The 57,671-nt window shown below is 72.7% G+C and carries 48 protein-coding genes and 1 pseudogene (2 of these 49 only partly in view); 18 read left to right on the top strand and 31 right to left on the bottom strand.

The window, feature by feature from the left end:
• The 3 genes from CP973_RS13950 to CP973_RS13940 all read right to left on the bottom strand — a co-directional run.
• On the bottom strand, positions 1–948 hold the 5' portion of the coding sequence (locus CP973_RS13950) for an FKBP-type peptidyl-prolyl cis-trans isomerase (RefSeq protein WP_150240637.1). The gene continues 42 nt to the left of window position 1, outside the view; only the first 948 of its 990 coding nucleotides appear in the window; it begins with the start codon at positions 946–948; its stop codon lies beyond the left edge, outside the window.
• Between the two features lie 172 nt (positions 949–1,120).
• Complete coding sequence (gene pafA, locus CP973_RS13945) at positions 1,121–2,482, bottom strand: Pup--protein ligase (RefSeq protein WP_030595448.1); 1,362 nt, start codon at positions 2,480–2,482, stop codon at positions 1,121–1,123.
• Between the two features lie 9 nt (positions 2,483–2,491).
• On the bottom strand, positions 2,492–3,760 hold the full coding sequence (locus CP973_RS13940) for an MFS transporter (protein WP_150240635.1): 1,269 nt from the start codon (positions 3,758–3,760) through the stop codon (positions 2,492–2,494).
• Between the two features lie 127 nt (positions 3,761–3,887).
• Between CP973_RS13940 and CP973_RS13935 the strand changes: the two genes are divergently transcribed.
• A complete protein-coding gene (locus CP973_RS13935; RefSeq protein WP_150240633.1) occupies positions 3,888–4,934 on the top strand; it encodes a LacI family DNA-binding transcriptional regulator in 1,047 nt (348 codons plus the stop codon).
• Positions 4,935–5,130: 196 nt separating this feature from the next.
• Here the strand turns inward: CP973_RS13935 and prcA are convergent, their stop codons facing one another.
• The 6 genes and pseudogenes from prcA to arc form a co-directional block, all read right to left on the bottom strand.
• On the bottom strand, positions 5,131–5,925 hold the full coding sequence (prcA, locus tag CP973_RS13930; protein ID WP_150240631.1) for a proteasome subunit alpha: 795 nt from the start codon (positions 5,923–5,925) through the stop codon (positions 5,131–5,133).
• Between the two features lie 60 nt (positions 5,926–5,985).
• A complete protein-coding gene (gene prcB / locus CP973_RS13925; protein WP_150240629.1) occupies positions 5,986–6,831 on the bottom strand; it encodes a proteasome subunit beta in 846 nt (281 codons plus the stop codon).
• A pseudogene (locus CP973_RS40810) lies at positions 6,783–6,962 on the bottom strand (endonuclease domain-containing protein); the annotation flags it as partial. The pseudogene CP973_RS40810 and the gene prcB, both read right to left, overlap by 49 nt.
• A 265-nt stretch (positions 6,963–7,227) precedes the next feature.
• Positions 7,228–7,446: a ubiquitin-like protein Pup gene (locus CP973_RS13915; RefSeq protein ID WP_003981605.1), complete on the bottom strand. Its 219-nt coding sequence runs from the start codon at positions 7,444–7,446 to the stop codon at positions 7,228–7,230.
• A 177-nt stretch (positions 7,447–7,623) separates the two neighbouring features.
• Positions 7,624–9,135, bottom strand: coding sequence for a depupylase/deamidase Dop (dop, locus tag CP973_RS13910; RefSeq protein WP_150240627.1), 1,512 nt, complete (start codon positions 9,133–9,135; stop codon positions 7,624–7,626).
• Between the two features lie 276 nt (positions 9,136–9,411).
• On the bottom strand, positions 9,412–11,178 hold the full coding sequence (gene arc / locus CP973_RS13905; protein WP_150240626.1) for a proteasome ATPase: 1,767 nt from the start codon (positions 11,176–11,178) through the stop codon (positions 9,412–9,414).
• 241 nt (positions 11,179–11,419) lie between these two features.
• Here arc and CP973_RS13900 point away from each other — a divergent pair, with 241 nt between their 5' ends.
• On the top strand, positions 11,420–11,707 hold the full coding sequence (locus CP973_RS13900; protein ID WP_030376102.1) for a ferredoxin: 288 nt from the start codon (positions 11,420–11,422) through the stop codon (positions 11,705–11,707).
• A 15-nt stretch (positions 11,708–11,722) separates the two neighbouring features.
• On the opposite strand, the gene CP973_RS13895 is transcribed toward CP973_RS13900, so the two are convergent.
• From CP973_RS13895 to CP973_RS13885, 3 genes are all read right to left on the bottom strand, one after another.
• Positions 11,723–12,307, bottom strand: a complete 585-nt coding sequence (locus CP973_RS13895; RefSeq protein WP_150240624.1) for a hypothetical protein — start codon at positions 12,305–12,307, stop codon at positions 11,723–11,725.
• A gap of 183 nt (positions 12,308–12,490) precedes the next feature.
• On the bottom strand, positions 12,491–13,399 hold the full coding sequence (locus CP973_RS13890; RefSeq protein ID WP_030595480.1) for a tRNA (adenine-N1)-methyltransferase: 909 nt from the start codon (positions 13,397–13,399) through the stop codon (positions 12,491–12,493).
• Positions 13,400–13,788: 389 nt separating this feature from the next.
• On the bottom strand, positions 13,789–15,099 hold the full coding sequence (locus CP973_RS13885) for a site-2 protease family protein (protein ID WP_150240622.1): 1,311 nt from the start codon (positions 15,097–15,099) through the stop codon (positions 13,789–13,791).
• Positions 15,100–15,291: 192 nt separating this feature from the next.
• Here CP973_RS13885 and CP973_RS13880 point away from each other — a divergent pair, with 192 nt between their 5' ends.
• Both CP973_RS13880 and CP973_RS13875 read left to right on the top strand, forming a co-directional pair.
• A complete protein-coding gene (locus tag CP973_RS13880) occupies positions 15,292–16,365 on the top strand; it encodes a RecB family exonuclease (RefSeq protein WP_150240621.1) in 1,074 nt (357 codons plus the stop codon).
• Between the two features lie 13 nt (positions 16,366–16,378).
• Positions 16,379–17,050, top strand: a complete 672-nt coding sequence (locus tag CP973_RS13875) for a response regulator (RefSeq protein ID WP_003981597.1) — start codon at positions 16,379–16,381, stop codon at positions 17,048–17,050.
• Positions 17,051–17,237: 187 nt separating this feature from the next.
• Here CP973_RS13875 and CP973_RS13870 read toward each other — a convergent pair whose 3' ends face one another.
• From CP973_RS13870 to metH, 4 genes are all read right to left on the bottom strand, one after another.
• Positions 17,238–18,830 carry an ABC transporter substrate-binding protein gene (locus CP973_RS13870; RefSeq protein ID WP_150240618.1) on the bottom strand — a complete coding sequence of 531 codons (1,593 nt, stop codon included), beginning with the start codon at positions 18,828–18,830 and terminating at the stop codon, positions 17,238–17,240.
• A gap of 134 nt (positions 18,831–18,964) precedes the next feature.
• Positions 18,965–20,575: an ABC transporter substrate-binding protein gene (locus CP973_RS13865; protein ID WP_150240616.1), complete on the bottom strand. Its 1,611-nt coding sequence runs from the start codon at positions 20,573–20,575 to the stop codon at positions 18,965–18,967.
• Between the two features lie 373 nt (positions 20,576–20,948).
• Positions 20,949–21,650, bottom strand: a complete 702-nt coding sequence (locus tag CP973_RS13860) for an HAD family hydrolase (protein WP_150240614.1) — start codon at positions 21,648–21,650, stop codon at positions 20,949–20,951.
• A gap of 160 nt (positions 21,651–21,810) precedes the next feature.
• Entirely contained in the window at positions 21,811–25,320 is a 3,510-nt protein-coding gene (gene metH, locus CP973_RS13855) for a methionine synthase (protein WP_150240612.1), read from the bottom strand.
• Positions 25,321–25,590: 270 nt separating this feature from the next.
• Between metH and CP973_RS13850 the strand changes: the two genes are divergently transcribed.
• From CP973_RS13850 to CP973_RS13835, 4 genes are all read left to right on the top strand, one after another.
• Complete coding sequence (locus CP973_RS13850) at positions 25,591–26,364, top strand: IclR family transcriptional regulator (RefSeq protein WP_150240610.1); 774 nt, start codon at positions 25,591–25,593, stop codon at positions 26,362–26,364.
• A 238-nt stretch (positions 26,365–26,602) separates the two neighbouring features.
• A complete protein-coding gene (locus CP973_RS13845) occupies positions 26,603–27,391 on the top strand; it encodes an MIP/aquaporin family protein (protein WP_150240608.1) in 789 nt (262 codons plus the stop codon).
• Between the two features lie 42 nt (positions 27,392–27,433).
• The gene (gene glpK, locus CP973_RS13840) at positions 27,434–28,975 is read left to right on the top strand and encodes a glycerol kinase GlpK (RefSeq protein WP_150240606.1); all 1,542 of its coding nucleotides are present in this window, start codon (positions 27,434–27,436) and stop codon (positions 28,973–28,975) included.
• A 12-nt stretch (positions 28,976–28,987) separates the two neighbouring features.
• Positions 28,988–30,598, top strand: coding sequence for a glycerol-3-phosphate dehydrogenase/oxidase (locus CP973_RS13835; RefSeq protein WP_150240604.1), 1,611 nt, complete (start codon positions 28,988–28,990; stop codon positions 30,596–30,598).
• Positions 30,599–30,671: 73 nt separating this feature from the next.
• Here CP973_RS13835 and CP973_RS13830 read toward each other — a convergent pair whose 3' ends face one another.
• Positions 30,672–32,201: a GMC family oxidoreductase gene (locus tag CP973_RS13830; RefSeq protein ID WP_150240602.1), complete on the bottom strand. Its 1,530-nt coding sequence runs from the start codon at positions 32,199–32,201 to the stop codon at positions 30,672–30,674.
• 182 nt (positions 32,202–32,383) lie between these two features.
• On the opposite strand from CP973_RS13830, the gene CP973_RS13825 reads away from it, so the two are divergent.
• The 6 genes from CP973_RS13825 to CP973_RS13800 all read left to right on the top strand — a co-directional run bounded on the left by CP973_RS13825 (position 32,384) and on the right by CP973_RS13800 (position 38,910).
• Positions 32,384–32,980 carry a 1,2-dihydroxy-3-keto-5-methylthiopentene dioxygenase gene (locus CP973_RS13825; protein WP_150240600.1) on the top strand — a complete coding sequence of 199 codons (597 nt, stop codon included), beginning with the start codon at positions 32,384–32,386 and terminating at the stop codon, positions 32,978–32,980.
• On the top strand, positions 32,977–34,368 hold the full coding sequence (mtnC, locus tag CP973_RS41395; protein WP_150240599.1) for an acireductone synthase: 1,392 nt from the start codon (positions 32,977–32,979) through the stop codon (positions 34,366–34,368). The genes CP973_RS13825 and mtnC overlap by 4 nt, the downstream gene beginning before the upstream one ends.
• Before the next feature lie 245 nt (positions 34,369–34,613).
• Complete coding sequence (locus CP973_RS13815) at positions 34,614–35,906, top strand: MFS transporter (protein WP_150243560.1); 1,293 nt, start codon at positions 34,614–34,616, stop codon at positions 35,904–35,906.
• A gap of 133 nt (positions 35,907–36,039) precedes the next feature.
• Positions 36,040–36,798 carry a nucleoside phosphorylase gene (locus CP973_RS13810; protein WP_150240597.1) on the top strand — a complete coding sequence of 253 codons (759 nt, stop codon included), beginning with the start codon at positions 36,040–36,042 and terminating at the stop codon, positions 36,796–36,798.
• Positions 36,795–38,123, top strand: a complete 1,329-nt coding sequence (locus CP973_RS13805; protein ID WP_150240595.1) for an amidohydrolase — start codon at positions 36,795–36,797, stop codon at positions 38,121–38,123. Before CP973_RS13810 ends, CP973_RS13805 begins: the two co-directional genes overlap by 4 nt.
• Before the next feature lie 115 nt (positions 38,124–38,238).
• A complete protein-coding gene (locus CP973_RS13800; RefSeq protein ID WP_150240593.1) occupies positions 38,239–38,910 on the top strand; it encodes a FadR/GntR family transcriptional regulator in 672 nt (223 codons plus the stop codon).
• A 59-nt stretch (positions 38,911–38,969) separates the two neighbouring features.
• Here CP973_RS13800 and CP973_RS13795 read toward each other — a convergent pair whose 3' ends face one another.
• The 8 genes from CP973_RS13795 to CP973_RS13760 form a co-directional block, all read right to left on the bottom strand.
• Entirely contained in the window at positions 38,970–39,716 is a 747-nt protein-coding gene (locus tag CP973_RS13795; protein ID WP_150240591.1) for an SDR family NAD(P)-dependent oxidoreductase, read from the bottom strand.
• Positions 39,717–39,875: 159 nt separating this feature from the next.
• Positions 39,876–40,706, bottom strand: coding sequence for an amidohydrolase family protein (locus tag CP973_RS13790; RefSeq protein ID WP_150240589.1), 831 nt, complete (start codon positions 40,704–40,706; stop codon positions 39,876–39,878).
• Entirely contained in the window at positions 40,703–41,719 is a 1,017-nt protein-coding gene (locus tag CP973_RS13785) for an aldo/keto reductase (RefSeq protein ID WP_208853178.1), read from the bottom strand. The genes CP973_RS13790 and CP973_RS13785 overlap by 4 nt, the downstream gene beginning before the upstream one ends.
• A gap of 12 nt (positions 41,720–41,731) precedes the next feature.
• On the bottom strand, positions 41,732–42,763 hold the full coding sequence (locus tag CP973_RS13780) for an ABC transporter permease (RefSeq protein WP_208853177.1): 1,032 nt from the start codon (positions 42,761–42,763) through the stop codon (positions 41,732–41,734).
• Positions 42,760–44,589: a sugar ABC transporter ATP-binding protein gene (locus CP973_RS13775; RefSeq protein ID WP_150240587.1), complete on the bottom strand. Its 1,830-nt coding sequence runs from the start codon at positions 44,587–44,589 to the stop codon at positions 42,760–42,762. The genes CP973_RS13780 and CP973_RS13775 overlap by 4 nt, the downstream gene beginning before the upstream one ends.
• Positions 44,590–44,600: 11 nt before the next feature.
• Positions 44,601–45,623, bottom strand: a complete 1,023-nt coding sequence (locus CP973_RS13770; protein WP_150240585.1) for a sugar ABC transporter substrate-binding protein — start codon at positions 45,621–45,623, stop codon at positions 44,601–44,603.
• 81 nt (positions 45,624–45,704) lie between these two features.
• On the bottom strand, positions 45,705–46,490 hold the full coding sequence (locus CP973_RS13765) for an SDR family NAD(P)-dependent oxidoreductase (RefSeq protein WP_150240584.1): 786 nt from the start codon (positions 46,488–46,490) through the stop codon (positions 45,705–45,707).
• Positions 46,487–47,887, bottom strand: a complete 1,401-nt coding sequence (locus CP973_RS13760; RefSeq protein WP_150240583.1) for an enolase C-terminal domain-like protein — start codon at positions 47,885–47,887, stop codon at positions 46,487–46,489. Before CP973_RS13760 ends, CP973_RS13765 begins: the two co-directional genes overlap by 4 nt.
• 327 nt (positions 47,888–48,214) lie before the next feature.
• Between CP973_RS13760 and CP973_RS13755 the strand changes: the two genes are divergently transcribed.
• From CP973_RS13755 to CP973_RS13740, 4 genes are all read left to right on the top strand, one after another.
• On the top strand, positions 48,215–49,381 hold the full coding sequence (locus CP973_RS13755) for a PAC2 family protein (RefSeq protein WP_150240582.1): 1,167 nt from the start codon (positions 48,215–48,217) through the stop codon (positions 49,379–49,381).
• A gap of 164 nt (positions 49,382–49,545) precedes the next feature.
• Positions 49,546–50,724, top strand: a complete 1,179-nt coding sequence (locus CP973_RS13750; RefSeq protein WP_150240580.1) for a serine hydrolase domain-containing protein — start codon at positions 49,546–49,548, stop codon at positions 50,722–50,724.
• Between the two features lie 87 nt (positions 50,725–50,811).
• Positions 50,812–51,666, top strand: coding sequence for a sensor histidine kinase (locus CP973_RS13745; RefSeq protein ID WP_150240578.1), 855 nt, complete (start codon positions 50,812–50,814; stop codon positions 51,664–51,666).
• Positions 51,663–52,346 (top strand): response regulator transcription factor, encoded by a 684-nt coding sequence (locus CP973_RS13740; protein WP_150240576.1) that lies wholly within the window; start codon positions 51,663–51,665, stop codon positions 52,344–52,346. The genes CP973_RS13745 and CP973_RS13740 overlap by 4 nt, the downstream gene beginning before the upstream one ends.
• Here the strand turns inward: CP973_RS13740 and CP973_RS39980 are convergent.
• From CP973_RS39980 to CP973_RS13710, 6 genes are all read right to left on the bottom strand, one after another.
• Complete coding sequence (locus CP973_RS39980) at positions 52,301–53,329, bottom strand: NHL repeat-containing protein (protein ID WP_167538329.1); 1,029 nt, start codon at positions 53,327–53,329, stop codon at positions 52,301–52,303. The two genes, CP973_RS13740 and CP973_RS39980, sit on opposite strands and share 46 nt — an antisense overlap.
• A complete protein-coding gene (locus CP973_RS13730; protein ID WP_150240574.1) occupies positions 53,326–54,282 on the bottom strand; it encodes an SMP-30/gluconolactonase/LRE family protein in 957 nt (318 codons plus the stop codon). The genes CP973_RS39980 and CP973_RS13730 overlap by 4 nt, the downstream gene beginning before the upstream one ends.
• 154 nt (positions 54,283–54,436) lie before the next feature.
• The gene (gene mshC / locus CP973_RS13725; protein ID WP_150240572.1) at positions 54,437–55,666 is read right to left on the bottom strand and encodes a cysteine--1-D-myo-inosityl 2-amino-2-deoxy-alpha-D-glucopyranoside ligase; all 1,230 of its coding nucleotides are present in this window, start codon (positions 55,664–55,666) and stop codon (positions 54,437–54,439) included.
• A gap of 141 nt (positions 55,667–55,807) precedes the next feature.
• Positions 55,808–56,755 carry an SCO1664 family protein gene (locus CP973_RS13720; RefSeq protein ID WP_244409473.1) on the bottom strand — a complete coding sequence of 316 codons (948 nt, stop codon included), beginning with the start codon at positions 56,753–56,755 and terminating at the stop codon, positions 55,808–55,810.
• Positions 56,755–57,345 carry a DUF3090 domain-containing protein gene (locus CP973_RS13715; RefSeq protein WP_150240570.1) on the bottom strand — a complete coding sequence of 197 codons (591 nt, stop codon included), beginning with the start codon at positions 57,343–57,345 and terminating at the stop codon, positions 56,755–56,757. The genes CP973_RS13720 and CP973_RS13715 overlap by 1 nt, the downstream gene beginning before the upstream one ends.
• A gap of 126 nt (positions 57,346–57,471) precedes the next feature.
• Positions 57,472–57,671 carry the 3' portion of a histidine phosphatase family protein gene (locus CP973_RS13710; protein WP_150240568.1) on the bottom strand. The gene runs 499 nt beyond the window's last position, so the window shows 200 of its 699 coding nt (coding positions 500–699); its start codon lies beyond the right edge, outside the window; the stop codon is at positions 57,472–57,474.

Raw genomic sequence — 57,671 nt, 5'->3', positions numbered from 1 at the left:
CTTGTCCAGCCCGCTCTGCGGGTTCCCTTCGTAGGCCAGCTTCGGCGGAATCACGATCTCCACCCGGTCGCCGACGTTCTTGCCGACCAGGGCCTGGTCCCAGCCCTTGACGACGGAACCGTTGCCGATCTGGAAGGCGGTGGCCCCGCCGTGGTCCCAGGAGGAGTCGAACTTCTTGCCGTCCTCCCACTTCACACCCGTGTACTGCGCGATCAGCCCGTCACCGGCCTTGACCTTCGGGCCCTTGCCCTTGACCAGCACCTGCTCCTTGAGCTCGGTGGGCGCCTTCTCCCCCTTGGGGATGGTGATCGTGGCGGCCTTGTCGCCCTCCGCCTTCACCTCGGGCATGCCCTCCTCGGGCTTCGCCTGCTCGCCCTCGGCCTTGGCCTTCTTGTCGGCCTTCGTGGCGGCGGCGATGTCCACGACCCACACCAGGCCGTCCTCCGGCTTGATGCCGAGCTGCGGGTTCAGGTTCTCGCCGACCAGTTCCTTCGCGGTGCCCTCGACCTGGACCCGGCTGCCGACCTTCTGCCCCGCCACGGCTCCCAGCACCTTCGGGGGGAGCATCGACTGGGCCTGGTCGCTGACCTCGCCGATCACCTGCCGCCGCGGCGCCTTCGTGTCCGTACCGGGCTGCTGCGTCCAGGAGCTGCCGAGGTTCTGGCCGGTCTTCATGGCCTGCGCGGCGTAGTCCAGCCGGACGAAGTCGCCCTTGTTGACGGTCGCCCCCTTGCCCTCGATCAGCGTCTTGGTGGCCCGTTCCCCGGACGCCTTGGCGCCCTTCGGCACGGTGATCTTGGGCTGCTCCCCGGCCTTGCCCTCCACCTTGGCGACCGTGGCGGCCGACGAGCCCTTGCCGTCATCGGACCCACAGGCGGCGGTGAACAGCAGGACGGGCACGGCCAGCGCCGCGGCGGCGGCGCGGCGGGTGTTCTTCGTGAAGTTCATGGAGTCCAACTCGGATCGTGGGGCGGGTGGGCAATGGCCGTCACTCTACGACCTGACCCGGGGTGCATTTCCAGACGCAACACAACCGCGCAATACAAGCGAAGTGCCGGGAGCGCGGGCGCTCCCGGCACAGCCACGTCCGGCCGTCACCGGATTCGGTGACCCTCCGGACTCACATACCGGCGATCAGCTTCTCCACCCGGTCGTCCACGGACCGGAACGGGTCCTTGCACAGCACGGTGCGCTGCGCCTGGTCATTGAGCTTCAGATGCACCCAGTCGACCGTGAAATCACGGCGCTGTTCCTGGGCGCGGCGGATGAAGTCGCCGCGCAGCCGGGCCCGGGTGGTCTGCGGCGGCACCGACTTGCCTTCGAAGATCTTCAAGTCGTTGCAGATGCGGGCGGCTTGTCCTTTGCGCTCCAGGAGGTAGTACAGACCCCGTCGGCGGTGGATGTCGTGATACGCGAGATCTATCTGCGCGACCCGCGGGTGCGACATGGTGATGTTGTTCTTCGAGCGGTAGCGCTCGATGAGCTTGTACTTCATCACCCAGTCGATCTCGGTGTCGATCCGGTCGAGGTCCTGTTCCCGTACGGCTTCGAGCGTACGGCCCCACAATTCCAGAACCCGCTCGACCATGCCCGTGCGGATACCGCGCCGCTCGCAGAAGTCCACCGCCTTTTCGTAGTACTCCTGCTGGACCTCCAGCGCGGAGGCCTCCCGCCCGCTGGCCAGCCGCACCTTGCGCTGACCGGTTATGTCGTGGCTGACCTCCCGGATGGCGCGGATCGGGTTCTCCAGGGTCAGGTCGCGCATGACCGTGCCGGCCTCGATCATGCGCAGTACGAGGTCGGTGGCGCCGACCTTCAACAGCATGGTCGTCTCCGACATGTTGGAGTCGCCGACGATGACGTGCAGCCGGCGGTAGCGCTCGGCGTCGGCGTGCGGCTCGTCGCGGGTGTTGATGATCGGACGGGAGCGGGTGGTCGCCGAGGAGACGCCCTCCCAGATGTGCTCGGCGCGCTGGCTCACGCAGTAGACGGCCCCGCGGGGGGTCTGCAGGACCTTGCCCGCGCCGCACAGCAGCTGACGCGTGACCAGGAACGGGATGAGAATGTCCGCGAGCCGGGAGAACTCCCCGTGCCGGGCCACGAGATAGTTTTCGTGGCAACCATAGGAGTTTCCGGCGGAATCGGTGTTGTTCTTGAAGAGATAGACGTCGCCCGCGATTCCTTCCTCGTGCAGGCGACGCTCGGCGTCGACCAGCAGACCTTCGAGAATGCGCTCACCGGCCTTGTCGTGGGTGACCAGCTCGGTCACGTTGTCGCACTCGGGGGTTGCGTATTCCGGGTGCGAACCCACGTCCAGGTACAGGCGGGCGCCGTTCCGCAGGAAGACATTGCTGCTGCGGCCCCATGACACGACACGGCGGAAGAGGTACCGCGCCACTTCGTCAGGAGACAGTCGGCGCTGTCCCCTGAACGTGCACGTGACGCCGTACTCGTTCTCCAGCCCGAAAATGCGGCGGTCCATGACTGAACATTACGCCTGATGGCCTGCTCTGAAACCGGGTTGGACGGCCTCGTTTCGATCAGTTTCCGCCGTGACCTGCGCGGCCGCGCGCACAGCGGCGTCACGGACGGGGGCAAGAAAGCGCTTTGTCGACACGAGTACGAGCAGCGCGGCCACCCCGCCCGCGCCCGCCACGGCGAACCCCGCGGCCGGGCCGCCCCGCTCCACCGCCGGGCCGACCACCGTCATCCCCACCGCGGAACCGACCCCGAACGTCGTCACCAGCCAGGAGAACGCCTCGGTGACCGTCCCCCGCGGCGCGTGCCGGTCCACCACCACGAACGCGCACGCCAGCGCGGGCGCCAGGAAGACCCCGGCCACGCCCGTCAGCAGCGTCATCCCGAGCACGCCCGGCGTCAGGGCCAGCGGCACGTACCCGAGCGCCAGCAGGGCCGCCAGCACCCGCAGCCGGTTCTCCGGGTGGCCGGGCCACTGCCGGGCGCCGTAGACCACGCCGCCCAGGAGGGCGCCGACACCGAGCGCGGACAGCAGGTAGCTGGAGACCATCCCGCCGCCGTGCGCGTCGGCGTACGCCACCGCCGCCACCGCGATCGACCCCAGCGCCAGCCCGACGAAGAAGAACGAGGCGATCAGCACCAGCATCCCGGAGGAGCGCAGGGCACCCAGCCAGTGCGCCTCGCGCGGCGCGCTGCGCCACCGGCGCGAGGGCGGGGACACCACCACGGAGAGCGCGCCGAGCACCCCGATCGCGTTGATGACCAGCAGCGCCCAGCGCTCCGACCACAGGGCCACGCACGTCGTCACCAGCAACGGTCCGACCGCGAACAGCACTTCCTGCGCCACCGCGTCCAGCGCGTAGGCGGCGTGCACCCGGTCCTCACGCTTGAGCACCGACGGCCACAGCGCGCGCAGCCCGCCCTCCAGCGGCGGCGTGAAGAACCCGGCGATCACCATGGCCGCGTACACCAGGGGCAGCGGCTCCAGGCCGATGACCGCCGGCAGCCCCATGCCCAGGGCGGACACCACCGCCGCGGGCAGCATCACGCGCGGCTGTCCGTACATGTCCACCGCCCGGCCCAGCAGCGGCTGCCCGATCGCGTTGCTCACCCCGTACACGGCGGACAGCACGCCCGCCAGGACGTAGCCGCCGCCCTCGGCGCGGGTGAAGAGCACCACGGCCAGCGGCCCGGTCGCGTTCGGCAGCCTGCCGACCAGCGTCCCGGCCAGCAGCCGGGCCGCATGTCGCGTGCGGAGCAGCTGCGCGTATCCAGCGCTCATGCCCGCTCCTTTCCGTCCGGCGCAGCGCCGGGAAGTAGTGTTACGTATAACGTGCGGCGTCATACGTATCATGTCCGCAGCTCGCGGGTCCATACCGCGAAGCCCGATACGAGGAGTCCTGACCCCGGTGACCGCCCACGAGCAGCCGACATCCGCCCGCCCCGGCACCGCCGCCGGGTCCCGCGTCACCAGCCGGGACGTCGCCCGCGCCGCCGGGGTCTCGCAGGCCGCCGTCTCGCTCGTCCTCGGCGACAAGTGGCGCGGCCGGGTCTCGCCGCACAAGGCCGAGTCCGTCCGGGCCGCCGCGCGCGACCTGGGCTACCGCCCCAACCTCGCGGCGCGCAGCCTCCGGATGGGCCGCACCCGCACCGCGCTGCTCGTGGTGCCCGCCCTGACCACGGAGTACTTCGCCCGCGTCTACACCGGGGCGGCCCGCGTCGCCGCCGACCACGACTTCGGCGTCGTCCTCTACCCCTCCCCCGAGGGCATCGGCCCGGCGCGCGACCCCTTCGCCTCGGCGCGCTCCGCACTGGACGGCGTGATCGCCGCCGCCATGGCCACCGACGCGCTGGCCGCCCTGCGCGGCGAGGAACTGCCGCTGGTGATGCTCGACAGCGACCCGGACGACCCCGGCGCCACCGCGACCGTCAACCTCGACATCGCCGACGGCGTCCGGCGCCTGGCGGCCCATCTGCTCGGGCTCGGCCACCGCCGCATCACCCACCTCGCCGCCGCCGTCGACTCCTGGACCTTCCACGTGCGGTCCGCGACGCTCGCCGAGGCGCTGCGGGGCGTACCGGACGCGGAGGTGCGTACGGAACCCGCCGCGCTCAGTGTCGACGGCGGTCTGCGCGCCGCCCACGCCGCCCTGACCGGGCCGGGCCCGCGCCCGACCGCCCTGCTGTGCGACGACGACCTGGTGGCGGCCGGGGCGTGCAAGGCCGCGCGCCGGCTGGGCCTGCGGGTGCCCGAGGACCTCTCCGTCACCGGCCTCGACGACCTGGCCCTGTCCAGGGCCGTGGAACCGGAGCTGACCACCGTCCGGCTGCCCGCCGAGGAGGTGGGGGCCGCCGGCATGCACGCCCTGATGGCCGCGCTGGAGGGCCGTCCGCCCACGCCGGTCAGCCTGCCGGTGGAACTGGTCGTACGGGGGTCCACGGGGCCGGTGCCGTAGGGGGCACGGCACGGCTTCGGTCCGCCGCGGCCTCGATCCGTACGGCTTCGACCGGCTGCGGCCTCGGCCCGTGCGACTTTGGCCCGTGCGGCCTCGGCCCGTACGGCTTCGGTCCGTACAACGCCGCCCGCACAACGCGGCGCGCCCCGGCAGGTTGTCCACCCGCCGGGGCGCGTAAGTGCCCGTGTGCGCCCGGTTACGAGCTCTCGGAACCGGACGTGCCCTCGGAATCCGCGGAGCCCGACGACTCGTCCGCGGCCGCCTCGGAGCCCTCTGCGGACGCCGCGGCGCCGTTCTCCTCCAGCAGCCGGGACAGCTGACGGCCCAGGATGCGCTTGAACTTGCGCTGCTGCGGGCGCGTACGGTCGAGGGTGGCGACCTCCAACTGCTCGGCGGTCAGAGTGCGTTCACCGCCGTTGTTGTCGCGCGAGAGCGACTCGACGGCCAGCTTGAGCGCCTCGCCGAGCGTCATGCCGTCGCGGTGCCGCTGATCGAGGTAGCTGCTGATCTGATCGGCGTTGCCGCCGACCGCGACCGAACCGTGCTCGTCCACGATCGATCCGTCGTGCGGCAGGCGGTAGATCTGGTCGTCCTCGGGGGCGTTGCCCACCTCCGCGACGATCAGCTCGACCTCGTACGGCTTCTCGGCGGCGCTGGAGAAGATCGTACCGAGGGTCTGGGCGTAGACATTGGCGAGGCCGCGGGCGGTCACGTCCGCCCGGTCGTAGGTATAGCCGCGCAGGTCGGCGTAGCGCACGCCGCCGATGCGCAGGTTCTCGAACTCGTTGTACTTGCCGACCGCCGCGAAGGCGATCCGGTCGTAGATCTCGCTGACCTTGTGCAGGGCGCGGGACGGGTTCTCGGCGACGAAGACCACGCCGTCGGCATACTGCAGCACCACGACGCTGCGGCCGCGCGCGATGCCCTTGCGGGCGTACTCGGCGCGGTCGGCCATGGCCTGCTGGGGTGAGACATAGAACGGCGTCGACACCGGCTATCCGTCCCTTTCTGTCAATGACTCTCTCTGTGGCGCATGCATGGCGGACCGTCCTCAGAGCAGCGCGGCGCGCGGGCCGTCGGGCTGTTCCAGCCGCCGCTCGTGGATGGTGCGGGCGATCTCCGACACCTCGGCCTCGGTGAACCGCTTGAAGCCCTCTTCGGTGATGACCGTGACGATCGGGTAGATCCGGCGCGCCAGGTCGGGGCCGCCGGTCGCCGAGTCGTCGTCGGCGGCGTCGTACAGCGCCTGCACGACGGCCGTGGCGGCCTGGTTCTCCGTGAGGTCGTCGCGGTAGAGCTTCTTCAGGGCGCCGCGCGCGAAGAGCGAGCCGGAGCCCGTCGCCGCGAAGCCGTGCTCCTCCGAGCGCCCGCCGGTCACGTCGTACGAGAAGATGCGTCCCTTCGCACGGTCCACGTCCCAGCCGGCGAACAGCGGCACCACGGCCAGGCCCTGCATGGCCATCCCGAGATTGCTGCGGATCATCGTCGACAGGCGGTTCGCCTTGCCCTCCAGGGAGAGTTGGGCGCCCTCGACCTTCTCGAAGTGCTCCAGCTCCAACTGGAAGAGCTTGACCATCTCGACGGCGAGGCCGGCCGTACCGGCGATGCCGACGGCCGAGTACTCGTCGGCCGGGAAGACCTTCTCGATGTCGCGCTGCGCGATGACGTTGCCCATCGTCGCGCGGCGGTCACCGGCGAGCACCACGCCGCCGGGGAAGGACGCCGCCACGATCGTCGTGCCGTGCGGCGCCTCGACGGCGCCCTGCACGGGCAGCGGCTGCCGACGGCCCGGCAGCAGCTCCGGCGAGTGCTCCCCGAGGAAGTCCATGAACGACGAGGACCCGGGCGTCAGGAAGGCAGCTGGTAGACGCCCGGTGCTACGAGTGTTGGCTTCCACACGTTTCCTTCCGGATATTCGGCCGTCCGCGCCAAGACGTCCGGCCGCTCCTTGAATTGGCCCAGCGCTGCGTTGCAGCTGAAGCACAGTACGTCCCGGACCTTACCTGTCCTGGGGCCGTGATCCACATGCACGCGGGAACGGACCGGACGACGGCTGCGGCCGCCCCTCGCCCCGGCTCCCCGCGTGCGGGCAGGCGCCCGGCACGGCCTGTGCCCACGCGCTCGCCGAGCGCGCTCGAACGGCGCCGGGAGCGCACGGCAGCCTGCGCGGCCACACGCTCCCGGTGCCGGGGTCGGAACCCGTCGGGACGGTTCTCGTACGGGGCGTGCGCGGCCGATGCGCGACCGCGCCCGCGGGTGCCGTACCCGCCGCCGGCGGAGACCGACACGCCCCTTACTGTCCGCCCTTTTGCACGAAGCTCCGCACGAAGTCCTCGGCGTTCTCCTCCAGCACGTCGTCGATCTCGTCCAGGACGGAGTCGACGTCGTCCGACAGCTTCTCCTGCCGTTCCTTGAGATCGTCCGCGGCCTGCGCGTCCTGCGACTGCTCCTCGACCTCTTCGGTCGAACGCGTCGCCTTCTGCTGTCCGCCGCCGGTGTCCTTGGTCGCCATGTCCCTCACCCCGCTCGGTTCGCCCCGCTCGATGTGACTGTCAAGATCAGACCCTACAAGCAAGGTCTGACATCGGCCCTGTTCTTCCTCGTCTTCGTGCAACGTCCGGAGTCACCCCGATGATTCCCGCCAGGGCGGCCTTTAGCCCCTGGATCGGGTGCCCGATCGGGCGCCCGGTCACCCTCCGGAAAGGACCCGCACCAGGTCCTCGGCCGTACGGCACCGGTCGAGCAGCTCCTTGACGTGGTTGCGGGTGCCGCGCAGCGGTTCCAGCGTCGGTACCCGTTGCAGAGAGTCACGGCCCGGCAGATCGAAGATCACCGAGTCCCAGGAGGCCGCCGCCACGTCGTCCGCGTACTGCTCCAGGCAGCGGCCGCGGAAGTACGCCCGGGTGTCCTCCGGGGGCGCCTGTGCCGCCCTCGCGACCTCGGCGTCGGTCAGCAGCCGCTTCATCTTGCCGCGGGCCGCCAGCCGGTTGTAGAGGCCCTTGTCGGGCCGTACGTCGGCGTACTGGAGGTCGACGAGGTGCAGCCGGGGCGCGTCCCACTCCACGCCGTCCCGGCGCCGGTAGCCCTCCATCAGCTCCCGCTTGGCCACCCAGTCCAGCTCGCCGGACAGGCTCATCGGATCGTGCTCCAGGCGCCCCAGCACGTCCTCCCAGCGGGCCAGGACGTCCTTGGTCTGCTCGTCGGCGTCCGCGCCGAGCCGGTCCTCGACGTACTTGCGCGCCAGCTCGAAGTACTCCATCTGGAGTTGTACGGCGGTCAGCGTACGGCCGCTGCGCAGCGTGATCAGATGCCGCAGCGTCGGGTCGTGGGAGACCTGGTGGAGAGCGCGTACGGGCTGGTCGACGGCGAGGTCCGCGGCGATGAAGCCGTCCTCGATCATGGACAGGACCAGTGCGGTGGTGCCCAGCTTGAGGTACGTGGAGATCTCGGAGAGGTTCGCGTCCCCGATGATCACGTGCAGCCGGCGGTACTTCTCCGCGTCCGAGTGCGGCTCGTCGCGGGTGTTGATGATGGGGCGCTTGAGCGTCGTCTCCAGGCCGACCTCGACCTCGAAGTAGTCCGCGCGCTGGCTGATCTGGAAGCCGTGCTCGTGGCCGTCCTGGCCGATGCCGACGCGGCCGGCGCCGGCGAAGACCTGCCGGGAGACGAAGAACGGCGTCAGGTGACGCACGATGTCGGAGAACGGCGTCTCCCGCTTCATCAGGTAGTTCTCGTGCGTGCCGTAGGAGGCGCCCTTGTTGTCGGTGTTGTTCTTGTACAGGTGGATGGGCTGGGCGCCGGGCACCTGGGCGGCGCGCTCGGCGGCCTCGGCCATGATGCGCTCGCCGGCCTTGTCCCAGAGCACCGCGTCACGCGGGTTGGTGACCTCCGGCGAGCTGTACTCCGGATGCGCGTGGTCGACGTACAGGCGTGCCCCGTTGGTCAGGATCACGTTGGCCAGCCCGATGTCCTCGTCGGTGAGCTGGCTGGCGTCGGCGTTCTCGCGGGCGAGGTCGAAGCCTCGGGCGTCCCGCAGCGGGTTCTCCTCCTCGAAGTCCCAGCGGGCGCGTCGCGCCCGGTGCATCGCCGCCGCGTAGGCGTTGACGACCTGGGACGAGGTGAGCATGGCATTGGCGTTCGGGTGGCCGGGGACGGAGATCCCGTACTCCGTCTCGATTCCCATTACTCGCCGTACGGTCATGCGGCCCTCCTTGCCCGGCGGCGCCCCCGGATGGGGTCGGCGCTCAAGTACCGCTGCGCTTCCGGTCCGTGTGCGGCCCCCGCTTCCGCAGTGCGCGACGCGGCGGTACCGAAGAGCCTAGAACGCCTTTGCGGCGGTGGGGAGATCATTACAGTCATTGCTCCAGTCCGGTTTTCACCTGCTCCGTCGCCGCCTTCCGGGGATCACCCCCACGGCCCCGGAAATGCGTCCGGCTGCGGACGCCCCGTGCAGGACATCCGCAGCCGGTCGGCGGTGTTACAGGTATTGGCCGGTATTCGCCACCGTGTCGATGGAGCGACCGGTGTCCGCGCCCTGCTTGCCGGTGACCAGGGTGCGGATGTAGACGATCCGCTCGCCCTTCTTGCCGGAGATGCGGGCCCAGTCGTCCGGGTTGGTGGTGTTGGGCAGGTCCTCGTTCTCCTTGAACTCGTCCACGCACGCCTGGAGCAGGTGGGAGACGCGCAGACCCTTCTGGTTGTGTTCGAGGAATGCCTTGATGGCCATCTTCTTGGCGCGGCCGACGATATTTTCGATCATCGCACCGGAGTTGAAGTCCTTGAAATAGAGAACTTCCTTGTCACCATTGGCGTAGGTGACCTCCAGGAAGCGGTTCTCCTCGGACTCCGCGTACATCTGCTCGACAACCGACTGGATCATCGCGCTGACCGCGGCCGAGCGGACCCCGCCGTGCTCGCTGAGGTCGTCGGCGTGCAGCGGCAGCCGCTCGGTGAGGTACTTCGAGAAGATGTCCTTGGCGGCCTCGGCGTCCGGACGCTCGATCTTGATCTTCACGTCCAGCCGGCCGGGGCGCAGGATCGCCGGGTCGATCATGTCCTCGCGGTTGGAGGCGCCGATGACGATGACGTTCTCCAGGCCCTCCACACCGTCGATCTCGGAGAGCAGCTGCGGGACGATGGTGTTCTCCACGTCCGAGCTGACCCCGGATCCGCGGGTGCGGAAGAGGGAGTCCATCTCGTCGAAGAAGACGATGACGGGAGTGCCCTCGCTCGCCTTCTCCCGGGCCCGCTGGAAGACCAGACGGATGTGCCGCTCCGTCTCGCCGACGTACTTGTTCAGCAGCTCGGGGCCCTTGATGTTGAGGAAGAAGCTCTTCCCCGCCGGCTTGCCGGTCACCTCGGCGACCTTCTTGGCGAGCGAGTTGGCGACCGCCTTGGCGATCAGCGTCTTGCCGCAGCCGGGCGGTCCGTAGAGCAACACGCCCTTGGGCGGGCGCAGTTCGTGCTCCTTGAAGAGGTCCGGGTACAGGTACGGAAGCTCGACCGCGTCGCGGATCAGTTCGATCTGGCCGCCCAGACCGCCGATCTTCGTGTAGTCGATGTCCGGAACCTCTTCGAGGACGAGCTCTTCGACCTCGCTCTTGGGGATGACCTCGTAGACGTAGCCGGAGCGCGGTTCCAGGAGTAGGGCGTCGCCGGGGCGGATGGTGGTGTCCAGCAGCGGCTCGGCGAGCCTCACCACCCGCTCCTCGTCGGTGTGCCCGATCACCAGGGCGCGCTCGCCGTCCTCCAGGATCTCCTTGAGGGTGACGATGTCCCCGGCGTTCTCGTACTCCATGGCCTCGACCACGTTGAGCGCCTCGTTCAGCATGACCTCCTGGCCACGCCGCAGCTCGTCGAGGTCGACGCTCGGGCTGACGTTCACCCGGAGTTTTCGGCCTCCGGTGAAGATGTCGGCCGTGCCGTCCTCGTTCGCCTGCAGGAAGACGCCGAAGCCGGCCGGCGGCTGCGCCAGCCGGTCGACCTCCTCCTTGAGGGCGACGATCTGGTCGCGCGCCTCGCGCAGTGTGTTGGCGAGTCGCTCGTTCTGTGCCGAAACGCCGGCCAGGTTGGTCTGCAGCTCGACGATCCGCTCTTCGAGAATCCTCGTGTGACGCGGAGAGTCGGCGAGCTTGCGTCGCAGGACGGCGATCTCCTGCTCGAGATAGGCAACCTGGCCGGCAGGGTCGTCAGACCCCCGCCCCGGCCGGATGCCGCGGTTGATGTCGTCGTCGTGGGCTGCCACGGTCCTCACCTCCTCCAAGGGGAGCTGGACGCTTCCTGACCCTACCTGGGCCGGTGCAGGTTGAAACCCCTAGATCGAAAAGACTGTCGGGGCGTGTCCGATCTTCACCCTTGCGCACGTCCTCACCTCAGGGGGATACCCACCCAACAACATCAGAAAGCGGACGGTTGTATCGTCGAGACGGTCAACACCCGTCAGGGTGGGCCCCATTTGATTCACGTACGCAGGAACGGCAGGCGAGATGACGGCGCAGGACGAAGCACTGGAGGTCTGGATCGACCAGGACCTCTGCACCGGCGACGGCATCTGTGCGCAGTACGCGCCGGAGGTCTTCGAACTCGACATCGACGGTCTGGCCTATGTGAAGAGCGCCGACGACGAGCTGCTTCAGGAGAAGGGGGCCACCACCCCCGTTCCCCTGCCGCTGCTCAATGACGTACGGGACTCCGCTAAGGAGTGCCCCGGTGACTGCATCCACGTACGCCGCGTCTCGGACCGGGTGGAGGTCTACGGACCGGACGCGGAGTAGACGCAGTGTGACGGATCACACACCGGCGGTGTCGGAAGAGGCGGGAAGTTCGCTCTGGACGAACTTCCCGCCTTTCCATTGCCACTTGGTCCGCGCCCGTACGTCCGGGCAGCAGCGCGGCACATCGGCCGTGGAATAGCCCAGCAGGGTCGCGGCGACCACGCCGCCGCGTACGGCGAAGCCCTCGACGCTGCGCTGCTGTGCGGGCGCGAGAAGCGTCGCGGCGACCCGCGGGGCGCCCTTGCCCGTCGTGGGGCGGGCGAGGACGTACACGCCGCTCGGCGGGGTGCCCGTCTCGGTGTGGCAGCGGACCACGGCGACGGTCTCGGGGCTGCCGTCGCCGTCGAGGTCGCCGGTGGCGCTGTCGACCACGTCGAGGCGGTTGGGGCCGCAGTCGACCGGATACCTGGCGGCACGCGGGTCGGGGGCGGGGCCGGCGGCCGCGCGGGTGCCCGGGGCGGCGTCGGTGGTGGCGGTGGCGTCCGGGGGCTGGACGAAGGAGGCGGTCGCGACGGCCGCCGCGAGGGCGGCGGCGGTGGCGAGCCAGTGCAGGGCGCGGGTGCGGGTGTGCGGAAGGTCCTGGCCTGCCGTGGGCTGCACGCGGGGTAACTCCTGTGAAGAGCTGTGGCGGTGGGAGTGCCCAGCATCGTTCCACAGGGCGGGCCGCCGGGGAACACCGGGCGGGGCTTCCGCCCCCCTGAACGAAGCGGCGCCGCCGACGGTTCCCGTGGGCGGGAACTCGTCGGCGGCGCCGGACGGTTCGGGTGGTGCGTACGGGGCGCGTCAGCCGCGCTCCGCGCCCCCGCTGGAGCTGCCGGGACCGGTGTAGTCCTCGCCGTACGCGCCCTTGGCCGGGCGGCGCCGGCGCAGCGGCGGCTCGACGCCGTCCGCGAGACGGCGGGCGGTGAGCAGGAAGCCGGTGTGGCCGATCATGCGATGGTCGGGGCGGACCGCGAGGCCCTCGACGTGCCAGGTGCGGACCATGGTCTCCCAGGCCGACGGCTCGTTGAAGGTGCCGTGCTCGCGGATGGCCTCGACCGTACGGGCCAGCTGCGTCGTGGTGGCCACGTACGCGCACAGGATGCCGCCCGGGACGAGCGCCTTGGAGACGGCCTCCAGGCACTCCCAGGGGGCGAGCATGTCCAGGATGACCCGGTCCACGTCCGTGTCCGAGAGGTTGTCCTGGAGATCACCGACGGTGAGCGTCCACGCCGGGTGCGGACCGCCGAAGTACCGCTCGACGTTCTGCGTGGCGATCTCGGCGAAGTCGGCGCGCCGCTCGTAGCTGTGCAGCATGCCCTGGTCGCCGATGGCGCGCAGCAGGAAGCTGCTGAGCGAGCCGGAGCCCACACCCGCCTCGACGACGCGCGCGCCGGGGAAGATGTCGGCCATCGCCAGGATCTGCCCCGCGTCCTTGGGGTAGACCACGGCGGCACCGCGGGGCATGGACAGGACGTAGTCGGGGAGCAGCGGGCGCAGCGCGAGGTAGGCGACGTTCCCTGTGGTACGGACAACACTGCCCTCGGGAGCACCGATCAGCTCGTCGTGGGGGAAGGCTCCCTTGTGGGTGTGGAAGCTCTTGCCCTCTTCGAGCGTGAACGTGTAGTGGCGTCCCTTGGGGTCGGTGAGCTGGACCTGGTCCCCGACCTTGAAGGGCCCGCGACGGCGGGCGGCACCGGTCGGTTCGGACATGTGACCAGCCTACCGGGCGCGAGGGGTGGTCAGTACCAGGTGGTCAGTACCAGGAGGAGGGGAGGTGGGGCGGGGGCCGGGAGGAGGGGGTGGGGTTGGGGCCGCGGGGTGGGGGCCGCGGACTGGGGGCCGCGGGGTGGAGGGCTGCGGGGGTGGGCGAGCTTGCGGGTGGGGAGGCGCGCCGGGTGGGAGGGCCGGGCGGTGGGCCTGGTGGTGGGCCTCCTACGGGGCAAATCGAACGTGATCATTCCCCCACCGGGGGCCTACCCAGGCGTGGCGCGCCGGAAGCCCCGTGCACGGCCCCAGGCGCCGTGCGCCGTGCACGGGGCCCCGTGCGCCGGGCCCCATGCGCCGGGCCCCGTGCACCGGCCCCCGCCGGGCGCGCCGGGTCAGGACGGGCGGGCCATGGCCGCCACGAAGGCGCGTTCCACGTCGGCGGTGGACAGGACGCCGTAGATCTCGCCGGTCTCCTCGACCACCAGGTACTCGGTGGCCGGGGTGGCGCGCAGGTAGTCCAGGAGGTCTTCGCCGGCGAGTTCGGCGGAGACGCGCATGCCGTCCTTGAGGTCCTGCGCCAGGCCGCTGACGGGAACCCAGGGGCGGCGGTGCTCGGGGACGCCGACGATGGCGGTCTCGCGTACGACGGCGGTGGGGCGGCCCGCGCGGTCCACGACGACCAGGGCGCGCGCGCCCGCGTCGTTGGCCCGGCGCAGGGCCTCGGACAGCGGGGTGTCGGCCTCCACCGGGACGGCGCGCCGGGTGAGCGTACGGGCCTGGAGGTCCGGGAGGCGTTCGCGCAGCCGGGCCATGCGCAGGCTGTTGCCCGCGCCGGTCCAGATGATCGCGGCGAGGATCGCGGCGAGCAGCGCGTCGGTGATCGAGTCGGCGCCCCCGAGGTCCGTGGGGGCGTTGCCCAGGGCGCCGGTGTGGGTGAGCAGCGGCAGCCCGATCAGGACCGTCATGGCGAGCGCGCGGCCGACCCAGGCGGCGGCGACGGTGCCGGTCATCGGCTTGCCGGTGATCTTCCACACGACGGCGCGGAGCATCCGTCCGCCGTCCAGCGGAAGGCCGGGGAGCAGGTTGAAGACGGCGACGATCAGGTTGGAGATCATCAGCCCGGCGAGCAGGACGCCCGGTACGGTGCCGGGCTCGACCAGCTCCATGCCGCCGTAGAAGATCCCCGCCAGGACGAGCGAGAGCAGCGGTCCCACGAAGGCGAGCACGAACTCGCGGCCGGGGGTCTCGGACTCCTTCTCGATCTCCGAGACGCCGCCGAAGAACTGGAGCTGGATACGGCGGACGGGCAGCTTGAAGCGCAGCGCGGCGACGGTGTGCGCGAGCTCGTGCACGAGCACCGACGCGTAGAAGGCGACGGCGAAGAAGAGCGAGACCAGGTAGCGGCCCGCGCCCAGCTCCGGCAGGACCCGTTCGAGCTGGCCGCCGAAGACCCAGGTGATCAGCGCGGCGACGATGAACCAGCTGGGCGCCACGTACACGGGTACGCCGAAGGGGCGGCCCATGAGGATGCCGCCGCCGGTGCGCCGCCCCGGCTGGTCCTTGGGCGCCGGCTGCGGGGAGGGACGGTTTCCGGACGGCCTCGTGCGGCCGGCGCCGCGGGCCGGGTCGGACGGTCCGGGCGGGTTGGGCGGTTGGGGGTGCGCGGACTCCTCGGGGTCCTGCGGCTTCCCACTCTCGTCCACGGCGTCCCCTCGTCGATTGCGGCCTTCGCTCCTGTCCGTCCGGTTCCGGTCCGGTACGGTCTGTCGATCATGCAGGGCGAAGGGGTCTGGCGTCGATGGTATGCGGAACGCTCCGCGACGCCCCGTCTCGGTCTCCCATTGTGATCCCTCGGTTGCCGGAGCTGTCAGTGGCGGGCCGTAGGGTCGTATGTCATGGGAACGAGCACCGAGAAGGCCGCGCCGGACGCCACGGGCGGGGACGGCGGGCAGGACGGCACCGGCGGGGCCGGGGTGGCCGGAGGGACCGACGAGGGCGGGACGGCCGGAGCGGCCACCGCCCCCGTGCCTGCGCCTGCCGCCGCGCCCGAGGCCGGCGTGCGGAACGCCACCACCCCGGAGGCCACCGCCCCCTCCCCCGCCACCCGCCCCGTCTCCCTCTCCCCGTCGCGGGCGAGCGACTTCATGCAGTGCCCGTTGCTGTACCGCTTCCGGGTGATCGACAAGCTGCCGGAGAAGCCGAGCGCCGCGGCGACCCGCGGCACGGTGGTGCACGCGGTGCTGGAGCGGCTCTTCGACGCCCCGGCGGCGCAGCGTACGGCCGTCGGCGCGCGGGCGATGGTGCCGGGCGAGTGGGAGAAGCTGCTGGCGAAGCGGCCGGAGCTGGCCGAGCTGTTCGTGGACGACCCGGCGGGCGAGCGGCTGGCGGCCTGGCTGGCGGACGCCGAGGCGCTGGTGGAGCGGTGGTTCTCGCTGGAGGACCCGACCCGTCTGGAGCCCGCCGACCGCGAGCTGTATGTGGAGACGGTGCTCGACTCGGGCCTCCAGCTGCGCGGCTTCATCGACCGGGTGGACGTGGCCCCGACCGGCGAGGTGCGCCTCGTCGACTACAAGACCGGCAAGGCGCCCCGACCCGAGTACGCCGACGGCCCGCTGTTCCAGATGAAGTTCTACGCGCTGGTGGTGTGGCGGCTGCGCGGCATCGTGCCGCGCCGGCTCCAGCTGGTGTACCTGGGCAGCGGCGACGTGCTGACGTACGACCCGACCGAGGCGGACCTGCTCGGTGTGGAGCGCAAGCTGCTGGCGCTGTGGGACGCCATCCAGCGGGCGACCGAGACCGGCGACTGGCGCCCGCGCCGTACGAAGCTGTGCGGATGGTGCGACCACCAGGCGGTGTGTCCGGAATTCGGCGGTACTCCCCCGCCGTATCCGCTGCCGGTGCCCGGCCGGGGGCGGGCGCTCCCTGTGGCGGGGTCCGGGGAGGGGCAGGGCAGAATGGACCTGGTCTAACGAAGGAGTTCCTGTGGCAATCCGCGTCCTGCTGGTCGACGACCAGCCGCTGCTGCGTACCGGCTTCCGGATGATTCTGGAGGCCGAGCAGGATCTCGCGGTCGTCGGCGAGGCCGGGGACGGTCTCCAGGCGCTGGAGCAGGTACGGGCGCTGCAGCCCGACGTGGTGCTGATGGACATCCGGATGCCGCGGATGGACGGGGTCGAGGCGACCCGGCAGATCACCGGCCCGGCGAAGGACGGTCCGGCGAAGGTGCTGGTGCTGACCACGTTCGACCTGGACGAGTACGTGGTCGAGGCGCTGCGCGCGGGGGCCAGCGGCTTTCTGCTGAAGGACGCGCCGGCCCAGGAGCTGGTGCAGGCGATCCGGGTGGTGGCGGCGGGCGAGGCGATGCTCGCGCCGAGCATCACGCGCCGGCTGCTGGACAAGTACGCGGGCCATCTGCCGTCCGGCGAGGAGCCGGTGCCGGACACGCTGCACACCCTCACCGAGCGTGAGGTCGAGGTGCTGAAGCTGGTGGCGCGCGGGCTGTCGAACGCGGAGATCGCCGCGGATCTGTTCGTGAGCGAGACGACGGTCAAGACGCACGTCGGGCATGTGCTGACGAAGCTGGGGCTGCGCGACCGGGTGCAGGCCGCGGTGTACGCGTACGAGAGCGGTCTGGTGCGCCCCGGCGCCCAGTGAGCCCGTACGGCAGTCGGCAGCAATAGCCCGTACGTCCAGACGCGGCCTTACGGCAGCAGCCCACACGGCAGCAGCAGCCCGTACCGCGGCAACATCCCATACGGCCATACGAGGCCCCCAGCAACGGTCCGGCCCGCCCCGCTCCGAGGAGCGGTGGCGGGCCGGGCCGTTGCTGTGTCCGGGGGCGTCAGCCCTTGCTGATCTCCCAGAAGCGGAAGACCGTCGAGGCGTCCAGCGTCCACTGGAGGCCGGCGATGTTCTCGCCGGCGACGGCGTACTGCTTGCCCTGCCAGATCGGTATGACGGGCAGGTCCTCGGCGACGATGTCCTGCATCTCGCGGAAGGCGGGCTTGGTGGCCTGCCGGTCGGGCTGGCCGGCGGTGCCGGGCAGCAGCTTGCTCGTGATGCGCTTGGCGTCGTAGTTGTTGTTGAGGACGTTGCCCTTGCCGAAGAACGGCTGGGTGAAGTTGTCCGGGTCCGGGTAGTCGGGGACCCAGCCCTTGACGTACGCGCCGTACTTCCCGGCCTCGACGCCCTTCTCGTACTCCTCGATGGGCACGCTCTTGACCTGGGCGTCGAAGAGGCCGCTGGCGTTGAGCTGCTGGGCGATCTCCTGGAAGGCCGGGACGGTGCCGGGGCCGTAGCGGACGGGGGTCGCCCACAGGGTCAGCGGCACCTTCTTGCCGTTGCCGTAGCCGGCCTCGTGCAGGGCGGCGGCGGCCTTGTCGGGCTGCGGCCGGTCGCCGTAGCTGGCGAAGAAGGCCGTGTTGTGGCCGGTGATGCCGGCGGGGACGATCGAGTACAGCGGCTCGGCGGTGCGCTTGTAGACGTCCCGGACCAGCGTGGAGCGGTCCAGGAGGTGGGCGATGGCCTTGCGGACGCCGAGCTTGCCGACGACCGGGTCACGCAGGTTGAAGACGAGGTGCATGACCTCGGCGCTGTTGCCCTGGACGACCTGGATGCCGTGCTTCTGGCTGGCGGACTTCTGCTCCAGCGAGGCGATGTCCTTCATGTCCAGACCGCGGTAGGCGACGTCGATGGCGCCGTCCTGGACCGCCTTCTTGAGCTTGTCCGGGCTCTTGAAGAACTTCATGGTCATGCCGGAGTTCTTGACCTTGGCGGGGCCGTCGTAGGAGCCGTTGACGCCGAAGACGGCCTCGTCCTCGGGGTCGTACTCCTCCAGGGTGTAGACGCCGGAGCCGACGGCCTTGTTGTCGGTGCGCAGCTTGTCGGCCGCGTACTCGTTGTGGTCGACGATGGAGCCGGCGCCGGAGGCGATCTTCATGGGGAAGGTCGCGTCGGGGTTCTTGAGGCGGAAGACGACGGTCCTGGCGTCGGGGGCCTCGACCTTCTCCAGGCCGGCGAACATCACGGCCGGGCCGCGCTTGTCGTTGATGCGCTTGATCCGGTCGAAGGAGAACTTGACGTCCTCGGAGGTCAGCGCGTGGCCGTTGCTGAACTTCAGGCCGTCCTTGAGGGTGCACTTGTAGACGGTGCTGCCGCCCTCGGCGAAGCCGCAGGACTCGGCGGCCTCGGGTTCCGGCGTCGTGCCGCCCTTGGGGAAGCTGAGCAACGACTGGAAGACGTTGGTGAACAGCACCCAGGAGACCGGGTCGTAGCCGCCCGCGGGGTCGATGGACACGATCTTGTCGGTCATGCCCATCACCACCGGGTTGCCGGTCCCGGCGCTCTTGCCGTCACCCGTTCCGCAGCCACTGAGCAGGGCGGCGACGAGCCCTGCCCCCAGCGGTGCGGCCAGCCACTGGTCGCGTTTCCTCACGTGCGTGTTCCTCACAGTCGTATGGCGGTGAAGCGTTGTGGTCCGCGCCGGCGGATGCCGTCATCGGTTGTGGTGGTGCGCGCCGTCGGGTGCGGCAGCCGGCCGGCGCGCGGGGCGCCGGCCGGAAGTCGTCGTCAGTTGCTGCTCACTCCGCGGCCGAGTTCCCAGATCTGCAGGGCCGAGGACGAGTTCAGGGCCCATTCGGCGCCGGTGATGTCGTCGCGGGCGGCGACGTACTGCTTGCCCTGCCACAGCGGCAGGATCGGCACCTCGTCCGCGATGATGTCCTGGGCCTGCTTGAACTGCTCCGCGGCGGAGTTGCGGTCGGTCTGCTGGCGGCTGCCGGGGATCAGCTGGGACTCGATCCTGTTGTTGCGGTACGGGGAGTTGAGGAAGTTCCCCTTGCCGAAGAACGGCGCGATGTAGTTGTCCGCGTCCGGGAGGTCGGCGAACCAGCCCATGCCGTAGGCCGCGTACTTGCCCTCGCTCTGCTCCTTGCGGTACTGCTGCCAGCTGTCGACGCCCTTGATGCTCACGTCGAACAGGCCGCCCTGGTTGAGCTGGCTCTGCAGCGCCTTGAACTCCTTGACGGTGCTGGAGCCGTAGTGGTTCGTGGTGTACGTGAGGGTGAGCTTCACCGGGGTGTTGATGTGCGCCTGCTGGAGGATCTTGCGGGCGGCGGGGACGCTCGGGCTGCCGTACTTGGTGAAGAACGAGTTGATGTGGCCGGTGAGGCCCTTGGGAACCATGGAGTACAGCGGGTCACCGGTGTAGGAGTACACGTCGCGCACCAGCGCCGAGCGGTTGACCAGCTGGGCCATGGCCTGCCGGACGGCCTTGTCGGAGACCGACGGGTTGTCGGTGTTGAAGGCGAGGTAGCGGATCTCGGAGCCCGGTACGGCCTGCAGCCGGACGTGCTCGTCCCGGGCGTTCTCCAGGCCCTTGATCTGATCGGGCGCCAGGCTGCGGTTCACCAGGTCGATGTCGCCCTTGCGCAGCGCCTTCTCCATGCCTTCGGAGTCGTCGAAGAACTTCATCTCGACGCTGGAGTTCTTCACCTCGATTCCGCCCTTGTACTCGGGATTCTTGGTGAAGACGGCCTTGCTGACGCGCTCTCCGCTGCGTTCGACCTTGACGGTGTACGGGCCGGAGCCGGCCACCTCGAAGCCCTTGTAGAGGCCGTTCTTCGGATAGACCTCGCTGTCGACGATGGCGGCCGCCGGGGTGGCGAGCTTCTGCGGGAACGTGGCGTCCGGCTTCTTCAGGTGGAAGACCACCTCGGATTCGCTCGGGGTCTCCACCTTGTCGACGTTGTCCACCAGCGAGACGGGGCCGCGGTCGTACTTGATGGCGAGCATCCGGTCGATGGAGAACTTCACGTCCTTGGACGTGAGAGCGTGCCCGTTGGTGAACTTCAGACCGTCGCGGAGTTTGCAGCGGTACTGCTCGTTCTGGGTGTCCCGGAAGCCGCAGGACTCGGCGGCCTCGGGCACCGGCGCGGTGCCGGTCCGCGGCAGGCGCATCAGCGTCTGCAGGGTGCCGCGCAGCACGTTCCACGCGTCGACGTCGTACGCCTGGGCGGGGTCGAGCGGGGCGGGCGCGTCCTTGGTGGCCTCCAGCTGGGCGGTGGTGCCGACCTTGATCGGCTTGCCGCCGTCGCCGGAGCCGTCCGAGCTGCCGCACGCGGCGAGCGTGGGGACGAGCAGACCGGCCAGGGCCGGCAGCACCAAGGTCTTGCGATTCATCGTCGGCAGGTTCCTTATCAGCGCAGAGGTGTTGCTCGCGATGACATTAGTAGGAACGGCCAGGGCGTCCGGGACACAACCAAGTTGAACGGATATCACGCCCGGATAACGGCCGCCGGGTGACCGATATCCGGACGGCGGAACGATTCGTACGGGCCTCCATCAATCCGGACACATACCCCCATGAAAACCAGGAGAAAGCACCCACGGAACGAGCGCCTGCCGAACTGTCGACGGGCTGGCGCGTGAGAAACGTCACTCCCGGATTGGGGAGTTCATCAGGACGAATTCGGCCAGTACATTCGTCACGGAAAATGAGCGGCCCACTGCTCAGAGTTTCTTTCCTTTTCGCCGGGCACGCTCGGTGGCCGGGTCAACGGCCGTCCGTGATCAACGACCGCAGAAATGGGAGATCCACTTCTTCGAGCGATCCGACGACGGTACGGCCGGTGCCGGGGCCGATCGGGGCCACCGACGGCACCGCGACGACCTGGCACCCCGCCGCCTCCCCGGCCGTCACACCGGTGACGGTGTCCTCCACCACGGCGCAGCGCCGCGGGTCCACCCCGAGCCGGGCGGCGGCGGTCAGGTACGGGTCCGGGTGCGGCTTCGTCCGGGGCAGGTCGTCGCCGGCCAGCGTCAGGTGGAAGTGCTCCGGGCCCAGGGAGGGCAGCATCCGGTCGATGACCGTGCGGTGCGAGGCGGAGACCAGGGCGGTGGGCACACCGTGCGCGGCCAGCTCCGCCAGCAGCCGGCGGGCGCCGGGCATCAGCGGCACGCCGCGGGCGATGCGCTCCGCGAAGCGGGCGTTGAGCAGCACCGTCAGCTCGTCCAGGGCGATGTCCGCGCCGGTCACGCCGATCAGGTACGCGGCGCTGCGCGTCATCGGCCCGCCGACGACGACCTCGCGGTGGTGGTCGTCCAGTACGTGGCCCAGCTCGGCGAAGACCGCGGCCTCCGCCTCCCACCAGAAGCCCTCGGTGTCGACGAGGGTGCCGTCCAGGTCGAGGAAGACGGCCTGGAGGGTGGCGCCGTCGGCCGTACGCGTGCCTACCGCGGGGATGCTGCTGGTCATCCGTGCACCTCCGTAGTCGAACGTCCCCGGAGGGACGAAAGGGCCGGCCGCCCTTCCGCGCGGGAAGGACGACCGGCCGCTACCGGACCGACCAGTGTACGTCCGCGTACGGTGGCCCGCGGTGCGCTCGGTGGCATCCGGGGCTTCGCGGGCCCCGGCGTCACCGTGCGTTGAAGTACTTGGCCTCCGGGTGGTGGATGACGATCGCGTCGGTGGACTGCTCGGGGTGCAGCTGGAACTCCTCGGAGAGCTGGACGCCGATGCGTTCCGGCCGCAGCAGGTCGGCGATCTTGGCGCGGTCCTCCAGGTCGGGGCAGGCCCCGTAACCGAGGGAGAAGCGGGCGCCGCGGTACTTCAGCGCGAACATGTCCTCGACGTCGGCCGGGTCCTCGCCGCCGAAGCCCAGCTCGGCGCGGACGCGGGCGTGCCAGTACTCGGCCAGCGCCTCGGCGAGCTGGACGGACAGGCCGTGCAGTTCCAGGTAGTCGCGGTAGGAGTCGGAGGCGAACAGCTCCGCGGTGGCCTCGCCGATCTTCGAGCCGACGGTGACGACCTGGAGGCCGACCACGTCCCGCTCGCCGGACTCCTCCGGCCGGAAGAAGTCCGCCAGGCACAGCCGCCGGCCGCGGCGCTGGCGCGGGAAGGTGAAGCGGGTGCGCTCGGTGCCGTCCTCGTTGAGCAGGATCAGGTCGTCGCCCTTGGAGTAGCAGGGGAAGTACCCGTGGACGACGGCGGCCTCCAGGAGGTTCTCGGTCTGGAGCTTGTCCAGCCAGCCGCGCAGCCGGGGGCGTCCCTCGGTCTCGACCAGTTCCTCGTACGAGGGGCCGTCACCCGTACGGGCCTGCTTGAGGCCCCACTGCCCCTTGAACAGGGCGCCCTCGTCCAGCCAGGAGGCGTAGTCGGCGAGCTGGATGCCCTTGACGACGCGGGTGCCCCAGAAGGGCGGGGTGGGGACGGGGTTGTCGGTGGCCACGTCGGAGCGGACGGTGCCCTCCTCCGGCTCCGGCTCGGCGATCTGCACGTCCCGCTTGGGGACGCGGCGCTGCTTGAGCTCGGGGAGGCTGGCGCCGGGCACGCCGCGCTTGACGGCGATCAGGGCGTCCATCAGGCGCAGGCCCTCGAAGGCGTCGCGGGCGTAGCGGACCTCGCCCTCGTAGATCTCGTGGAGGTCCTGCTCGACGTAGGCGCGGGTCAGGGCGGCGCCGCCGAGGATGACGGGGAAGTCCGCCGCCATCTTGCGCTGGTTGAGCTCCTCCAGGTTCTCCTTCATGATCACCGTGGACTTGACCAGCAGGCCGGACATGCCGATGACGTCGGCGCGGTGTTCCTCGGCGGCCTCCAGGATGGCCGAGACGGGCTGCTTGATGCCGAGGTTGACGACGTTGTAGCCGTTGTTGGACAGGATGATGTCGACGAGGTTCTTGCCGATGTCGTGCACGTCGCCGCGGACGGTCGCCAGCACGATGGTGCCCTTGCCCTCGGCGTCGGACTTCTCCATGTGCGGCTCCAAGTAGGCCACCGCGGTCTTCATGACCTCGGCGGACTGGAGCACGAACGGCAGCTGCATCTGGCCGGAGCCGAACAGCTCGCCGACGACCTTCATGCCCTCCAGCAGGGTGTCGTTGACGATGTCCAGGGCCGGGCGCTCGGCGAGCGCCGCGTCCAGGTCGGCTTCCAGGCCGTTCTTCTCGCCGTCGATGATGCGGCGCCGGAGGCGCTCCTCCAGGGGCAGCGCGAGCAGTTCCTCGGCCTTGCCGGCCTTCAGCGACTTGGCGGTGGCGCCCTCGAACAGCTCCAGCAGCTTCTGGAGCGGGTCGTAGCCCTCCGCGCGCCGGTCGTAGATCAGGTCGAGGGCGACCTTGACCTGCTCCTCCTCCAGGCGCGCGATCGGCAGGATCTTCGAGGCGTGCACGATCGCCGAGTCCAGGCCCGCCTTGACGCACTCGTCGAGGAAGACGGAGTTGAGGACGATGCGGGCGGCCGGGTTGAGGCCGAAGGAGATGTTGGACAGGCCCAGCGTGGTCTGCACGTCGGGGTGACGCCGCTTCAGCTCGCGGATCGCCTCGATGGTGTTGACACCGTCCTTGCGGGACTCCTCCTGGCCGGTGCAGATGGTGAAGGTCAGGCAGTCGATGAGGATGTCCGACTCGCGGATGCCCCAGTTGCCGGTCAGGTCGTCGATGATCCGCTCGGCGATGGCGACCTTGTGCTCGGCGGTACGGGCCTGGCCCTCCTCGTCGATGGTCAGCGCCATCAGGGCCGCGCCGTGCTCGCGGGCCAGCGCGGCGACCCGGGCGAAGCGGGACTGCGGCCCGTCGCCGTCCTCGTAGTTGACGGAGTTGATGACGGCGCGGCCGCCCAGCTTCTCCAGGCCCGCCTGGATGACGTCGACCTCGGTGGAGTCCAGCACGATGGGCAGGGTGGAGGCGGTGGCGAAGCGGCCGGCCAGCTCCCGCATGTCGGCGACGCCGTCCCGGCCGACGTAGTCCACGCACAGGTCGAGCATGTGCGCGCCCTCGCGGATCTGGTCGCGGGCCATCTCCACGCAGTCGTCCCAGCGGCCCTCCAGCATGGCCTCGCGGAACTTCTTGGAGCCGTTGGCGTTGGTGCGCTCGCCGATGGCCAGGTAGGAGGTGTCCTGGCGGAACGGGACGGTCTGGTAGAGCGAGGCGGCGCCGGGCTCGGGGCGCGGGCTGCGCTCGGTGGGGACGGTGCCCCGTACCCGCTCGACGACCTGGCGCAGATGCTCGGGGGTGGTGCCGCAGCAGCCGCCGACGAGCGAGAGCCCGTACTCGGAGACGAAGGTCTCCTGCGCGTCGGCCAGCTCCGCCGGGGTCAGCGGGTAGTGCGCGCCGTCCTTGCCGAGGACGGGCAGACCGGCGTTCGGCATGCACGACAGCGGTACGCGGGCGTTGCGGGCCAGGTAGCGCAGGTGCTCGCTCATCTCGGCGGGGCCGGTGGCGCAGTTCAGGCCGATCATGTCGATGCCCAGCGGCTCCAGCGCGGTCAGCGCGGCGCCGATCTCCGAGCCGAGCAGCATGGTGCCGGTGGTCTCGACGGTCACCGAGCAGATCACCGGCAGGTCGGTGCCGGTGGCCTCCAGGGCGCGGCGGGCGCCGAGGACGGCGGCCTTGGTCTGGAGCAGGTCCTGGGTGGTCTCGACGAGCAGCGCGTCGGCGCCGCCGGCGATCATGCCTTCGGCGTTCCGCTGGTAGGCGTCGCGCAGCGTCACGTAGTCGACGTGGCCGAGGGTGGGCAGCTTGGTGCCGGGACCCATGGAGCCGAGCACCCAGCGCTGCTGTCCGGTCGAGGCGGTGAACTCGTCGGCGACCTCGCGGGCGATGCGGGCGCCGGATTCGGACAGCTCGAAGACGCGTTCGGGGATGTCGTACTCGGCGAGGGCGGCGTGGTTGGCGCCGAAGGTGTTGGTCTCGACGCAGTCGACGCCGACCGCGAAGTAGGCCTCGTGGACCGAGCGGACGATGTCCGGACGGGTGAGGTTCAGGATCTCGTTGCAGCCTTCCAGCTGCTGGAAGTCCTCCAGTGAGGGGTCCTGCGCCTGGAGCATCGTGCCCATCGCCCCGTCGGCCACCACGACGCGGGAGGCGAGGGCCTCGCGGAGGGCCGTGGTACGGGATGTGCTGGTGGACGATGGCGTGTACGAGGCCATGGAGGTAGCTCCCCTGGTTGCGACGGCTGTCGGCTTTGCGTCTTCCGGTGGAAGGCGCACCCGGTCAGGGTAGCGGGCGGCGCCGCCGCGGGCCCGGCCGTCCCACGGCGTGGACTCGGCCAAGATCATTGACAGGGGTCGGTCGGCTGCCGGAGGGTCGGCATTCACCGATATCGTTCAGCATTGCCGAACCGCTCATGAGGCCGTCCGGCACCGCTGGACACCGCACCACACCACCCGCTCCACACCGCTCGACCCGGAGGTCCCCCGATGGCACGGAACATCCAGTCACTGGAACGTGCCGCCGCGATGCTGCGGCTGCTGGCCGGCGGTGAGCGGCGGCTGGGCCTGTCCGACATCTCCTCCGCGCTGGGCCTGGCCAAGGGCACCGCGCACGGCATCCTGCGCACCCTCCAGCAGGAGGGCTTCGTCGAGCAGGACCCGGCCTCGGGCCGCTACCAGCTGGGCGCGGAGCTGCTGCGGCTCGGCAACAGCTATCTGGACGTGCACGAGCTGCGCGCCCGCGCCCTGGTGTGGACGGACGACCTGGCGCGCTCCAGCGGCGAGAGCGTCTACCTGGGCGTGCTGCACCAGCAGGGCGTGCTGATCGTGCACCACGTCTTCCGGCCCGACGACAGCCGCCAGGTGCTGGAGGTCGGCGCGATGCACCCGCTGCACAGCACGGCGCTGGGCAAGGTGCTGGCCGCGTACGACCCGGTGGCGCACAGCGAGGCGGCGGAGGCCGAGCGGCAGGCGTTCACGCCGCGCACGGTGACCGCCCTGGACGAGCTGGAGGGCGTGCTGGACCTGACCAGGGCGCGGGGCTGGGCGGCCGACGTGGAGGAGACCTGGGAGGGCGTGGCGTCGGTGGCCGCGCCGATCCACGACCGGCGGCGGATGCCGGTGGGCGCGGTGGGTGTCACGGGTGCCGTCGAGCGGGTCTGCCGGGACGGCGAGCCGGGTGAGCTGCGGCCGGAAATCGTCGCGGCGGTGAGGGATTGCGCACGTGCGGTCTCCCGTGACCTGGGCGCCGGGCGATTCTGACGCGCCCCTGCCCCGGTTCACCCCATATGTTCACCTAAGTTTTCAGTCACAGAACCCTTGACGGGGTGCTACGTGTGAAGAAAACTGCCGTTCGTCGGTCGGCATTGTCGAACACCACACGACAATATTCGTTATGGTGGACAGTGCCGGAGGCCGACCAACGCCCTCTCGGAGGGCGCGGACCACCGGAGGGACCCGGGGTCCGCCTTCCCCTGGACGAAGGACAAAGGAGTCGCGGGTGTCCAGCTCCGACATCTTCATCAGCGAGACCATCGGTACCGCTGTTCTGATCCTGCTGGGCGGTGGCGTCTGCGCCGCCGTCACGCTCAAGCGCTCGAAGGCGTTCAACTCGGGTTGGGTGGCCATCACCTTCGGGTGGGGCTTCGCCGTACTGACCGGCGCGTACATCGCGACCAAGTCCGGCGCCCACCTGAACCCGGCGGTCACCGTGGGCCTGGCGATCAAGGGCGGTACGCCGTGGGGCGACGTGCCGGTGTACTTCGCCGGTGAGCTGTTCGGCGCCATGATCGGTGCGGTACTCGTGTGGCTCACGTACTACGGCCACTTCAAGGCCCATCTGACCGACCCCGAGATCGTGGGCGAGCAGAGCGGCCAGGAAGGCATGGTCGACCAGGCGGCGGCCCCCAAGGCCGGCCCGGTTCTCGGGATCTTCTCCACCGGACCCGAGATCCGCAACGCGGTGCAGAACCTGACCACGGAGATCATCGCCACCACCGTGCTCGTGCTGGCGATCCTCACGCAGGGCCTCAGTGACAACGGCAAGGGCGTCGGCGTCATCGGAGCGCTGCTGACCGCTTTCGTGGTCGTCGGTATCGGTCTGTCGCTGGGCGGCCCGACCGGCTACGCGATCAACCCGGTCCGCGACCTCGGTCCGCGTATCGTCCACTCGCTGCTTCCGCTGCCGAACAAGGGCGGGTCGGACTGGGGATACGCCTGGATCCCGGTCGCCGGTCCGCTGATCGGCGGCGCGATCGCCGGTGGTATCTACAACCTCGCGTTCGCCTGAGCCGCGCCGCCCGCACCGAAGACTTTGGAGCACAGACACCCCATGAGCGACAACCACAGCACCGCCTCGCACGGCCACGGCCCGTTCATCGCGGCCATCGACCAGGGCACCACGTCCAGCCGCTGCATCGTGTTCGACAAGGACGGCCGCATCGTGTCGGTCGACCAGAAGGAGCACGAACAGATCTTCCCCAAGCCGGGCTGGGTCGAGCACGACGCCAAGGAGATCTGGGAAAACGTCCAGCAGGTGGTGGCCGGCGCCGTCGAGAAGGCCGGCATCACCGCCAAGGACGTCAAGGCCATCGGCATCACCAATCAGCGCGAGACCACGCTGATGTGGGACAAGAACACCGGTGAGCCGGTCCACAACGCCATCGTCTGGCAGGACACCCGTACCGACGCGCTCTGCCGCGAGCTGGGCCGCAACGTCGGCAAGGACCGCTTCCGCCGCGAGACCGGCCTGCCGCTGGCCTCGTACTTCGCCGGCCCGAAGATCCGCTGGCTGCTGGACAACGTCGAGGGCCTGCGCGAGCGCGCCGAGGCCGGCGACATCCTCTTCGGCACCATGGACTCCTGGGTCATCTGGAACCTGACCGGCGGCACCGAGGGCGGTGTGCACGTCACCGACGTCACCAACGCCTCGCGCACCCTCCTGATGAACCTGCGCAAGCTGGAGTGGGACGAGAAGATCCTGCACTCCATCGACATCCCGGCGGCGGTGCTGCCGGAGATCCGCTCGTCGGCCGAGGTGTACGGCACCGCCGCCGGCGGCGCGCTGGCCGGCGTGCCGGTCGCCTCGGCACTGGGCGACCAGCAGGCCGCGCTGTTCGGCCAGACCTGCTACGACAAGGGCGAGGCCAAGTCCACGTACGGCACCGGCACCTTCATGCTGATGAACACCGGTGACGAGCCCGTCAACTCCTACAACGGGCTGCTGACCACGGTCGGCTACCGCATCGGCGACCAGGCCCCGGTGTACGCGCTGGAGGGCTCGATCGCCGTCACCGGTTCGCTGGTGCAGTGGATGCGCGACCAGATGGGCCTGATCAACTCGGCCGCCGAGATCGAGACGCTGGCGTCCACCGTCGAGGACAACGGCGGCGCGTACTTCGTCCCGGCCTTCTCCGGCCTGTTCGCCCCCTACTGGCGCTCCGACGCGCGCGGTGTCATCGCGGGCCTGACCCGCTACGTCACCAAGGCGCACATCGCCCGCGCCGTCCTTGAGGCCACCGCCTGGCAGACCCGCGAGATCACCGACGCCATGACCAAGGACTCCGGCGTCGACCTGACCGCGCTGAAGGTCGACGGCGGCATGACCTCCAACAACCTGCTGATGCAGACCATCTCGGACTTCCTGGACGCGCCCGTGGTGCGTCCCATGGTGGCCGAGACGACCTGCCTCGGCGCCGCCTACGCCGCCGGTCTGGCCGTCGGCTTCTGGCCGGACACCGACGCGCTGCGCGCCAACTGGCGCCGGGCCGCCGAGTGGACCCCCCGCATGGACGCGGACACCCGCGACCGCGAGTACAAGAACTGGCTCAAGGCCGTCGAGCGGACCATGGGCTGGATCGACGACGAGAGCTGACGAGGAGTAATCATGAGCACCCTGCAGAGCGTCCCGGCCCTCGGGACGCACCCGGCCGACGGTTCGAACCCGAGCCGCGCCGAGACTCGGGAGCGGCTTTCCAAGGCGACGTACGACCTCCTGGTGATCGGCGGCGGCATCCTGGGCATCTCCACCGCCTGGCACGCCGCGCAGTCGGGGCTGCGGGTTGCGCTGGTGGACGCCGGCGACTTCGCCGGCGCCACCTCCTCCGCCTCCTCCAAGCTGCTGCACGGCGGTCTGCGCTACCTGCAGACCGGTGCGGTCAAGCTGGTGGCGGAGAACCACTTCGAGCGCCGCGCGGTCTCGCGTGAGGTGGCCCCCCACCTCGCCAACCCGCTGACCTTCTACCTGCCGGTCTACAAGGGCGGCCCGCACGGCGCGGCCAAGCTGGGCGCGGGCGTCTTCGCGTACTCGGCGCTGTCCGCCTTCGGCGACGGCGTCGGCCACGTCATCAGCCCGGCCAAGGCCCAGCGGGACGTGCCGGAGCTGCGCACCGACAACCTGAAGGCCGTGGCCGTCTACGGCGACGACCAGATGAACGACGCGCGGATGGCCCTGATGACGGTCCGCGCGGCGGTCGCCGCGGGCGCCACCGTCCTCAACCACGCCGAGGTCACCGGCCTGCGCTTCACCCAGGGCCGGGTCACCGGTGCCGAGCTGAAGGACGGCACCGACGGCACCGAGTTCGGCGTCAACGCCCGCCTGGTGCTGAACGCGACCGGCCCGTGGGTCGACCACCTGCGCAAGATGGAGAACCCGAACGCGGCCCCCTCCATCCGCCTGTCCAAGGGCGCGCACCTGGTCCTCAAGCGCACCTCCCCCTGGAAGGCGGCGCTGGCCACCCCGATCGACAAGTACCGCATCACCTTCGCCCTCCCCTGGGAGGACATGCTGCTGCTCGGTACGACCGACGAGGAGTACGAGGGCGACCCGGCGGACGTCCGCGTCAACGACAAGGACATCACGCAGATCCTGGACGAGGCGGCGTTCTCCGTCCGCGACCAGCAGCTGTCCCGTGACCTGATCACGTACTCCTTCGCGGGCCTGCGGGTGCTGCCGGGCGGCCCCGGCGACACCTCCAAGGCCAAGCGCGAGACCGTCGTCACCGAGGGCGCGGGCGGCATGCTGTCCGTCGCGGGCGGCAAGTGGACGACGTTCCGCCACATCGGCCGTACGGTCATGAACAAGCTGGCGGCGCTGCCCGGCCACCCGCTGGCCGAGGACATGGAGCCGATCTCGCGGCTGCCGAAGAAGCTGCCGCTGCCGGGCATCGCCAACCCGAACGCGGTGGCCCACCGGCTGCTGGTCGACGGTTCGGCCCCCGGCCCGCGCATGGCGCCGGAGACCGCCCGCCACCTGGCCACCCACTACGGCTCGCTGTCCTTCGACATCGCACGGCTGGCCAACGAGGACCCGGCCCTCGCCGAGCGCATCCACCCGGACGCGCCGGAGATCTGGGCCCAGGTCGTCTACGCCCGGGACCACGAGTGGGCGGAGACGGTGGACGACGTGCTGCGCCGCCGCACCACGCTGACCATCCGCGGTCTGGACACGGAGGACGTCCGGGCGCGGGCCAAGGCGATACTGGAGCAGCGCGGCTGACGCCCCGTCACCCGTTGCCGTCACGAGGGCGGCTCCCCTTCCCGGGGAGCCGCCCTCCGGCGTGTCCGCGTCTTCAGCGCCGCAGGCAGTGCTCGGCGAGGGCCATGGTGGTGAGGTTGGTGTTGGCCGCGGGCAGCGCCGGCATGACGGAGGCGTCGATGACGTCCAGGGCCTCGACGCCGTGGACGGCGCCGGTGGCGGAGACCACGGCGCCGGGGTCCCCCGCCGGACCCATCCGGCAGGTCCCGGCGGCGTGCTGGTAGCCGCTGACCGTCTGCCGCAGGGCCGTTGCCAGCTGTTCGTCCGTGGTGACGGCGGGGCCCGGCGCGCGCTCCTCGCCCAGCAGGCCGGACAGCGGAGCCGTACGGGCCAGGGAGCGCGCCAGCCGCATGCCCGCCACCATGCGCCGCGTGTCCTCCGGATCGCTCAGGAAGCCGGCGTCGATGCGCGGCGCGTCCCGGGGGTCGGCCGAGCGCAGCCACAGCCGGCCGCGGGAGGACGGCCGCAGCAGGGCGACCCAGAAGGTGAGCACCGTGGTGCCGTCCTCGCCGGCCTCCGGCCCCGACGGGAAGACCTGGAGGTCGGCCGGACCGTCCCCGCACGTGAGGTCGCAGGTCAGAAAGGTCTGCAACACCGGGTCGCGGGGGCCGGGCGGCGGCGCGTCGGTGGCGTAGGTGAGGGTGACGGCGGGGTGGTCCCGCAGGTTCTCCCCCACCCCGGGCAGGTCGGCCACCACCGGGATGCCGAGGTCGCGCAGGTGGGCGGCCGGGCCGAGGCCGGAGCGCAGCAGGATCGGCGGGCTGCCGTAGGCGCCGGCGGCGAGCACGACGCGGCGGGCGGGCAGGACCGTGCGCGCCGGATCGGCCAGCTGGACGCCCACCGCGCGGCCGTCGCGCAGGACGACCCGGTCCACGAGGACATCGCCGCGCACGGTGAGGTTGGCGCGCTCGCGGGCCCGCGCGAGGTAGGTCAGCGCGGTGCTCTGCCGTACGCCGCCGACCCGGTTGACCGGGACCGGGCCCACGCCGCACGCGCCGGGCGCGTTGTGGTCCTCGACCGGCGGGTGGCCGAGGGCCGTACAGGCGTCGTGGAAGGCGCGCTGCCACCGGTTGGTCGCCTCCGGCCCGTACCGCCCCACGGGAACCGGGCCGTCCGTGCCGTGCCAGGGCGCGCCGAGGTCCAGGTCCCGCTCGACGCGGCAGAGGCTGGGCAGGAAGTCGGCGAACGCCCAGCCCTCGTTGCCCCGGGCGGCCCAGTCGTCGTAGTCCTGCGGTCGGCCGCGCAGCGCGATCGCGGAGTTGATCGCCGAGGAGCCGCCCACGAGCTTGCCGCGGGGCAGCCCGACGCACCGGCCGAGGGCGCCCGGCTCGCTGACGTACCCCCAGTCGTGGCTGTGGGTGGCGGCGGGGCTGGTGGCCACGTCCTCGGGCAGGCCGTCGGGGGAGCTGCCGTAGTCGGGCCCGGCCTCCAGCAACAGGACGGACCGGGCGGGGTCCTCGGACAGCCGGTCCGCCAGTACGCCGCCGGCCGAGCCCGCGCCGACGACGATCACCTCCCATGCGTCCATGACCTGGGCTTCCGCCTCTCTCTGGGTACGACTCACGGTTCCGGCTCCCTGAGGTACCCGCGGCGCGCGGATCACACACGTCCCCCGGACGGCCCCCCCGCCCCCGGGTCCGGCGGGACTAGCATCGCCGGAAAGGGCCCCGGGCGCTCCGTCCGGCCTCCCCCGTGTTTCTCCAGACCCGTCACCGACCGGACCCGTCACCGACCTTGGAGATTCCGATGACCTTGCTGACCACCTGGCCGGAGAGCGGCCCCGGGACCGTGCTGCGGCGCACGTCCGGGCCCGCGGAGATCGCCGCCGCGCTGGCACCCGCCGGGGTGCGGTACGAGCGGTGGCCGGTGCGCCCGGACGTGGCGCCGGACGCGGAGCCCGCGGCCGTCCTCGCGGCGTACCGGCCGGAGATCGACCGGCTGACCGCCGAGGAGGGGTTCGTGACGGTGGACGTGGCGGCCCTGCACCCGAGCGACGCCCCCGGCTGGGCGGAGACGGCCCGCGCGGCGCGGCAGAAGTTCCTCGCCGAGCACACCCACGAGGACGACGACGAGGTGCGCTTCTTCGTCGCCGGGGCCGGGGTGTTCTATCTGCACACGGGCGGCGAGGTGCACGCCGTGCTGTGCGAGGAGGGTGATCTGCTGGGCGTGCCGCGGGGCACCACCCACTGGTTCGACATGGGCACCCGGCCGTCGTTCACCGCCATCCGCTTCTTCCACGAGGAGGACGGCTGGGTCGGCACGTTCACCGGCGACGACATCGCACTGCGGTTCCCGGACTTCGACACGCTCGTGGCCGGACGGGCGGAACGGGGCACGGCGTGAACCACACGTTCGACGTGGACCATGTGGTGCTCGACATCGAGGGCACCACGAGCGCGACCGGATTCGTCGTGGACGAGCTGTACCCGTACTCCCGCAAGCGGTTCGGGCGGCTGCTGGCCGAGCGGGCCGAGGAGCCGGCGGTACGGCGGGCCGTCGCGCAGATCCGGGAGCTGCTGGCCGAGCCGGACGCCGACGCCGCGCGGATCGAGCGGGCGCTCGGCGCCTGGCTGGACGAGGACCGCAAGGTCACGCCCCTGAAGACGCTCCAGGGCATCGTGTGGTCCGAGGGCTTCGCGAGCGGTGAGCTGGTCTCGCACTTCTACCCGGACGTGGTGCCCCGGCTGCGCGAGTGGCACGCGGCGGGCGTCCGGCTGCACGTGTACTCGTCGGGCTCGGTGGCCGCGCAGCAGGCGTGGTTCGGGCACAGTCCGGAGGGCGACCTGCGGCCGCTGGCCGAGCGGTTCCACGACACGGAGAACGCCGGGCCCAAGCTGGCGGCCGCGTCGTACGAGAGGATCGCCGCCGGTCTCGGGGCCGCGCCGGAGCGGGTGCTGTTCCTGTCCGACCGGCCCGGGGAGCTGGACGCGGCGCGCGCGGCGGGGTGGCGCACGGCCGGGGTGCGGCGGCCCGGGGAGCCGTACTACGAGAGCGGGGTGGGGGACCATCCCGAGGTGGCGTCGTTCGCGGAGCTGGAGATCCGGGCGGGGGCCGGAGCCGAGACGGTGGCGGCCGGGGCGGCTGCCGGGGCCGGAAGCGGCGCGGGGCCGGGTGTCGGCGACGAGGAGGTGCGGCGGGCCGGGGCCCGGCTGGCGGCCGAGGCCGCGCGGTTCGCCTCGTTCGGCTGGATGCGCGGCACGTCCGGCAACCTGTCGGCCGTGCTGGCCCGCGATCCGCTGCGGCTGGCGGTGACCGCGAGCGGGCGGGACAAGGGCGAGCTGACCGCGGACGACGTGGTGCTGGTGGACGGTGCGGGCGCCGCGGTCGCGGGCACGGCGGCCGGGGCCGGGAAGCCGTCGGCGGAGGCCGGGCTGCACGCCCGGGTGGTGCGGCTGACCGGCGCGGGGGCGGTGGTGCACGTCCACACGGTCGCGGCGGTGGCGATGGCGCGGCGCCGGCCCGGCGGGATCGTCTTCCGCGACCTGGAGATGCTCAAGGGGCTGGGACTGTCCGCGGAAGGGGCCGCGGCGCGGCTGCCGGTGATCGCCAACAGCCAGGACATGGCCGTGCTCGGGGACCGGCTGGAGGCGGCCCGGGACCCGCGGATGCCGGCCGTGGTCGTCGCCGGGCACGGTCTGTACGTGTGGGGCGCGGACCTGCTCCAGGCCCGCCACCATGCCGAAGTCGTGCAGTGGCTACTGGAGTTGGAGCTGGCGTCGGACCGGGCCTGAGCGCCGGGGACCGGGCGGCGGGCACCTTCTGAAAACAACTGGCTCCCGGTCGTGCGGCGCGCTTACCTTGTGCGCTCGTGACCGATGATCCGAAGTGCTCATCCCGTGCCGTGCCCGCGGCTTCCGCGGAGCCCGCCGTCGTGGTCGTCCCCGGCCACGACGGCCCGTCCCCCTCCCCGCCGCCCCCTGCCGGTGGCCTGTTCTCCCGTCCGTACGCGGCCGCCTCCGCCTGCTTCGCCGCGGTGATGTTCCTGACCGGCCTGGCCGCGCTCGCCGTGGTGCCCGCCCTGCCGACGGCCGCCCGTGACCTGGCCGGGGTGGAGCTGTTCCCGCTCGTCGCGGGGTGCTTCGTGGCGGCGGGCCTGTTCGGCGGGGTGCTGGGCGGGCACTGGGCGGACCGGTCCGGGGCCCAGCGGCCGCTGGCCGCGGGCCTGGTGCTGGCGGTGGCCACGCTGCTGGTCTCCGGTGCCGCCACCTCGGTCTGGCAGCTGGCGGCCGGGCGGTTCCTGGACGGCCTGGCCGGCGGGATGATCACGGTCGCGGTCAACACCGCCATCGGCCGGGCGTATCCGGACCGGCTCCGGCCGCGGGCGCTGGCGCTGATGAGCACCTGCTGGATCGTGCCGTCGCTGATCGGTCCGCCGCTGGCGGGGCTGGTGGCCGAGTGGTGGTCGTGGCGCACGGTGTTCTTCGGGCTGGCCGTGCTCACCGTGCTTCCGGCGCTGGCGGTGGCGGCCGTACTGCGCGGCCGTTCCCGGTCCGAGGTGCCCGCGCCGTCCGGCGAACGGGCCCCGCGCCCCGCGCTGCTGGTCGCGGTGGCGGTGAGTGCGGGCGCGGCGCTGGGCCAGTACGGCGTCTCCGGCCGGGACCCGCGCCATCTGCCGGCCGCGGCCGTCGGGCTCGGCCTGCTGCTGGTGTTCGCGCCACGGCTGCTGCCCCGGGGTACGTGGCGCGCCGCGCGCGGCCTGCCCGCGACCGTCCTGCTGCGCGGCCTCGGTTCGGGCACGTTCTTCACCCTGGAGGCGCTCGTCCCGCTGCTGCTCGTCACCGAACGGGCGGCGCCTCCCGTGCTGATCGGCCTGGTCTTCACCGGGGCCGCGGTGTTCTGGGCCGCCGCTTCCTGGGTGCAGGGCCGCCTGCTGGAGCACCTGCCCCGGCACCGGCTGGTCGTGGCCGGGGCGCTGGTGCAGTCGGCGGCGGTGGTGATCGCGGCCGTCGGGACGCTGCCCTGGGCGCCGGCGTTCACCGCCGGGGCGGCGATGCTCGTCGCGGCCGTCGGCATGGGCCTGCTCGCCCCCTCGCTCACCGTGCTGTCCCTGACCCACAGCCCGCCCGGCCGTCAGGGCGCGGCGAGCGGCGCGATGCAGACCAACCAGAACCTGGGCCAGGTGACGGTGCTGGCGGCGGCCTCCGCCGTGCTCAACCTGTGCCTGGGCGCGGGTGTGGCGCGGGCCGCCGGGTACGGTGCCGCCTTCGCGCTGCTGCTCGTACCGTGCGCCCTGGCCGTCCTGTTCGCGTCGCGCACCCGGGCCGCGTGAGCGGACGGCCGCCGTGGGCGGACCACGTTGCGGGCCCGTTCCGCCGGGCCCGTAGGTTGGTGCGGGACCGCCGTCCCGTCCGTGTCGTCCGGTCTTCCGCCGGGCCACCCTTCCGAGCCACTGGAGCCGCCCCGTGACCCCAGATCTGTCCCCCATCGCCCGCCTTCCCCGCGGCGGGCTGCCGCCGCGGGCCGTCGTGGTCGGCGACCCGGCCCGCGCGGCCGCCGTCGCCGAGCTGCTCGACGGGGCGGCGGAGATCGCGTACCACCGCGAGTACCGGACGTTCACCGGCAGCTGGAAGGGCATGCCGGTGGCCGTCGCGTCGCACGGCGTGGGCGCGCCCGGCGCGGTGCTGCTGTTCCAGGAGCTGGCGGACGCGGGGGTGCGGACCTTCTTGCGCTTCGGTACGGCGGGGGCGATACGGGCCGGGATCGGCGACGGCGACCTGGTGATCGCCGAGTCGGCGGTGCGCGACGACGGGGTGACGCAGCAGCTGGTGCCGCCGGAGTACCCGGCCGTGGCCGCGCCGGAAGCCGTGCTGGCGCTTGAGCGCGCGGCCGCGGAAGCCGGGGCTCCGTACCACCGCGGGGTGGTGTGGACGCGCGCCGCGTTCCAACCGGGTCTGCTGCCGCTGCCGGTCGCGGCGTACACCGCGGCGGGCGTGGCGGCGATCGAGATGGAGGCGTCCGCGCTGTTCGTGACGGCCGGGCTGCGCGGTCTGGTGGCCGGTGCGGTGCTGGTGATCGACGGGGCGAACGCGGACGAACTGGTCGACGAGGCGGCCACCGGCGGCTACGACCCCCACCGGGACGTGGTCGCGGAGGGCGTGGCGCGCGGCGCCGTCGTCGCGCTGGAGGCGCTGCGGGCGCTGGCGGAGGAGGAGAACCGATGAGCACCGTAGGGACCACGGAAGCGGCGGGCGCCGACCTGCTGGTGCACGGCGGGACGGTCCTCACCGTCGACGACCGCGGCACCGTGCTGCCCGACGGCGCCGTCGCCGTACGGGACGGGGAGATCGTCGCGGTCGGCCCGGCCGGCGCGCTGCGCGCCGCCCACCGCGCGGCCGAGGAGATCGACGCCACCGGCTGCCTGGTGCTGCCCGGGCTGGTCAACACCCACACCCACCTGGCGATGACGCTGCTGCGCGGGCACGCCGACGATGTGGACCTCCAGGAGTTCCTGGGGCGGGTGGTGCCCCGGGAGAACGCGCTGCTGTCCCCGGAGGCGGTGACCGCGGGCCTGCGGCTGGCCGTCGCGGAGAGCGTGCGGGGCGGGGTGACCACCGCGCTGGACATGTACTGGTTCCACGAGGCGGCCGAGCGGGCCGCGCGGGACGCGGGCTGGCGGCTGCTGTCCGGCCCGACGTTCATGGACGTACCGGGGCCGCCCGACCGGATGCCGTACGGGAACCGGATGGGCTGGGCGCGCCGCCACCTCGACGGCCACCGCCCCTCCCCCGGCACCCGGCCGGTGGTCTTCGCGCACAGCGCCTACACCCTGGACGCCGCGCAGCTGACGGACATCGCGGCGCTGGCGAAGGAGTACGGCGCGCTGCTGCACCTGCACGCGGCGGAGAACGCCGCCGAGGTGGCGACGGTGCGCGAGCGGTACGGCAAGCGGCCGGTCGAGTTGCTGGAGTCGCTGGGCCTGCTGGGCCCGGACACGCTGCTGGCGCACGCGGTCGAGCTGACCGACACCGAGATCGCGGCGCTGGCCCGTACCGGCACGGGCGTCGCGCACTGCCCGGTCTCCAACCTCAAGCTGGGCTGCGGCATCGCCCGGGTCCCGGAGCTGCTGCGGCAGGGCGTACGGGTCGGGCTGGGCACGGACGGCGCGGTCAGCTCCAACTCCCTGGACATGGTGGGGGCGCTGGGGATGGCGGCGCTGGTCCACAAGGCGGGCGGCGACCCCACGGCGGTCGGCGCCGAGCAGGCCGTACGCATGGCGACGATCGAGGGCGCGCGGGCCCTGGGCCTGGGCGGGCAGCTCGGCTCCCTGGAAGTGGGCAAGCGGGCGGACCTGGCGGTACTGGACCTGGGCGGTGCGCATCTGGCGCCCCGGCACGATCCGTGGTCGACGCTGGCGTACTCGGCGCGGGCCGGTGACGTCCGGGACACGGTCGTCGACGGCCGGGGCCTGATGCGCGACCGCCGGCTGACGACGCTGGACGAGGCGGCCGTGACCGGTGCGGCGGAGGCGCTGGTCCGGTCCGTCTGAGGACGGCGGCGAACCCTCCCGCACGCCCTCCCGGCCCGGCGGTCCCCCGGCCATAATGGCGCAGACATCGGATGTCTGCGGGGATCCGGCGGGCGGGAGAGCGGGGAGGCCGGGCATGGCGGTCACGGACGAGGCCATAGAGAAGATCAAGTCGATGATCGTCTCCGGTGCGCTGCGGCCCGGCGACCGGCTGCCCAAGGAGAGCGAACTCGCCGCCGGCCTGGGGCTGTCCCGCAACTCGCTGCGCGAGGCGGTGCGCGCCCTGTCGCTGATCCGCATCCTGGACGTACGGCAGGGCGACGGCACCTACGTCACCAGCCTGGACCCGCAGCTCCTCCTGGAAGCGCTCAGCTTCGTGGTCGACTTCCACCGCGACGACACGGTCGTGGAGTTCCTGGCCGTACGCCGCATCCTGGAACCGGCCGCCACCGCGATGGCGGCCGACCGTATCCCGGTGGCCGAACTGGACGAACTGGGACGCCAGTTGGACGCGCTCGGCCCGCACCCGGCGGTGCCGGACCTGGTCGCCCGGGACCTGGAGTTCCACCGCCGGATCGTGGCCGCGGCCGGCAACTCGGTGCTGTGCTCCCTGCTCGACGGCCTGTCCGGGCCGACGACCCGGGCCCGCGTCTGGCGCGGCCTGACACAGCAGGACGCGGTCGGCCGCACCCTCGCCGAGCACCGGGCGATCCTCGGCGCCCTCCGCGACCGGGACGGGGAGGCGGCGCGGGCCTGGGCGACGGTGCACATCGCGAGCGTGGAGCAGTGGCTGCGCTCGACGCTGTGAGGCAGGGCGCGGCGTCCGGGAGGGCCCGGCCGCGCCCCCTCCTCCCGGGCCCTCCCCCGTCAGACGGCGAACCCGCCGTCCACCGCGATCGACGCGCCCGTCACATACCGGCCGCCCTCCCCCGCGAGGTGTGCCACGGTCGCCGCGATGTCCGCCGGCCGCCCGTAGGACCCGAGCGACGTCAACCGGGCCTGCATCGGCGCGCTCTCGCCGTCGGCCGGGTTCATGTCGGTGTCGACCGGGCCCGGGTTGACCAGGTTGGCCGTGATGCCGCGCGGGCCCAGTTCCCTGGCCAGGGTCCTGGTCAGGCCGGTGAGCGCGGCCTTGCTCGTCGCGTACAGCGAGCCGCCGGGGAAGGCGACGCGCTCGGCCATGCAGCTGCCGATGCTGATGATCCGCCCGCCCTCGGTCATCCGCCCGGCGGCGGCCTGCGCCGCGATGAAGGGCGCGCGGACGTTGACGGCCAGCACGCGGTCCACGTCCTCCTCGGAGATTCCCTCGATGGGTCCGAGGACGCCGATCCCGGCGTTGTTGACGAGGATGTCCAGCCGCCCGAACCGCTCCACGGTGCCGTCCACGGAGGCCCGTACGGCCGCGGCGTCCGCGCTGTCCGCCCGCACCGCCCAGGCCCGCCGGCCCAGCTTCTCGACGCGCTCCACCACGAGCGCCGCCCGTGCCTCCTCGCTGCGGTACGTGAACGCCACATCGGCCCCGTCCTCGGCGAGCCGCACCACGACGGCCTCCCCGATCCCCCGGCTCCCGCCGGTCACCAGCGCCACCTTGCCGTCGAGCTGCGCGGTAGTCATGTCCGCCCCTCCGTGTTGCCTGCGCTTGTCGCGCCATGTCCTGAGTTCTCGTGATGTGTCGCTCCGAGCGGCACCACTCGATACTCGTGGCCGGGGAACGGCGGCGCTGGCGGAAAGCGGACGGGGAGTCATGGCCGTCCGGGCGGGTGCCGGCCGCCCTCACGCCCCGTACACCCCCACCGCGTTCCCCCCGAACACCGCCGCCCGTTCGTCCGGTGCGAGGTGGGCGGTGGCCGCTTCCGCCAGGGTGATGACGGTCTCGTACGGGGCGGCCAGGGTGCAGACCGGCCAGTCGGAGCCGAACAGGACGCGGTGGGGGCCGAAGGTGTCCAGGATGTGGCGGGCGTAGGGCTCGATGTCGGCGGGGCGCCACGTCGTGTGGCCGGCCTCGGTGACCAGGCCGGAGAGTTTGCAGACGGTGTTGGGCAGGCGGGCGAGGGCGGCCAGGCCGTCGGCCCAGGGCTGCCAGGCGCGGGCCGCGATGCCGGGTTTGGCGGCGTGGTCGAGGACGAACGTGAGGGCGGGGAGCGCGCGGGCGGCGGCGAGCGCGGCGGGCAGCTGGCGCGGGGTGACCAGGAGGTCGTAGGCGAGGCCGGCGTCCGCGACGGCGGCCAGACCGCGCCGTACGACGGGGCGGGCGAGCCAGTGCGGGTCGGGCTCGTCCTGGACCTGGTGGCGCAGGCCCACCAGGAGCGGCGGCATCGTGGCCAGGACGCCGGGCAGCCCGGGGTCGGTCAGGTCGGCCCAGCCGACGACGCCCCGGACGACGGGCGAGCGGGCCGCGACCGCGAGCAGTTCGGCGGTCTCGGCGCGGGAGGCCGAGGACTGGACCAGAACGGTGCCGTGGATGTCGTGCCGGGCGAGGTGCGGTGTCAGGTCGTCGAGGGTGTACGTACGGCGGATCGGGTCGGCCCAGGCGCCTTCCATCCACGGCTGCGGACGCCGGGACAGGTCCCACAGGTGGTGGTGGGCGTCGATGCGGTCGGTCATGGGCGGGCCCCCGGGTCGGCGGTGGGAAGCGGCAGGCCGGGGCCGAGAAGGCCGCAGTCGGTGAGGGTGTGCCAGAGGGCGTCCGGGATGTCGTGCGTGAACAGTTCGGCGTTCTCCCGGGCCTCCTCCGGCGACGCGGCACCCACCAGGACCCCCGCCACGGCCGGATGGCCGAACGGGAAGCGCAGCGCGGCGGCCTTGAGCGGCACGCCGAACTCCGCGCACACGGACGCGAGCCGCCGCGCCCGCTCCACCAGCGCGTCCGGCGCCGGCGCGTAGTCGTACGGGGCGCCGGGCGCCGGGTCGGCCAGCAGCCCGGAGTTGTAGACGCCGCCGACGACGACCGACGTGCCGCGACGGGCGCAGACCGGCAGCAGGTCGTCGAAGGCACCGCGGTCGAGCAGGGTCCAGCGCCCGGCGCACAGCACCACGTCCACGTCGAGGTCGGCGACGCAGCGCGCCGCCACGTCGCTGCGGTTCAGCCCGAAGCCGATGGCGCCCACCACGCCCTCCGCGCGCAGTTCGGCGAGGGCGGCGAAGCCGGTCCCGTACACCTCGGGGAGGTGGTCCTCGACGTCGTGGAGGTAGACGATGTCCACGGCGGGGACGCCCAGGCGCTCCAGGGACGCGGCGAGGGTGCGGCGGATGCCGTCGCGGGAGAGGTCCCACACGCGGGCGCGCCTCGGGGTCGCGGTGTAGCCCTGGCCGTCCACCGCCTCGCCGGGCGCGAGGGGACGCAGCCGCCGCCCGACCTTGGTGGACAGCGTGTACGCGGTACGGTCGCGCCCGGCCAGCGCCCGCCCCAGGCGCTCCTCGGACAGGCCGAGCCCGTAGTGCGGCGCGGTGTCGAAGTGGCGGGCGCCGGTCTCGAAGGCGGCGTCCACGGTCCGCCGGGCGCGGTCCTCGGGCACAGGCCGGTACAGGTTTCCGAGGGGCGCGCAACCCAGGCCGAGGGGCGGCACGCGCACGCCCGTACGCCCCAGCCGCCGTGTCCCGCGCGGTACGTACGGCATCGGCCGCTCCTCCTAATCCTGCTGCTCGCCGCCCGCGAACCGGGAGATGACCAGCGCGACGATGATGATCAGGCCGTTGAGGAACTGGGTCCACAGCGGCGGCACCCCGCCCAGCGTCATGACGTTGATGACGAGCTGGAGGGTCAGGACGCCGGTGAGCGCGCCGAAGAGCGTGCCGCGGCCGCCCTTGAGGCTGATGCCGCCGATGACGGCGGCGGCGAAGACCTGGAAGATCCAGCCGTTGCCCTGGCTCGCGGAGACGGCACCGTAGTGGCCGGTGTAGAGGATGCCCGCGAACGCGGCCAGCAGGCCGCCGACGGCGAGCACGGCCCAGGTGATCCGGTCCACCCGGATACCGGCCGCGCGGGCGGCCTCCGGGTTGCCGCCGATCGCGTACAGCGCGCGGCCGTGCCGCAGGTAGCCGAGGGCCGCGCCGCCGAGCGCGAACAGCGCCAGGCAGATCCAGACGGCGGCCGGGACGCCGAGCCAGGCGGTCCGGCCGAGGTAGGCGAAGGACTCCGGCACCTCACCGATCGACCGGCCCTCGGAGATGCCGAGCTGGAGGCCGCGCAGCATGGTCAGCATGCCGAGGGTGGCGATGAAGCCGTTGACGCGCAGCTTGAGCATCAGGAACCCGTTGACCGCGTCGACCGCGGCGCCCACGGCCAGGCACAGCGGCACGGCCGTCCACTGCGGCAGCAGTTCCAGACCGGCGAAGCGCCCGCCGTGCGCGGGCATCACCAGCCACAGGGCGAGCACCGGCGCCAGGCCGATGGTGGACTCCAGCGACAGGTCCATCCGCCCGCTGATCAGGATCAGCGCCTCACCGAGCACCAGCAGGCCGAGTTCGGTGGACTGCTGGACGACGCCGACCAGGTTGTCCCGGGTCAGGAAGGCGGGCGAGACGATGAAGCCGGTGACGCCGAGCACGAGGATCACCGGTACCAGGGACACGTCGCGCCAGCGGGCGAGCGCGGGGCGCGGGCGGCCCCGCGCCGGCGCGTCCGCCAGGCCGGGCGCCTGCTGCCGTGCGGTGTCGGTCATCGCGGGTCGCCTCCTCGGGAGCCGTTGGGGCCGGGAGTGGCGGGCGGGCTGGAAGTTCCGGGCGGTTCGGGAATTCCGGGCGGGTCGGAAGTGGCGTTCGGACCGGGAGTGGCAGGTGGATCGGGAGTTCCGAGCGGGTCGGAAGTGGCGGGCGGAGCGGAAGTGCCGGGTGGGCCGGAAGTGCCGGGTGGGCCGCCCGCACCGTACGGACCGATCGCGTCGTCCGTGCCCTCCGTGCCCTCCGCTCCCTCCCCTTCCGCCCCCTCCGTGCCCTCCCCTTCCGCCCCCTCCGCCCTCTCCACCCCTTCCATCGCCCCCACCAACTCCCCCTCCCGCCACCCGCGCCCGAAGCGGGCCACGACCCGGCCGTGGGTCACCGTCAGTACCCGGTCGCAGACCCGCAGGTCGTCCGGCTCGTCGGAGACGAGGACGACGCCGCTGCCGGCCGCCGCCACGTCCCGTATGACGCCCAGCAGCGCGTGCTTGGACTTCACGTCCACCCCGTTGGTGGGCCGGACCGCGACCAGCACGGCGGGCCCGCGGGCCAGGGCCCGGGCGACGACGACCTTCTGCTGGTTGCCGCCGGAGAGACCGGACACCGGCTGACCGGGCCCGGTGGTGCGGATGTCCAGGGCGGTGATCATGCGCCGGGCGAACGCGCGGGTACGGGAGGGCAGCACGGTGCCCAGCGGGCCGAGCCGGTCGGTGACGGCCAGCGTCGCGTTCTCGGCGACGCTGCGGCCGGGGACCAGCCCGTCGCGGTGCCGGTCCTCCGGTACGTAGCCGATGCCCGCCTCGATCGCGTGCCGCACACTGCCGGTCCGCACGGGCCGCCCGCGCACCTCGATCCGCCCGGCGTCCGGTGCCCGTACACCGGCCAGCGTCTCGCCGATGGCGGTGCTCCCGCCGGCCGCGGCCCCGGCCAGACCCACCACCTCGCCCGCCCGTACGGTCAGGTCCAGCGGCGCGAACGCCCCGCGCAGCGCCAGCCCTTCGGCGCGCAGCACCACGTCGCCCGCGGGCCGCCGGACGGTGCCTTCCGGGCCGGTACGGACCGCCCGCTCCCCCGTCATCGCCGCCACCAGGTCGGCCTCGGTCAGCCCGGTCACCGGCGCGGTCAGCACCGGGCGGGCGTCGCGCAGCACGGTGACGGTGTCGCACAGGTCGTACACCTCGTGCAGATGGTGCGAGATGAACAGGAACGCGGCGCCGGTCGCGCGCAGGGCGCGCAGCTTGGCGAAGAGGCGGGCGGTGCCGCCCGCGTCGAGCCGGGCGGTGGGCTCGTCCAGGATGATCAGCCGGGCGCCGCCGGACAGCGCGCGGGCGATCTCGACGCACTGCCGCTGCTCGACGCCGAGGTCCTTCATCCTGGCCGCCGGGTCGATGTCGACGCCGTACTCGGCCAGCAGGGCCGCGGCCCGCGCGCGCAGGGCCCGCCACCGGATCACCCGCCCGTCCGGGAACCGGTTCAGATGGAGGTTCTCCGCGACGGTCAGCTCGGGGACCGTCATCGGCCTCTGGTGGACGCAGGCGGCCTTGCGCCGCCAGGCGGCGGTGTCGCCCCAGCGGGGTGCCGGCGCGCCGTCGAAGGCGACCCGTCCGGCGTCCGGCCGGGTCAGACCGGTGAGCACGGACACCAGGGTGGATTTCCCGGCGCCGTTGCGGCCGACGAGCGCGTGCGCCTCGCCGCGCCGTACGGTCAGCCCGGCGCCGTCCAGCGCCAGGGTCGGCCCGTAGCGCTTGACGATGCCCTCGGCCTGTACGGCGGCGGGCGGGGCCGCCGGGCCGCGGCCCGAGCCGTGATCGTGGTCCGTCGCGTTCGGCATGGCCGCCACCGCTATTTTCCCGCGGGCCGGTTGGCCCACAGTCGCGGGTCGTCCACATTGGCCCGGGTGACGAGCGGGGCCGGCAGCTGGTCCTCCAGGCCGTTCGGGATCTTCACGATCTTCGAGCCGTGGTCGGTGGGGCCGGGCGCGAACGTCCGGCCCGCGAGCGCCGCGCGGGCGTAGTACAGCGCGTACTTCGCGTACAGGTCGGCCGGCTGGGACAGTGTGGCGTCGATCGTCCCCGCGCGGATGGCGGCGAGTTCCTCGGGGATGCCGTCGTTGGAGACGACCGTGATGTGCCCTGCGGTGCCGGCCGGCTTGAGCAGGCCACGCTGTTCGAGGAGCGCCAGGACGGGCCGGTGGAAGGCGCCGCCCGCCTGCATGTAGACGCCGTCGGTGTCCGGGTACCGGCCCAGCAGGCTCTGGAGTTTGGCTGAGGCGACCTCGCCCTTCCAGTCGGTGGGCAGCTCGTGCACGGTGATTCCCGGGTACTTCCGCCGCATGCAGGCGGCGAACGCCTCGGAGCGGTCCCGTCCGTTGACGGAGCTGAGATCCCCCTGGAGTTCGGCCACCCGCCCCCGGCCGCCCAGTTTCCGGCCCAGGTAGTCGCAGGACTTCTCCCCGAACGCGCGGTTGTCGGCCCGTACGACCATCGTGACCGGGCCGGCGTCGGGCCGGGTGTCCACGCTGATCACGGGGATCTTCCGGGCCGCGAGCCGGTGCAGCTCGGCGGTGATCGCGCCGGTGTCCTGCGGGGCGATCACGACCGCCCCGGCGCCCTGGGCGGTGAGCGCCTGCACGTTGGAGACGACCTTGGCCACGTCGTTCTGCGAGTTGGACAGCGGCAGCGCCCTGGTCCGGGTCGCGGCCAGCTCCTGCTCCATGTGGTCCTGGTAGGAGCTCCAGAAGTCGGTGTCGGCCCGCGGCAGGTCGATGCCGATCTTCCCGCGGGCGTCGCCGCCCCGGTTGCAGGCGGCGAGCGCGGCGGCGAGCAGCAGGGCGCCCACCGCCGCGCCGGTCGTACGCAGTCCCATGGTCCCGTCCCGTCGTAGGTCGAGGTGTACGGCTGTGCTGCGCCGCCCGTCCCGTACGGTCCGCGGTCGTCCGGCCGCGGCTCAGGTGGCGGGGCGCAGCCGCAGCCCCTGCATGCCGCCGTCGACCGCGAGCGCGGTGCCGGTGATGCCGGAGGCGGCCGGGGACGCCAGGTGGGCGATGGCGGCGGCGACCTCGTCGGCGGTGACCATCCGGCCCGTCGGCTGCCGGGCGTCGAGCGCGGCCCGCTCGGCCACCGGGTCCGGCGCCCGGTCCAGCAGCCGCCCCACCCACGGGGTGTCGACCGTCCCGGGGTTGACGCAGTTGACGCGGATGCCCTCGCGGACGTGGTCGGCGGCCATGGCGAGGGTGAGGGAGAGCACGGCGCCCTTGCTGGCGCTGTAGAGGGCGCGCCGCGGCAGTCCGGCGGTGGCGGCGATGGAGCAGGTGTGGGTGATCGAGGCGCGGCCGGGCCGCTCGGCGGCGCTGCGCCGCAGGTGCGGCAGGGCGGCCCGCGCGGTGCGCATGAGCCCCAGGACGTTGACGTCCAGGACGTGCCGCCACTCCGCGTCGGCGTTGTCCTCGACCGTACCGACGGCGCCGATGCCCGCGTTCCCCACGAGGGCGTCCAGCCCGCCGAGCGCGTCCACGGCGGCGGCGACCGCCGCCCGTACGGCGTCGTCATCGGTCACGTCGGCCGTCACCGGCACGGTGCCGGGCGGGGCTCCGGCCGGGTCGCGGTCCAGTACGGCGACCCGGGCGCCGCGGCGCAGCAGCAGGGCGGCGGTGGCGGCGCCGATGCCGGAGGCGCCGCCGGTGACGACCGCCGCCATGCCCGCGAAATCGCGTCCTTCGGGGGCGGTGCTCATGCCGTGCCCTCCTGACCGCCTGTCAGGTCCGGGCCCGCGTCCGGGTCCTGGTCCGGTTCCGGGTCCGGGTCCGGGTCCGACTCCTGATCGCCGTCCGGCCCGGCCCGCCACACCGGCCCGTCCGGGAAGCGGTACGCGGCGACCGACAGGGGCTTCATGCGGGCGGAGAAGCCGGGGGCGGTGGGCGCCCGGTAGCGGCCGCCGGTGACGACGGCCGGGTCGGTGAAGTGCTCGTGGAGGTGGTCGACGTACTCGATCACCCGGTCCCGCCGGGTGCCGGACACCGCCACGTAGTCGAACATCGCCAGGTGCTGCACCAGCTCGCACAGCCCGACGCCGCCCGCGTGCGGGCACACCGGCACGCCGTGCTTGGCGGCCAGCAGCAGGATCGCCACGTTCTCGTTCACACCCGCCACCCGCGCCGCGTCGATCTGCACGAAGTCCACCGCGCCCGCCTGGAGCAGCTGCTTGAACACCACGCGGTTGGCGGCGTGTTCGCCGGTGGCGACCTTGACCGGCTGCCCGGAGCGCACGGCGGCGTGCCCGAGGACGTCGTCGGGGCTGGTCGGCTCCTCGATCCAGTACGGATCGTACGGCGCGAGCGCGGTCAGCCGGCGGACCGCGTCCGCCACGTCCCAGCGCTGGTTGGCGTCGACCGCGATCCGCACCCCGGGCCCGACGGCCTCCCGCGCCAGCCGCAGCCGCCGCAGATCGTCGTCCGGGTCCGCGCCCACCTTGAGCTTGATCTGCCGGAAGCCGTCGGCCACCGCCTTCCGGGCCAGCCGGACGAGGGTGGCGTCGTCGTGGCCGAGCCAGCCGGGCGAGGTGGTGTAGGCCGGGTAGCCCTCGGCCTTCAGGCGGGCGGCGCGCCGGGCGCGGCCCGGTTCCGCGGCGCGCAGGATCGCCAGCGCGTCGTCCGGGGTCAGTGCGTCGGTCAGGTAGCGGAAGTCGACGAGGGAGACCAGGTCCTCGGGGGACATGGCGGACAGGAACGCCCAGACGGGCAGGCCGGCGCGGGTGGCGGCCAGGTCCCAGGCGGCGTTGACCAGTGCCCCGGCCGCCATGTGCGCCACGCCTTTCTCGGGGCCGAGCCAGCGCAGTTGCGAGTCGTGCGTCAGATCGCGGTGCAGGGCGGCCAGATCGGCGGCGGTGGCGGGGGCCGGGCGGCCGGTCACGAACGGGGCGAGGGTGCGGACCGCGGCGGCGACCACGTCGTTGCCGCGGCCGATGGTGAAGCACAGGCCGTGGCCCCGGCCGCCGGCGGCGGTGCTCAGCACGACGTAGGCGGCGGAGTAGTCCGGGTCCGGGTGCATCGCGTCCGAGCCGGTGAGTTCCCGGGAGGTGGGGAAGCGGACGTCGTGGACCTCCACGCCCGTGACGGTGTCGGTGACGGCCATGCGTACGCCTCCAGGGACGGCGCGGATGAACATCGGACCTTTTCCCGGACCCCCGATGTATAGCGCCGCCGCGTGGCAGCGTCCAGGGGGCGTGCGGAGGGCGCGGAGCGGCGTCGGAATCCGGACGCCGGACGGTGTCGGACCGGGCACGGGCCCGGTCCGGGGGCCGGGGCGGACGCAATCCGAACACGTCGGATGTGTGCACACTCGTTCGTGCACAGGGGCTGCGTGGGGGTACCACGGACGCCGTAGGCTGGGGGCGCACGCAAAGGAACTGCTGCCGGTGGCCGCCCCGAGGAGGTGGCGCCGGTCGGAAGGAGGCGCTGGGTGATCGAGCTCGAGGGGGTTCCCGAGCTGATCGACCCGGTCATGGTGGCCGCGTTCGAGGGCTGGAACGACGCCGGCGACGCCGCCTCCGCCGCGGTCGCGCATCTGGACCGGGAATGGAAGGGCGAGGTGTTCGCCGCGCTGGACGCGGAGGACTACTACGACTTCCAGGTCAACCGCCCGACCGTCTGGCTGGACGGCGGCGTACGCAAGATCACATGGCCCACGACCCGGCTCTCCGTCGTCCGGATCGCCGACGCGAACGGCAAGGGCAAGCCGCGCGACCTGGTGCTGGTGCGGGGCATCGAGCCGAGCATGCGCTGGCGCTCGTTCTGCAACGAGATCCTGGGGTTCGCGCACGAGTTGGGCGTGGAGATGCTGGTGGTGCTGGGCGCGTTGCTCGGCGACACCCCGCACACCCGGCCGGTGCCGGTCAGCGGCGTCACCTCCGACCCGGACCTGGCGAGCCGGCTGGACCTGGAGGAGACCCGGTACGAGGGCCCGACCGGCATCGTCGGCATCCTCCAGGAGGCGTGCACCCACGCGGGCGTCCCGGCCGTCAGCCTGTGGGCGGCGGTGCCGCACTACGTCTCCCAGCCGCCGAACCCGAAGGCCACCCTGGCGCTCCTGAACCGCCTGGAGGACCTGCTCGACCTGCGCATCCCGCTGGGCGAGCTGAGCGAGGACGCGCGGGCGTGGCAGCTGGGCGTGGACCAGCTGGCGGCCGAGGACAGTGAGGTCGCCGAGTACGTCCAGTCGCTGGAGGAGGCGCGGGACACCGCCGACCTGCCGGAGGCGTCCGGTGAGGCCATCGCCCGCGAGTTCGAGCGCTATCTGCGCCGCCGGGACCCGCAGGCCGGTCCCGGCCTGGCCACCGACGGCGGCGTCGCCGACAGCCGCGACGGCTCGTACCTGCGCGACACGGCCAGCGGCCGTACCCGCCCGCCGAAGCCCGCTCCGAAGGAGCCGAAGGAGCCCAAGGAACCGAAGGATTCCAAGGACCCCGGCCGCGAGCCGGGCGGCCCGGCGGACCCCAAGGGTCCGGAGGCCAGGGGCCAGGAGGCCAAGGGCCCGGGTTCCGCAGGCGGCCCGGACTCCCGCAAGCCGGACGCCGGGGAGCCGGAGGACAGCCCCAAGGACGGCCCGGCGGACGGCTCGGAGGGCTGACCCCGCCGGGGCCCCATCAGGGACGGCCGGCCGGGAACCTCCGGGTCGTCCCCTAAGGCGGGCCGGGGGCGGGCTCCTCCTCACCGGCGATCCCCGGCGGGCGCGCGTCCGGAAAGCTGCTCTTCGTCTTCGTACGAACGAGCCCCGGCTCGCCGACCTCTGGAGTGCCCTTGCGTACCCGCGCCGTCACCGCCGCCCTGATCGCCGCCCTCGTCACCGGAGTCACCGCGGGTTCCGCGGTCGCCGCTTCTCTGCCGGCCGGGGCGTCCGCGGCGGCTCCCCGGCAGCAGGACGGCCCGGACACCGTGGCGCTCCGGAAGGCGCTCGGCGGGCTGCCGGACCGGGACACGACCGCCGCGCTGGTACGGGTGGGCGGGCACGGCAGCTGGCACGGGAGCGCCGGGGTGCGCGACCTGTCGACGGGGCGCGGGCCCCTGGAGAACGCGCGGTTCCGCGCGGGCTCGACCACCAAGGTGGTCACCGCGGCCCTCGTGCTCCGGCTCGCCGCCGACAAGAAGATCGACCTGGACGGCACCGTCCAGCACTACTTGCCCGGCCTGCTGCCGAAGACCTTCGACCGGCCCATCACCGTACGGCACTTGCTCACCTTCACCAGCGGTCTGCAACCGGGCGCGTCCCTCGGGCCGGAGAACGCCGAGGGGTACGCGAACCGCTTCCGCACCCTCACCCCGCAGGCCGTCGTGGCGGAGTCCGTCGCCAAGGGGCCCTATCGCGGCGACGACGAGGGGCCGGGCAAGAAGCAGCGCTACAGCAACATCGACTACACCGTGCTCGGCATGCTGATCGAGAAGGTCACCGGTGACACGTACGAGAACCAGGCGCGCCTGCGGATCTTCCAGCCGGCCGGCATGACGCACACCTCGTTCCCCCGCGGGGCCGATCCGCGGATCCACGGCCCGCACCACCGGGGTTACCAGCGGCTGGTGACCGGCGAGGTGGTCGACGCGACCGAGTGGAACATGTCCGACCGGTGGGCGGCGGGGAACATGATCTCCACCACCGCTGATCTGGAGAAGTTCCTCGTCGCGCTGTTCCGGGGCGAACTGGTGCCCCAGCCGCTGCTGGAGAAGGAGATGTTCACGGTGCCGGCCGTCAAGGGCGCCAAGCTGAGCGCGGGGCTCCAGCGCTACGACGCCGGCGACGGACGGGTCGTCTGGGGCAAGAGCGGCGGCCGGCCCGGCTACAGCACGTTCATCGCGGCCACCCGGGACCTGTCGCGGACGCTGGTGTACTCCGTCAACGCGGTGGACGCCAAGGGCGAGACGATGAACCCGGTCGCCGCCCGTCTCGTGCAGGCCGCCTTCGCGCCGGGCAGTCGCTGAGATCCGTATCGACAGGAACGGCCGGTCCGGCTCCCGGAGCGGCCGGCCGGCTCCTGAACGGGGAAACCGGGGGAAGGGGACGCGGCGGTGACCGACGGTTTCGGTGTGGCGGCGGTGCCGGCCGCGGCTGCCACGACGCTGATCGCCCTGCTGCTCGCCTGGTCGGCGAGCCGGTTCCGGCGCCGGTGCCGGCGGCTCGCCCGGGCGGGCTGGGAGCGGGCCGGACAGCTGCGACGCGAACAGCGGCGGCTCGTCGAGCGGGCCCGGCTGGCCGAGCGGGCCCGGATCGCCCGGGACATGCACGACGTGCTCGGCCACGATCTGAGCCTGATCGCGCTGCGCGCCGGAACGTTGAAGCTCGCGCCCGGGCTCGCGGAGCACCACCGGCGCGCCGCCGCCGACATCGGGAGCGGGGTGGCGGCGGCGGTGGAGCATCTCGGGCAGGTGATCGGGGTCCTGCGGGCGGAGACCGACGGCGCTCCGGCCCGGCCGCCGGGGTCCGGCCTCGCGCGGCTGACGGCCGGGGCGGCCGCGGCCGGGCTCGCGGTCGAGCTGCACGTCGACGGCGTGGCGGACGGCCTGGCCGAGGCCGTCGAACAGACTGCCCACCGCGTGGTCCAGGAGGCGCTGACCAACGTCGCCAAGCACGCGCCCGGCGCGCGGGCGACCGTCCATGTGACGCACCGGCCCACGGAGACGGAGGTCGTGGTGCGCAACGGCCCGCCGACCCGCCCGGCGGCCGGCCGCCCGCCCGGGAGCCGGCGCGGTCTCATCGGCCTGGACGAACGGGTGCGGTCGGCCGGCGGATCCTTCCGGTCCGGCCCGTACGGCGCGGGTTTCACGGTCGCCGCACGGATTCCGCACCAGGTCCCCGAGCCCACCCCCGCCACCTCGGGCAGCGGGCCGCTGCCGCGACCGCCGTACCTCGTGAGCGCCCGGTGATCCGGGTGCTGGTCGCCGACGACGACGCGATGATCCGCGCGGGCGTGTGCGCCGTCCTGACCACGGCGCCGGACATCGAGGTCGTCGCCGAGGCCGCCGACGGGCACGGGGCGGTGGCACTGACGCGGCGCCACCGCCCCGCGGTGGCCGTGCTCGACATTTGTATGCCGGGCACCGACGGTATCGAGGCGGCGGGCGAGATCCGCGCCACCGTGCCGGGCGCCGGCGTCGTGATGCTGACGACGTTCGGCGAGGACGACTACATCCTCCAGGCGCTCGGCCGGGGCGCGGCCGGGTTCCTGATCAAGTCGGGCGATCCCGGGGAGCTGATCGCGGGGGTCCGCGCGGTGGCCGAGGGCGCCGCGTACCTGCCGCCCAGGATCGCGGCCCGGGTCGTCGCCCATCTCGCGGCGACCGGCACGGGCGCCCTGGCCGCCCGGCGCGCCGCCGCCCGCGACCGGGTCCGCTCCCTGACCGCCCGGGAGCGGGACGTCCTGGCCTTCCTCGGCGGCGGCCTGTCCAACGGGCAGATCGCCCGCCGGTTGCAGGTGGTGGAAGGCACGGTCAAGGCCCACGTCAGCTCCATCCTGGCGCGCCTGGGCGTGGAGAACCGGGCCGCCGCCGCGGTGGTGGCTCACGAGGCGGGCATCGTTCCTCCTGCGGGGCCGGAACCGCTGTGATCGCCTAGCGGCAGCGACAGCGCGGTGTACGGGGTGGTGGGCGTCGGCGGCGTCCCCCGGCGGGTGTTGGGGACGCACAGCTGCGTACGCGACCGGTCCACCGCCGGTTTGCCCGGCGCGTCGAGATCCGGGTCGGTGAGGCGGCCGACGGTCGTGCTGCCGGTGGCCGGGTCGAGGCGCAGCACGTCCACCGCGTTGAGTTCCGGCCGGACGACATGGAGGCGGCCGCCCAGGGTGCACAGTCCGTCGCCGCCGCACAGCGACGGGCCGTGGTGCGGGACGCGTACGGCGTCGCCGGTCTTCGGATCGACCCGGTAGAGCGCTCCGGCCGCGGAGTTGAGGACGATCAGGCCGCCGTCGTCCGCGTAGGTGATCCCGGTGGCCGTGGGGCCGTCGCCCTGAACCCACTCCCCCGTCAGCGGCAGGGTGACGATGCCGCCTGGCGGGGGCGGGAGGGAGCCGGACGGGCCGTACGGCAGCAGGTGGACGCAGGGCCGGGCGGCGTCGCTGACATAGTGCCCGGCGCCGACCCCGATCAGATCGCTCGCGTACGCCGCCGCGCCGCCGAGCGGGTAGACGCCGCGTACCGCGCCCGTACCGCCCTCGATCACCCGCAGTTCGCCGCTCGCGCCGCCCGCGACGAACAGCGAGGTCTGCCAGTTGACCTGGAGGGCGACCGCCGGGCCGCCGGTGCCGCGATGGACGAGGGCGCCGTCCCCCGTGGCCGGATCGACCCGGTGGACCGAACCGTCGTGGAGCGAGCCGAAGTAGAGCAGGCCGAACCGGCCGTCGGCGGCGCAGCCGGGCCGGAAGCCGTCGGGCAGCCGGAAGACCGTACGGCCGGGCGTGGCGGCCGTACGGGCGGAGGCGGGCGCGGCGGGGCCGAGCGCCGCGCCCGCGCCCAGGGCGGCGCCGGTGGCGAGCAGCTTCCGGCGGGTCAGGGCGCGCGGCGCGGCCGCGGGTCCGCGTGTACGGCCGGTCATACGCGCTCCACCGCGACCGCGGTGTACGTCGTGGTCGGCAGCGGCGGGTCGACGTTCAGACGGGCGTTGGGCAGGTAGACGCGGTCGCCGTGGACGGCGGCGGTGGTCGGGACGTCGAAGCGCGGGTCGGTGATCCGGGCGACGGCCCGGCCGCGCGTGCCGCTGCCGTTCAGGCGCAGCACGTCCACGGCGTTCTGGTACTGCTGCACGACATACAAGTGACGCCCCACGAGCAGCAGTCCGTCGCCGTTCACGAGCGGCGGGCCGGTGTGCGGCACCTTGCGGGCGTCCCCGGTGCGGGGATCGACGCGGAAGAGCGCTCCGGCGACGACGTTGACGACGAGCAGCGCCGTACCGTCCGGGGTGCGTTCGATGCCGTTCGCCGCGAAGGAGCCCTGCACCCACTCCCCGGTCAGCGGCAGGGTACGGATCCCGTCGGGGCCGGGCAGCTCACCGTGCCGGCCGAAGGGCAGCACGAACAGCCGGGGCCGGTAGGAGTCGGTGAAGTAGGCGGCGTCCGGGGTGAGGACGACATCGTTGACGAGCGTCGGCAGGCCGCCGCCGACCTCGTACGTGGCCAGGACGGCGCCGCCGCGCGCGTCCACGACCCGCAGCACGCCCAGGCCGCCCGCGATGAACAGCCGTCCCCGGGCGTCGAGCTTGAGGCCGACGGACTGCCGGTCCCCGAGGCTGCCGGTGATCAGCCGCCCCCGGCCGGTGGCCAGGTCGGCGCGGTAGACCGAGCCGTCGCCTATGGAGCCGAAGTACGCGTACGGGCCGCGGCCGATGGCGATGCCCTCCGGCCGGAACCCGTCGGGCAGGGAGAGGGTGGTGGGCCAGTCACCGGCCGCGTGCGCGGGCGGGGCGAGGGGGCCGAGCGGTGCCAGGGCGGCTCCGGCGCCCAGGGCCGTGCCGGTGGCGAGGAGTCTTCGGCGGGACAGGGGGCGGTGCATGGCGCACGTCCTTCCTGCGAGGGTCCTGTGGCGCCCAGCCCAGCACACTCCGCTGCCCGCCACCCGCCACAACGGCCCGTCTTCACAAGCGAATCGGGGCGCTCCCTCGCGAGAGGGAACGCCCCGGGGGATGGGCGGGAAGTCCGCCGTACGGTTACAGCGCGACGCCGAGCAGCGCGTCCACCGCGCGCGAGACCAGGCCGGGCGCGCCCTCGTCGCTGCCGCCGTCCGCCTGCTGCGCGGCGGCCCAGCGGTCGACCGCGGCGAGCGCGGCCGGCGAGTCCAGGTCGTCGGCGAGCGCCGTACGGATCTCTTCCAGCAGCGCCTCGGCGGGCGGGCCGTCCGGGCGGGAGACCGCGGCGCGCCAGCGCGCCAGCCGCTCCACGGCCTGTTCCAGGACCGCGTCGGTCCACTCCCAGTCGGCCCGGTAGTGGTGCGCGAGCAGGGCCAGGCGGATCGCCGCCGGGTCCGTGCCGTCGCGGCGCACCTTGGAGACGAAGACGAGGTTGCCCTTGGACTTGGACATCTTCTCGCCGTTCAGGGCGACCATGCCGGCGTGCACATACGCCTTGGCGAAGGGGTGCTCGCCGGTCAGCGCCTGGGCGTGCGAGGCGCCCATCTCGTGGTGCGGGAAGGCGAGGTCGGAGCCGCCGCCCTGCACGTCGAAGCCCATGCCGAGGTGCTGCAGGGCGATGGCGACACACTCGATGTGCCAGCCCGGCCGGCCGCGGCCGAGCGAGCCGCCGTCCCAGCTGGGCTCACCCTCGCGGGCGGCCATCCACAGCATCGGGTCGAGCGGGTTCTTCTTGCCGGGGCGCTCCGGGTCGCCGCCGCGCTCGGCGGACAGCACCCGCATCGCCTCGGCGTCGAGCCGGGAGACCTCGCCGAAGTGCCGGTCGGCCTCGACGGAGAAGTAGACGTCGCCTTCGAGCTCGTAGGCGGCGCCGTTGTCGCGCAGCCGCTCGACCATCGGGACGATCCACGGTATGGCCTCGACGGCGCCGACGTACTCGCGCGGCGGGAGCATCCGCAGGGCCGTCATGTCCTCGCGGAACAGCGCGGTCTCCCGCTCGGCGAGCGCGGTCCAGTCGTCGCCGGTGGCCAGGGCCCGCTCCAGGAGGGGGTCGTCGACGTCGGTGACGTTCTGCACGTAGTGCACCTGGCGCTTCGTGTCGAGCCACACGCGCTGGACCAGGTCGAACGCGTTGTAGGTCGCCGCGTGCCCCATGTGGGTGGCGTCGTACGGCGTGATGCCGCAGACATAGATACGGGCGACGGGACCGGGGGCGAGGGTCACCCGTCCGCCGGTCGCGGTGTCGTGGATCCTCAGGTCGCGGCCCTGGCCGGGCAGGGCGGGGACCTCAGAAGCGGGCCATGCATGCATGCCTTGAGCGTAACCGGACGCACGTTCCGCATACGAACCGGACCACGGATCTTGGCCGAATGCGGACTCTTGTGCGGGACGGCGATGTGTGCAGCAGCGCCCGGCGGACAGACGCGCCCCTCCTCGGCCCTCCGCCGCCTCTCAGACCGGCGGCCAGGGAATCGGCGGCCAGTCACCGCCGGGCCGCGGGTGCACCCCGGTGCGCAGCAGGCCCGCGACGCGTGCGCGCAGCGCCGCCAGCTCGGCGCCGGTGATCAGCGCGGCCAGCCGGGTGGCGAGCGGGGCGCCCTCGGCCAGCGCCGTGGCGAGCCGCTCCAGCACCGTACGGGCCTCCTCGGTCAGCGGCTCGCCCGCCCAGCCCCACAGCAGCGTGCGCAGCTTGTCGTCGGCGTTGAAGGTCACGCCGTGGTCGATGGCGTAGAGCCGGCCGTCGGCGGCGGGCAGCAGGTGGCCGCCCTTGCGGTCGCCGTTGTTGATCACGGCGTCCAGGACGGCGAGGCGCCGCAGCCGCTCGTCGTCGGCGTGTACCAGAAGCGCGGTGCGCCCTTCGCCGACCTCGGCGAAACCCACCGGTTTCCAGCCGGGTCCCGGTTCGTCCTCCTCGACCAGCGCCAGCAGCTCCGCGCCCTCCGGCGCCGCCTCGATCCACTCCTGGACCATGCCCTGGCCGTACGGGCCGTCGCGCAGCACCGTGGTGGGGATCAGGTCCCAGCCGGTGGCCCGGGACAGCTCGTAGGCGGCGACCTCGCGCTGGGCGAGGGTGCCGTCGGGGAAGTCCCACAGCGGGCGCTCACCGGCGACGGGCTTGTAGACGCAGGTGCCGGTGGCGCCCTCGTAGGTGATCGTGCAGTACAGGACGGCGTTGGACGCCTCCCGGACCTGTCCGCGTACGGTCAGTTCGCCGCGGGCCAGCGCGTCGGCGGACAGCCGTTCGGGACGCCCGGCGGCGGCCCGGCCGGCTATGCCGCCGTTGGCACCGCCCTGTGGACCGCCGTCCGTCCCGCCGTCCCGGCTCTCACCCGTCCGGCGGTCCGCCACCCGGTCGGCCGGCCCGGCGCCGCCGGCCGCCACCGTCTCCTCCCCCGGCATCACGCGTCCCGCCGGTATCCGTTCTGGCGCGGGCACACATGTCCTTCCGGGTCGAGCGGCAGGCTGCACAGCGGGCACGGCGGACGGCCCGCGTTGACGACCTCCAGGGCCCGCTTGGCGAACGAGCGGGCCATCGCGCCGGTGAGGCGGACGCGCAGCATCGGCGGGCCGTTCTCATCGTCCTGGAGCAGCCGCTCCTCGGCCTCGGCGAGATCCTCGTCCGTGTCGGCGTCCAGCTCGACCAGCGCCTGGGCCTCGATGATCATGCGTTGTTCGTCGCCGTCCCAGGCCAGCGCCATGGTGCCGACCCGGAACTCCTCTTCCACCGGCGCCTCCAGCGGCGCGGTGTCGGCCTGCTCGGCGGGGGCGACCGCGGGGACGGGGGCGTTGCCGCCGCTGCGGCGCACCACCTCGTCCAGCAGCTCGTCGATGCGCTCGGCGAGCGCGGCGACCTGGGTCTTCTCCAGGGCCACACTGGTGGTGCGGCCGGCGGCCGACGCCTGGAGGAAGAAGCTACGGCGGCCAGGCAGCCCGACCGTACCGGCCACGAAGCGGTCCGGCGCGTCGTAGAAGAACACCTGACGGGACAACGTCCTGCTCCGTTTGCTCGACTGCGGGGTAGTGGTCGCTGCGGTTCCTGTGGGTGGTGCGTGCGGGTGCGGTGCGCGGAAGGTGTGGCCGGCAGCGTCGTCGCACCACCCTACTGCGCCCGCTGATCACGGTCCGCCCGCGCCGCCGCCGACGGCCGCGTCCCGGTCGTCCGCCGCCGAGCTGCCGTCCTCCCTCGGTGCCAGTGTGCCGAAGTCACCGGTGTCACCGAGGCGTACGACATACGGGCGCAGCCGCGTGTAGCGGATCGCGGTCAGCGAACAGGGTTCGACCGAGATTCGCTGGAACAGGTCGAAGTGCAGCCCGA

The sequence above is a fragment of the Streptomyces albofaciens JCM 4342 genome, assembly GCF_008634025.1.
Classification (GTDB): Bacteria; Actinomycetota; Actinomycetes; order Streptomycetales; family Streptomycetaceae; genus Streptomyces; species Streptomyces albofaciens.
The sequence above is the reverse complement of the archived record's forward strand: the minus strand, read 5'-3'. Positions and strand labels throughout refer to the sequence as shown.

What these genes read in the sequence shown, in the direction of transcription:
- pafA (WP_030595448.1), bottom strand. Translation starts at nt 2,482, where the DNA reads ATGGACCGCCGCATTTTCGGGCTGGAGAACGAGTACGGCGTCACGTGC.
- CP973_RS13940 (WP_150240635.1), bottom strand. Translation starts at nt 3,760, where the DNA reads ATGAGCGCTGGATACGCGCAGCTGCTCCGCACGCGACATGCGGCCCGG.
- CP973_RS13915 (WP_003981605.1), bottom strand. Translation starts at nt 7,446, where the DNA reads ATGGCGACCAAGGACACCGGCGGCGGACAGCAGAAGGCGACGCGTTCG.
- dop (WP_150240627.1), bottom strand. Translation starts at nt 9,135, where the DNA reads ATGACCGTACGGCGAGTAATGGGAATCGAGACGGAGTACGGGATCTCC.
- CP973_RS13900 (WP_030376102.1), top strand. Translation starts at nt 11,420, where the DNA reads ATGACGGCGCAGGACGAAGCACTGGAGGTCTGGATCGACCAGGACCTC.
- CP973_RS13890 (WP_030595480.1), bottom strand. Translation starts at nt 13,399, where the DNA reads ATGTCCGAACCGACCGGTGCCGCCCGCCGTCGCGGGCCCTTCAAGGTC.
- CP973_RS13880 (WP_150240621.1), top strand. Translation starts at nt 15,292, where the DNA reads ATGGGAACGAGCACCGAGAAGGCCGCGCCGGACGCCACGGGCGGGGAC.
- CP973_RS13865 (WP_150240616.1), bottom strand. Translation starts at nt 20,575, where the DNA reads ATGAATCGCAAGACCTTGGTGCTGCCGGCCCTGGCCGGTCTGCTCGTC.
- CP973_RS13860 (WP_150240614.1), bottom strand. Translation starts at nt 21,650, where the DNA reads ATGACCAGCAGCATCCCCGCGGTAGGCACGCGTACGGCCGACGGCGCC.
- metH (WP_150240612.1), bottom strand. Translation starts at nt 25,320, where the DNA reads ATGGCCTCGTACACGCCATCGTCCACCAGCACATCCCGTACCACGGCC.
- CP973_RS13850 (WP_150240610.1), top strand. Translation starts at nt 25,591, where the DNA reads ATGGCACGGAACATCCAGTCACTGGAACGTGCCGCCGCGATGCTGCGG.
- glpK (WP_150240606.1), top strand. Translation starts at nt 27,434, where the DNA reads ATGAGCGACAACCACAGCACCGCCTCGCACGGCCACGGCCCGTTCATC.
- CP973_RS13835 (WP_150240604.1), top strand. Translation starts at nt 28,988, where the DNA reads ATGAGCACCCTGCAGAGCGTCCCGGCCCTCGGGACGCACCCGGCCGAC.
- CP973_RS13825 (WP_150240600.1), top strand. Translation starts at nt 32,384, where the DNA reads ATGACCTTGCTGACCACCTGGCCGGAGAGCGGCCCCGGGACCGTGCTG.
- CP973_RS13815 (WP_150243560.1), top strand. Translation starts at nt 34,614, where the DNA reads ATGTTCCTGACCGGCCTGGCCGCGCTCGCCGTGGTGCCCGCCCTGCCG.
- CP973_RS13805 (WP_150240595.1), top strand. Translation starts at nt 36,795, where the DNA reads ATGAGCACCGTAGGGACCACGGAAGCGGCGGGCGCCGACCTGCTGGTG.
- CP973_RS13800 (WP_150240593.1), top strand. Translation starts at nt 38,239, where the DNA reads ATGGCGGTCACGGACGAGGCCATAGAGAAGATCAAGTCGATGATCGTC.
- CP973_RS13795 (WP_150240591.1), bottom strand. Translation starts at nt 39,716, where the DNA reads ATGACTACCGCGCAGCTCGACGGCAAGGTGGCGCTGGTGACCGGCGGG.
- CP973_RS13790 (WP_150240589.1), bottom strand. Translation starts at nt 40,706, where the DNA reads ATGACCGACCGCATCGACGCCCACCACCACCTGTGGGACCTGTCCCGG.
- CP973_RS13785 (WP_208853178.1), bottom strand. Translation starts at nt 41,719, where the DNA reads ATGCCGTACGTACCGCGCGGGACACGGCGGCTGGGGCGTACGGGCGTG.
- CP973_RS13780 (WP_208853177.1), bottom strand. Translation starts at nt 42,763, where the DNA reads ATGACCGACACCGCACGGCAGCAGGCGCCCGGCCTGGCGGACGCGCCG.
- CP973_RS13775 (WP_150240587.1), bottom strand. Translation starts at nt 44,589, where the DNA reads ATGCCGAACGCGACGGACCACGATCACGGCTCGGGCCGCGGCCCGGCG.
- CP973_RS13770 (WP_150240585.1), bottom strand. Translation starts at nt 45,623, where the DNA reads ATGGGACTGCGTACGACCGGCGCGGCGGTGGGCGCCCTGCTGCTCGCC.
- CP973_RS13765 (WP_150240584.1), bottom strand. Translation starts at nt 46,490, where the DNA reads ATGAGCACCGCCCCCGAAGGACGCGATTTCGCGGGCATGGCGGCGGTC.
- CP973_RS13760 (WP_150240583.1), bottom strand. Translation starts at nt 47,887, where the DNA reads ATGGCCGTCACCGACACCGTCACGGGCGTGGAGGTCCACGACGTCCGC.
- CP973_RS39980 (WP_167538329.1), bottom strand. Translation starts at nt 53,329, where the DNA reads ATGACCGGCCGTACACGCGGACCCGCGGCCGCGCCGCGCGCCCTGACC.
- CP973_RS13730 (WP_150240574.1), bottom strand. Translation starts at nt 54,282, where the DNA reads ATGCACCGCCCCCTGTCCCGCCGAAGACTCCTCGCCACCGGCACGGCC.
- mshC (WP_150240572.1), bottom strand. Translation starts at nt 55,666, where the DNA reads ATGCATGCATGGCCCGCTTCTGAGGTCCCCGCCCTGCCCGGCCAGGGC.
- CP973_RS13720 (WP_244409473.1), bottom strand. Translation starts at nt 56,755, where the DNA reads ATGCCGGGGGAGGAGACGGTGGCGGCCGGCGGCGCCGGGCCGGCCGAC.